The following is a 57,671-nucleotide window of genomic DNA, read 5'->3' as shown; positions in this document are numbered from 1 at the left end:
GGCCAGGAAAAAGCCATGACTCGGTTAGAACCTATCAGAGTCTCTTTTCATAAAGATTTGAATCAAATTTATTTCGCTGCTCAAAGTCACTTATATCCTTATCAAATCTTAGATCTACCGGCAGACTTAGAATTAGCAAGTAACTTTGAATTTATCTTTACACCAACTGGCCGGACGAATGCTTTTAAAACAGTTATCTTTAATGATTTAACAATGCAGGAAGCTTATTATTTAAAATTTCAGTTAGGGAGTGGTCGGTTTGTATTATCCCAATAAAGCGGGGTTTACCTTAGTTGAGGCACTTTTAGCATTTTTTTTATTTTCTTTCATCCTAGCCTTATATGTGCCCGGTCTCTCACTGGAAATAGACCAAATCCAAAGGCAGAAAAGTCAGCATTCACAATGGCGTCTTCTTTATGAGCTCGCGCAAGTTACCCTCCCGCAACGAGTTGAATCGACGCCCGTGACCGACGATGATGATTTAGCGGGTCAAGAGGAGGAAATTCAGGTTTTGCTCGAAAGTTATCAGACGGCATATAATGATTTACCAACGGATTATCAATGTAACCGTGAAGTGTGTTATCTTAGTTTTGAATCAGGTCATAGTTTAGGAGTTCTTGCCTATGAAAGCACAGACTAAAGCATTTACCTTGATTGAATCCTTATTTGTCTTATTTATTGCTAGTCTCATCCTTTATTCCCTTCAATCAGTCCTATTAGTTTACCGGCAGGAAGTCAATCGGGTCCAAGCTGATCATTATTTAGACTTTCACCAGTTCTTGGTCTTATTGGAAAACGAATTAAAACGATATGACCAAGTACAAGTCGAAAGCAAACAAATCATTGTTAAAAGTAATGAAGCTGAAACATTTTATCTACAAGCTTATCAAAATCAGTTAATTAAGCGGCCTGGTTATCACCCCTTACTCCTTGAAGTCGCGGATTTTACTTTCTTTGAATTTTCAAGTGGCCTTTATGTGTGGGTGGAATTTGATAATGGTCAAAAATTTACGGGGTTCATCCCCTTAAAGCTGTCGGTCCAGAAAGTAGGGTCAGCTGATGAGATTTCCTAAAGCTAGTCCCGGAAAAAAGGGTCAGCGTGCCATTGCCTTGCCCTTGGTCTTGGTTTTTATGGTGATTAGTCATCTAATTTATCTAGGCATTATTCAATTGAATGCCTACCAAGGGATACACCTTAAAGAGCTAAATACCTTTTACCAGGCTCGCGTTCAAGAAAATATGGCTCTGGAAAAAATCAATCCACAAATTCAGGAAAAACTAAAGTTATTTGAGCTAGTTTTACTTAATCAGGCAGAAGACCAGATGCGACAAGTCAGGTGGGTTGGCAATCAAACAGATGCGTGGCAATTAATTCATCCTCACATTTGGATTATGGAAGATCAAAGCAATCATAGGCTGGCATTATTACGGATTGATGTATTTGTAGACCAAGCTTATCATTCCCTGATCAATCCTAATTCAATCAGATTAATGGGCAGCTTCAAACCTTCGGGTTTGACCCAGGTGGACCCTAAATATCAAGCAGATGATCCCTGGTTAGCCATCGAAGCTGAAATATTAAAATCAGATTATCGGCTAGTAAAACGGCGAGAGTCCGATTATACCAACCATTATGATTATTTCTCACAAATTCAAGCAAACTATGCCTATGAAGCAGGTGGAGTCCAAGTGATGGGGGCGATAGATGGGTTAAGGATGACGAGCTTTATTGATCAAAGTGATTTTACCAGAACAAGTTTTACTCCCTTAAGTCCGATAAAATACCAATTTAAATTCTATTATTATGAGTGGCAGCAGGATTAGTCCGCTGCTTTTTAGCTAGCGGGATTGAAGAAGGAAAATCCTTGTTTTTAGCTTGGACTGCTGGGTATTTAGGAAGAAGTCTATCTTCTAAGCCCAGAGTTTTCACTCAATCATTACTTAATAAAAAGGAGAAATTTGACAAGAAGAAGCTACGAAAATTTTTTGCTTGGTTTCATCATTGTCATTTACAGGTCAAGATTGGTATAATAAAGGTAATCTGATGAAAGAAGGACTTAATATGTTATATCGATTAGAAAATGTACGTAAGGAGTTAAAAGAATTAGGTCTTGATGCACTCTTAGTGTCTACTCCTTATAATATTCGTTATTTATCCAATTTTACGGGAACCACAGCGCAAGTTTTAGTCACCCTAGAAGATGCTTATTTTATTACTGACTTTCGTTATGCCGACCAAGCCAAAGCCCAAGCCAAGGGATTCAAAATTAGAATCCAAACCGATGGGGTCTACCAAGAAATCAATGATATTTTAATTGAAGATAAAATCGAACGTTTGGGTATTGAAGCAGATAATATGACTGTTTCAACCTACATGGAACTTTCCGATTTATTTGAAGTTGAAATTATTGAAACCAAAGGTTTGATTGAAAGGATTCGTGAAATTAAAGATGAAACTGAAGTTCAATTAATCAAAGATGCTTGTGCTATTACGGATGCAGCCTTTGACCATATCTTAGGTTTTATCAAAGCAGGTCAAACTACTGAAATCGAAGTTGCTAACGAATTAGAACGTTTCTGCAAATCTAAAGGCTCAACTGGCATGTCTTTTGACACGATTGTAGCCTCAGGCTTACGGTCTGCCATGCCTCATGGGGTCGCTTCTGAAAAAGTAATTGAAGAAGGAGAATTGGTTACCTTAGACTTCGGTTGCTATTATAAGGGCTATACCTCGGATATGACCCGGACTATTGCGGTAGGGCAAGTGGATGATAAATTGAAAGAAATTTATCAAGTAGTCTATGATGCGCATATGAAAGTAACTCAAGAAGCTAAACCTGGTATGACCGGAGCTGAAATTGATGCAATTGCTCGTGATTATATTAGCGAAAAAGGTTATGGCGAATACTTTGGTCATTCCACCGGCCACGGTATTGGTTTAGATATCCACGAAGGTCCGGCTATTTCTCGCTTAAATCATAAACCTGTGGTTGCGGGCCAAATAATTACCAATGAACCTGGTATCTATATCTCAGGACTTGGTGGTGTGCGGATTGAGGACGATTTAATTGTGACGGAAGACGGCATGATTCCAATTCAAACTGCACCACGAGAATTGATTACGATTTAGTTTTAATAGACAGGTCTAGGTAAATAGCCTAGAATATAGCTAAGAAATTTAAAGCAAGACACAAAGGGGATGAAGATGCATGGCTAAACAAAAAGACTTACAATTTGGTGCCGTAAGCCAAGATGAATTAGGAACTATTTCAATTACTACCAGTGTTCTAGAAGCAATTGCTGCTAAGGCAATCAGTGAAGTTCCAGGAGTGGTTAAAACCGAAAGTCAACTCCAAAAGGAATTAGGTGCTTTTCTAGGATTAACCGGTGATAAGATTAAAGCAACGGCCAGTCAACTTGAAGGCCAACCGATTGCACTCGATGTGGCGGTTCATATTCTATATGGTTATTCTGCGCCACAAGTAGCCTTAGCCATTCAAGAAACCGTCAAAGAACAAATTTTGTTCATGACCGATATTGTAATCCAAGAAGTGAATGTCCATATTATGTCAGTAGAAACTGATAGCAACGCGAATAATCTTTTAGATAAAGTCGGTGAGTAAGATGGGGTTATCTGTTGAAAATCGTTCGCAAGCCAGACAAGTAGCGGTTCAAGCCTTATATGATTATACCCACTTTGAAAGTAATAATGACTTAGATCAAGCTTTAGACTTTGCCCTAGAATCAGGTCATTTTCCTGACCAAGGCTATGATGAAGTTGCTAATGATTATTTGTATTTGCTTTTAAATGGTGTGGTAGATCATCTCAGTAAGATTGATGCCCATATCGAAAAATATTTAAAAAATTGGACTTTAGCGCGGATTGCCCGCATTGATTTGAATATTTTACGGGTTGCTTTCTTCGAATTACTCTATATGGATAAAGAAGATGTGCCGGCTAGAGTTACAGTGGATGAAGCGATTGAGTTGAGCAAATTTTTCTCAGATGATAAATCGCGGCAATTCATTAACGGCGTTTTAGCCACAGCTATCAATGATTTGGGGAAAAATCAGGATCAGGATGAAGCTAAGCTTAAATAATTAGCCTATTATTTTGTATAAGAGGTCAGGAGGATACCTGACCTCTTTAATTATTGCAACAAATTTTTAAAATATGAATCCAAACAATAAATATGGTAAAATTTAGGCGAATGGAGGAATGAGGATGACACAAATTTTGACAGGCGAACGCTTAGCGCAGGCTAAGTTTTTGACATGCAAAAATTTTATAAAAGATTTAGACCCTGAATTCAAGAAACCAGGCTTAGCCATCCTCACCAATCGAAAGGAAAAAGGGAATCAAGTTTACCTCAAGCAAATAAAAAAACAGACCCAAGCACTCGGCTTAGAGTTGACTGTAGCGGATGTTGCAGACTATGCCACACTTGCAGACATGGAAGCTCTGATTGAAACTTGGAATTATGATGATAATATTCATGCTATCCAGGTTCAAAGCCATCTTTTGCCAACTTCCGAGCAATATGCACTTCAACAAACTGTTGCTCCCCAAAAGGATATTGAAGGCCAACATGCCATCAATCAAGGCCGGCTTAATTTAAACCAGCCAACATTTTTGCCGGTGACTGCTCAAGCGGTCTTAGATTTATTGACTTTTTATCAAGTCCCAGTTAGGGGTAAACAAGTCACAATTTTAGGTATGAGTTTCATAGTGGGTCTTCCCTTGGCCATAAAATTGAGCCATCTTGATGCGACAGTGTCCTTGTGCCATCGGGAAACATCTAATTTAACCCCTTATTTAAACCAGGCAGACTTAATTATTTCAGCCATGGGCCAAGTGGGGGTGCTCTCAGCGGAGGATATCTCCAAAGCAGCGGTCTTGATTGATGTGGCCACAAATTTGGACTCTGACGGAAAGTTGGTGGGAGATTTTCCTTATGCTGACTTAAAAGACCAGGTTAAAGCAATTACCCCTGTGCCAGGTGGCTTAGGTCCAGTGACCGTTATGACTTTGATGGAGTCGGTCTTACAAGCTTATGGACTGCAAAATAATTTAAATTTAGATAGGATTCGAAAGGAGGCAGATAATGGTAGATAAGCAAAAGTTAGATAGCCAAAAATTCCTCACTGTATCTGCTCTCACCGCCTATTTAAAGCAAAAATTTGTACGTGATCCATATTTACAAGAAGTTTACCTAGTGGGCGAAGTGTCCAATTTCCGCTTAAGACCCAATGGCCATCAGTATTTCCGACTTAAAGATGATCGGGCTACAATTTCGGTGGTCATGTATAAGTCCCAATTTGCTAAAGTTCCCTTTAAGTTAGAAGAAGGGATGAAAGTTTTTGTAAAAGGGTATGTCTCCTTATATGAGAGTTCAGGTTCTTATCAAATGTATTTGGAGGACATTCAACCCGATGGCGTGGGGGCCCTCTATCAAGCCTTAGAACAACTAAAAGAAGAATTTCGTAAATCCGGTCTGTTTGAACAAAGACAGGGACCGATTAAACGGTTTCCAGAACGAATTGCAGTGATTACCAGTCCGTCTGGTGCTGTTATTCGCGATATCATCACGACAATAAAACGCCGGTATCCTATCGTTGATGTAGTTGTTTTTCCTAGTAGAGTCCAAGGTAAGGAAGCGGCTGGGGAGATTGTGGCCGCCTTTGAGGCCATTCGCCAGCAAGCTCAAGATTTTGATACCATTATCTTAGCTCGGGGTGGTGGCTCGATTGAAGACCTCTGGCCCTTTAATGAAAAGGTAGTAGCCCATGCAATTTTAGCCTCGCCTTTGCCAGTGATTTCTTCTGTTGGCCATGAAACTGATACGACCATTGTCGATTTAGCGGCCGACTTGCGGGCACCAACGCCTACGGCAGCGGCAGAATTAGCCGTCCCAGTCCTGAATGAAGTGCTGATGCGGTTGGATGAACAACAATTACGTCTGGGCCAAGCCATGACAATGGCAATTCAAGGGCGGCAAGACTATTTGAAACGGATTACCGATTCTTATATTTTTAAGCAACCTGACCGTTTATATCAAGCCTATAGCCAAAATTTGGACCTATTAGACCAATCGCTACAAGTGACCATGCAAACAGTGCTGAATAAAGCAGACCAAGCCTTTCAAAAGACGAGCCAAGCCATCCAAATTAAGAATTTGCAACAATCGTTGGTATATCAAGCAACTACTTTAAAAGATCGGAGCCAGGCCCTACAAAGAGCGACTCTTGTTTATCTCCAAAGTCAAAACCAAGCCCTAAAAAATCAAACGGATCTGTTAGAAGCCCGCAGCCCCTTGCAAATTATGCAGCAAGGCTATGCCTTGGTCACACAAGCAGATAAGCTTGTGAAATCTTATAAAGATGTTAAGATAGGTGAAACGATTGAAATTCAATTTACGGATGGCTCGATTTATGGTCAAGTTATTGATCAAGAAGCCCAAAGCCAAAACTTACTTGATTCGATGGGAGAGGAGCAGAACTAGATGACTGAAATAAAAAATGAACCCAAAGATTTTGAGGCGGCCTTAGCCGAATTAGAACAAATCGTGAGTCAATTAGAGCAAGGAAATTTACCTTTAGAAGAAGCGATTGAAGCCTATAAACGTGGCACCCAATTAAGTCAATTTTGTAAGAATAAACTAACCAGTGCGCAAGAAACCGTGGCTAAATTAATGACAGACCAAGGCCCAGTTCCTTTGGATAAGGAGTAGCCCTATGACAACTAAGACAATTCCAGAACTACGTCAATACTATGAACGTAAATTTGATAAACATTGTTTATCAATTGAAGCCCCTTTGGAGATGGTTAAACCCATGTTATATTCCCTTAAAAATGGGGGCAAACGTCTTCGTCCTTTGATGGTGCTCTTGGTGATTGATATTTTTGAACAAGCCAATCTTAAAGATGGTCTATCCACAGCTTTTGCCTTGGAATATATCCACACCTATTCACTAATTCATGATGATCTACCTGCCATGGATAATGATGATTTAAGGCGGGGACAACCAACCAATCATGTCCAATTTGATGAAGCAACTGCTATTTTGGCAGGGGATGCCCTTTTAACCGATGCTTTTGCTTTAATTGCTCAAGAAGCCAAGTTAAAACCTCGCCAACGCTTAAAATTAATTGAACTCTTAAGTCGTTCGGCAGGGTCAACCGGGATGGTTGCGGGACAATTATTTGATATCCGAGCTGAAAACCAGACGCTAACTATTGAAGCCTTGAAAAATATTCATCGACTTAAAACTGGCCGACTTTTTTCTTACGCCTGTCAAGCGGGGGCTATTATTTCAGATGCCAGTGATAAAGAATTGAAATTAATTGATGAATTTGCCCAAGCCTTTGGCTTGGCTTATCAAATCCATAATGATCTCCAAGATGTTCTTTTAGATAGCCAGTCAACTGGCAAAGAAGAACACGGGGATGAAAGTCTCCATAAAGCGACTTATCCCAGCCTCTTAGGAGTGGATGGCGCCAAAGCTGCTTTAGAAACTGAAATTGAAACCATGCATCAGGTGATATTTCGTCTAACTAAAGAAACCCGGAAAGATTTCAATCGTCTCATAGCTTTTCTAGAGTATTTAAATATCCAAGTTAAGGAGCAAAAAGCATGAAGAAAGAACGGGTTGATAAGTTAGTTGTGCAAGCCGGCTTAACTGATTCACGGGAACAAGCGCAACGTTTGATTATGGCAGGTCAGATTTATGACGAAAATAACCAACGCTATGATAAAGCTGGCGAAAAAATAGATGTTAGTAAAATTCTCCATGTCAAGGGGAAACCATTTCCCTACGTCTCCCGAGGTGGTCTGAAATTAGAAAAAGCTTTAGAAGAATTTGACATAACCATGCAAGACCAAATCTTACTTGATATTGGCGCTTCAACGGGAGGCTTTACGGATGCAGCACTCCAGAATGGGGCTAAGTTATCCTACGCCCTTGATGTTGGTTACAATCAATTGGCCTATAAGTTACGCCAAGATGACCGAGTCGTAGTGATGGAACGGAAGAATTTTCGATATGCCCTCTTAGAAGATTTTCAGGAAGGTCAACCAACCATCGCATCAATCGATGTTTCCTTTATTTCTTTAGATTTAATTTTACCGCCGCTTAAGGACATCCTGGTTGCAGATGGACCAGTTATTGCCTTAATCAAGCCTCAATTTGAAGCCGGCCCGGAAAGAGTTGGTAAGCATGGGGTAATTAAAGATAAGGAAGTTCATTATGCGGTCCTCTCTGAGGTTTTGGCTATGATTGCGGGTCACGGCTATGTAATTAAAGAAGTGACCTTTTCACCAATTAAAGGTGGCGAAGGTAATATTGAATTCTTGGCCAATTTAGAAAACCGTAAGCAAGAAAATCAGTCAAACCTAGCAATCGATTGTCAGGCAATAGTAGACCAGGCTCATGCCTTAATGTGGGGTAAATAGTAGGTGAGGAGTTTCTGATGTTAATTTCATTGAATATTGAGAATTTTGCTATTATTCAAGCAACTAGTATTGATTTTTCCCGGGGGATGACGGTTCTCTCAGGTGAAACTGGAGCGGGAAAATCGATTATTATTGATGCTTTGGGTTTAGTCTGTGGTGGGAGAGGCTCAGTCGATTTTATCCGTAAGGGTGCGGATAAATTAAGTCTCGAAGCTTTATTTGTTTTTGACCACTTACCACAAGCAATCTGTCAAGTCTTAGATAAATATGGCCTAAGTTATTCAGATGAGGATGCCAGTTTGCTTTTGCAACGGCAAATTAATCTCAAGGGGGCTAATCTGATTCGAGTGAATGGTCATTTGGCTAATGTAAGCATGCTTAAGGAATTAGGAGCAATTTTAGTTGATATCCATGGTCAAAATGAACATCAAGTGTTATTGAATCCCAATACCCATCTTGACTTAGTCGACCAATTTGCTGGCCCTAGTTTATTAAACCAATTACAGACTTACCAAAAAGCTTATGCCAACTACAGACAATTACGCAAAGATTGGATATCAGGGCAAGAAACTGAAAGCAATCAATTGCAACGCTTGGATTTTATTCAATTTCAAGCTCAAGAGTTAGAGAAGTTTGGTCTAGATGCGGCAGAGGAGGACCATTTAAAAGAAGTCAGCCTTAAAATGCGGCACCAAGTTCAGGTACAAGCTGACATAGAAAGATTGAACCAAGTCTTGAGTGAATCAGACCAGTCTGTCTTGAATCAATTGGACCAAGCCATGACCTTTTTGGAAGAGTTAGTAAAAATAGATGATTCATATCAAGTCATGATAGATCAATTGAAGACGAGTCGCTTTGAACTTGAAGATATAGCCCAACAGTTGGCTTTTAAAGATTTATCGGTGATTGATTCAGATTTGAATCTTGATGAGGTTGAAAGTCGGCTCAATGATTATAGTCAGCTTAAACGTAAATATGGGATGACAGTGCCTGAACTGATTGACTATGAAGCTGCTTTAGCTGAAGAAATTTTTCAAATTCAGCACCGGGACCGGTATTTAGCTCAGTTAAAGGACAAATTACAGGCAGCTTATACCGACCTTTATGAAAAAGCCCAGCTCTTAGACCAAAATCGATGTCACGTATCGAAGAAGCTAAAACATGCGATTGAAACCCAATTAGGCGACCTTTATATGGCGGATGCTAGCTTTGCCGTTCATTTTAGCTCAGTGGGCCAGGACCGGGAATTGAGTGGGTTTGATTTCTTAGCTTTACATGAGGGCGGATTTGCCAATTTAGAGTTTTATGTGGCGACTAATAAGGGGCAAGATTTGAGCCCCTTGGTAAAGGTTGCTTCGGGTGGTGAGTTGTCGCGGTTTATGTTGGCTTTAAAGCGCGTTTTTGCCAGTCAAGCCATGAGTAAAGTAATGGTCTTTGATGAAATCGATTCTGGGGTATCCGGTCGGGTTGCCCATGCCATTGCTGATAAAATTAAAGAAATCAGTCAGAGCCATCAAGTCCTGTGTATCACGCATTTAGCCCAAGTAGCTGCAGCGGCTGACCAACAATTATTTATTCAAAAGGCCTTAGATGCTGATCAAACCGCAACTCAAACCAAGGTTACGACTTTAGCTAACCCAGACCGGGTCAAAGTGATTGCCAGTATGATGTCGGGTGAAAGCCTAACGGCTGCCTCACTTGATCTTGCCCAGGAATTATTAAAGGATTATCAAAATTAAGTGATCGTAGAAAGGAGTTATACCATGTCAAATAAACCATCGCTCTTGGTTATTGTAGGTCCCACTGCGGTCGGCAAAACTCAACTTTCTATCCATCTCGCTCATGCCTTGGAAGGTCAAATCATTAATGGAGATAGTATGCAGGTCTATCAAGGTCTAGATATTGGGACCGGTAAGATTCAAGCGCAAGAAATGGAAGAAGTTCCCCACCATCTTTTAGATATTAAGAAACCAGATCAAGCCTTTAATGCTTCAGATTTTAAAAGTCTGGCCCAGACCGCTATTCAAGAAATTAGTCAGGAAGGGTCCTTACCCATACTGGTGGGTGGAACCGGCTTATATATTGAGGGTCTGCTCTATGATTTAGAATTCGGTAGACACCAATCCGTTGACCCTACTGTGAGAGAAAAATTAGCAGACCGACTAGAAGCTGAAGGATCCCAAGTCCTGTGGCAAGAATTGCAACAAAAGGATCCTCAAGCGGCTGCAAAGATTCCATATCAAAACTCACGTCGGCTGATTCGTGCGCTTGAAGTGATAGAGACCAGTGGTCAGCTTTTTTCAAGTCAGACACATTTTGCCCAGCGAGAATCCGCCTATAATTATTTAGTCTTAGTCCTGAATCGGGACCGGCAAAAACTCTATGAGCGGATTAACCAACGGGTAGACCAGATGCTAAGCCAAGGATTAGAAGCTGAGGTGAAAACCTTAGTCGACCAAGCTCAAGGCCAATCGTTTCAGTCCTTAGCTGGAATTGGTTATAAAGAATGGTTGCCTTATTTTGCAGGACAAGTCGACTATCAAAGTGTAGTTGAAACTATCAAGCGTAATTCCAGACGTTATGCCAAACGGCAATTAACATGGTTTCGGAATCGTTTAATCCACCCAGTTTGGGTCGATATGGACCGTGACTTGGATCAAATCTTAGCAGAATTAGTGCCGATTATAAAAGAAGCTTTAGGCAAGTAGAAAAGAGATGACCTAGTATGCACCAGACCAATCAAACCCATAAAGCTATGGACCGGGTTTTAATTGTTGCGGTTCAAACCCCTGAAATGGCTGACAAAAATATGTCGGTCCTCTTGAATGAGATGAAAGACTTAGTTAAGGCAGCGGGGGGAGAGGTTCTTGCTAGTGTCCAACAAAATTTACCTCATGTAGATGGGAGGACCTTGGTAGGTAGTGGAAAGTTGGAAGAAATCCAAGCTCAAATAGAAGTAGAAGATATCGATTTAGTTGTGACCTATAATCAGTTATCCCCTCGGGTTAATCAAAATTTATCCCAAAATTTAGGGGTCAATGTTATCGATCGAATCCAATTGATTCTAGATATTTTTGCATTGAGGGCTCGGTCACGTGAGGGCAAACTCCAAGTTGAATTGGCTCAATATAATTATCTCTTGCCACGGATTATTGGCCAAGGACAAGCCATGTCTCGGTTAGGGGCCGGGATAGGAACGCGAGGACCAGGGGAAACCAAACTTGAAACAGACCGCCGGCATATTCGGCAACGGATGTTGACCATTAAACGGGAACTAGCCAAGGTTGAGAGTAAACGTCAACAGACGCGTCAACGCCGTCGTCAAGGGAAAGAATTTAATCTGGGTTTGGTGGGATATACCAATGCCGGAAAATCGACCCTATTAAGTCAATTGACCGAAACGGAAACTTTCATAAAAGATCAGGTTTTTGCGACCCTTGACCCGCTGACTCGCAAGTTAAGTTTGCATGGCAATGATAGGTTTACTATTACCGATACGGTTGGTTTTATTGAGGACCTACCTCAGGAATTAGTACAGTCCTTTAAGTCAACCTTAGAAGAAATTCGAGATGTTGATTTATTACTTCATGTGGTGGATGGGTCAGATCCCGCGAGAGTCTATCATGAGCAAACTGTGGTGGACTTATTGAGAGAATTAGACATGCTTGATATTCCAACCTTGACAGTCTACAATAAGAAAGATCAGATGCCATCAGATTTCCAAGCAACCCTATTTCCCAATGTGATTCTTTCAGCTTTAGATTTAAGTGATATTAAAGCTTTAAAGGAAGAAATTTGGCGTCAATCGATGAAGTTAGCCCAAGCCTTTGAAACCTATATCGATGCCGACCAAGCTCAACAAATCTATGCGCTTAAACAAGAAGCATTTGTTGAATCCGTTGACTTCGATTCTGATCGTAACCAATATAAAGTAAAAGGGTATCGGATGCCCTAAAAGGAGTTAATAAGATGATTACTATGAAAGATTTTGTCCCAGAAGATGATCCAATCTTACACCGGGAGGCCGCTGAAGTAAGTTTTCCACTGAGTGCTGAAGACCGCCAGTTGGCTTTGGATATGCGACAATTTCTCATTAACAGTCAAAATGATGAAGTGGCCGAGAAATATGACCTGAGAGCAGGGGTCGGTCTAGCTGCTCCACAATTAGGCTATGATAAGAAGATTTTTTGTGTTTATCTCGAAGCCTATGATGAAGAAAATGACAGCACTGAAGTTATGATGGATGAAATTGTGATTAATCCGCGTATTATCAAACATTCTGTCAAAAAAGCTGCCCTAAAGGATGGGGAGGGCTGTCTATCAGTTAACCGTGAAGTACCGGGCTTAGTGCCACGTCCTAAACGGGTCACCTTACGCTACTACAATCTTGATGGTGACGAATTAGAAATTAAGTTAACCGATTATGAGGCTATGGTTTTCCAACATGAATTTGATCATTTAAAGGGAATTATGTTTTATGAACATATCTCTGATCAAGATCCATGGGCTAATGATGGGTCAATTGCGATTCTCTAGCTGAAATGGCCTTGACAATTCGCGTAAAATAGTTTTATAATAACGTAGTTGCTATATGTTGCGCCAGTAGCTCAGCTGGATAGAGCATTCGCCTTCTAAGCGAACGGTCGGGGGTTCGAATCCCTCCTGGCGTATTATTAAAGCATTGATATTAAAGGCTTTGCTTGAATTTTTTCATAGTGACTATTCGAACTTTTTAGGGATAATTAATTTAGTTATCCAATAAAAAGTTCTTTTTTTATCTAAAAATTCAAAAACTTTACATGGGAAATTCTCGCAATGAGTTTTCATTTATTTTATAATGAACCATACTATTTTTTGAAATGGGGTTAAGCAATGAGTGCATATATTGAAAATATTTATCAACAACTTAATGAAAAACTAGGCCATGAAAGTGAATTTCTTCAAGCAGTCGGTGAATTTCTAGATGCGGTGGAGCCTGTGATGGCTGCCCATCCTGAATATGAAGATTTAGCAGTATTAGAACGGATTACTGCACCTGAACGTGTGATTATTTTCCGGGTTCCCTGGATGGATGACCAAGGGAAGATTCATGTTAATACGGGTTATCGGGTTCAATTTTCATCCTTAAATGGGCCTTATAAAGGAGGCCTTCGTTTCCATCCTACTGTTAACTTATCCATTTTGAAATTTTTAGGTTTTGAACAAATCTTTAAAAATATATTGACGGGCTTACCGATTGGTGGCGGTAAAGGTGGAGCGGACTTCGATCCTAAGGGTAAGTCTGGTAATGAAATTATGCGGTTCTGTCAAAGTTTCATGACTGAATTAAGTAAGCATATTGCTCCCGACCTAGATGTGCCAGCGGGCGATATTGGAGTGGGTGGCCGTGAAATTGGTTTCTTATATGGCCAATATAAACGCTTACGCCAAGCTGACCGTGGCATTTTAACCGGTAAACCCCTAATCTCTGGTGGATCTCTCATTCGCCCTGAAGCAACCGGTTTTGGCTTAGTATATTTCTTAACCCATATGTTAGCCGAAGCAGGGCAAGACCTTAAAGGAAAGAAAGTAATTATCTCTGGTTCAGGTAATGTGGCTTATTTTGCTGCCCGTAAAGTTGAAGAATTAGGCGGCATTGTCGTTTCAATGTCTGATTCCCAAGGGGCTATCTACGAAGATAAGGGGATTGACCTCGATGTAATCAAAGCGATTAAAGTAGATAGTTATGGTCGGATAAAGGAATATCTTGAAACTTATCCAGAGGCTAATTATCAAGAAGGGTCTGTTTGGAATCTTGATATGGTAGCAGACATTGCCTTACCATGTGCTACGCAAAATGAAGTCGATGAAATCGCAGTGGCACGTTTAGCTAAGGGTGGTGTGGAGTTTATCGCTGAAGGAGCCAACATGCCTTTAACCTCTGCCGCAGCCAAGGCAACCAAAAATCATGGCATTGTTTATGCACCAGGGAAAGCGGCCAATGCTGGTGGGGTGGCTGTTTCAGCTTTAGAAATGTCCCAAAACTCAATGCGATTATCTTGGTCCCGGGAGGAAGTAGACCAACAATTACAAGATATTATGGCTGATATCTTTAAGGCTTGTTTAGCGGCCAGTCAAGCCTATGATTTTGATCATGATTATGCTAAAGGTGCTGACATCGCTGCTTTTGAAAAGGTCGTTGAATTGATGCAAATCCAAGGTTTAGTCTAATATAGCTTTTTCTTTAGTAGTCTAAACTGAATTAATAAAGTAAAATGCCTGTTAATTAAAATTAGCTCTCCATTCTAGTTCATTGAGAGCTAATTTTAAATTGACAGGTTTTTTATTTTGCTTAAAGCAATTTAATGGACTTTTGCTATATTTTATATTAAAGTATGGACAGAATAATTTTATATGAGTGACTGTTCATATATGAGAGTCACTAGAAAGATAAAGAGGAGAAAACAAATGAAATTAAAAAAATGGATCACTGCTTTTTTAACAACAGCAGTTATAGCTAGTCCAGCGACTGCATTTGCCCAAGGGGATCAATCAATTAATATTGCAACCAATGGTGAATTATCTGTCATGGATAGCTCACTTTACAATGATGTGCCAACCTCAGATATGTTGGGGCAAATTTTTGAAGGCCTATACCGGGTCGGTAAAGGCTCAGAAGTAGAACTAGGCCAAGCCAAGGATGTAGAAGTTTCTGAAGATGGCTTAACTTATACTTTTACTTTGAGAGATGATATTGTGTGGACTGATGGCCAACCAGTCACTGCCAATGACTTTGTTTATTCATACCAACGATTAGTAGACCCTGAAGCAGGTTCTGTAGCTGCATCTTCAGTTGAAGTCTTTAAAAATGCCAAAGCAATTCGCGAAGGTGATAAGCAAATTGATGAATTAGGGGTTAAAGCCTTAGATGATAAAACCTTAGAAATTACCCTAGAATACCCAGCTCCATATTTACCAAAATTATTATCTGGTTCTCGTTTCTTACCAGTTTCGCAAAAACACCTTGAAGAAGTAGGAACTGATAATGGGACTACAGCTGAAAATATTGTTTCTAACGGACCTTTCAAAATGGAGGGTTGGAATGGAACTAACTTAGAATGGACCTTAACTAAAAATGATCAATACTGGGATGCAGATAATGTTCAATTAAACTCTGCCAATGTATCGGTCGTTAAAGAAACTTCAACTGGAGCCGATCTTTTTGATGCGGGCGAATTAGATTATTTTGTCTTGACGAGTGATTTTGTTCAACAGTATGAAGGCGCTGATTTTGTCCATACCGTGCCTAAAGCTACAATCGGATATATCCACTTTAACGCTCAACGCGAAAATACAGGTAATGCCCATATCCGTCGTGCCATTGCTAAATCAATTGACCGCGAATTATATACCCAATCTGTCACACAAGACGGGTCTGTTCCACTTTATGGGCAAGTGCCACGCGATTTTGATGTCAATGAAGCCGGTGAAGATTACCGGGATGCTAAGGGTGATCTATTAACCTATGATGTCAAGGCTGCCCAAGAAGATTGGAAGAAAGGGCTTGAAGAGTTAGGTAAAGATAAACTCGAACTAGAATTATTAACCTCAGATGTTGACTTATCTAAACGAACGGCTGAATTCTTACAAGCTCAATTACAAGAAAATCTGCCTGGTTTAACTTTAAGTATTCGTTCTGTTCCATTGAAAAACCGACTTGAAATGAACTCAAAAGGTGAGTTTGATATGTTCTATGGTACTTGGGCTCCGGATTATCAAGATGCCATTAACTTCTTGGAACAATATGCCACTGGTGGAGGAATTAACTTTGGTAAGTACTCAAACCCTGACTATGATAAGTTAATTGAGCAAGCTCGGACTGACTTAGCGACAAAACCAGAGGAACGCCGTCAAGCTTTAATGGATGCCGAACAAATTGCTGTTGAAGAAGAAACAGCTGTAGCCCCAATCTATCAAGCTTCAACCGTTTATCTCTTAAATCCAAAAGTTCAAAACTTTGAAGTTTATTCATTTGGTCGGACGATCAATTTAAGATTAGTATCTATTTCTGAATAAAGGTATTTTTAAGTTGAAATGGGGGCTGGGCAAAAAAGCCCAGCCCCGTTTATTTACTTAAATACTAGATGTTTTAGCGCAGTGGTTTGCTGTGGTTCTTTATTGAATGAAGTTGAACTCATATTTTCATTCAACTATTGGAGCACTTATTGGAACGCTTTGAGTGAAACAACATAGTGCCCCAGCAGTTGAGCGAAAGTATGAGCTCAACTACATTTATCCAAGTGCTCCAACAAGAAACACAGTAGTTGAGCGAAGAGATGAGCTTAACTTCTATGTCGCAAAGCGACTTGTTCCATCCTAATCAACCTTGCGGAGGCGGGCAAACGAAGTGAAAATCGTAGATTTTCTACTTCTTGCCCGCTCCCTTCTGTTTCGCTTCCCTTTTTCCACTTTAGAAAAAGCTTATTTTGAAGCGGAAAGTTTGACTTTTTATAGGCCTAAGTTTATATTCAGTTATACTGTGACCCAGCTAATAAGCACTTTCTGGTTGGTAATTGGGTCATTTTGACCATTTAGATTTTCAGCCAAAGGAGGCTATGATGAAATCCTATATTAAATTTATTGGTAAACGACTGCTTTTCATGTTGTTAACTTTATGGATTATTATTACCGTGACATTTTTCTTAATGCAATTTTTACCAGGAACTCCCTTTGCCAATGTAGAAAATATGACTCAAAGTCAAGTTGAGACCCTCTACCGCTTGTATGGCCTTGATCAACCCATGCATATCCAATACCTTAATTATTTAAAAAATGTGTTGACGGGTAATTTTGGGGTTTCCTTCCAATTTAATAATACCCCAGTGACTAAAATACTATTAGACCGAGCTGGTCCTTCCTTTATCTTAGCCTTACAGGCCTTGGTTCTTGGATCTGTTGTTGGTCTTATCCTAGGTGTAATTGCGGCGGTATACCATAACACTTGGATCGATACCTTTACCTCAATTTTTGCGATTTCTGGTCGGTCTGTCCCTAACTTTGTCTTTGCGGTTGTGCTACAATTTGTCTTTGCAGTAACCTTATCTTGGTTTCCGATTGCCTTTTGGCGTGATGGGTTTATATCAACCGTTTTACCGACCCTTGCTTTAGCCATCCAACCGATGGCTGAGTCGGCTCGTTTTGTGCGGACGGAAATGATTGAAGTTCTAAACTCTGACTATATAGAATTGGCCGAAGCCAAGGGCTTTTCTAAGTTCTATATTGTGACAAAGCATGCCTTAAGAAATGCAGTCATTCCGCTTTTAACCATTCTTGGTCCCATGACAGCTTCAATGATGACCGGATCTCTAGTGGTGGAAAATATCTATTCTATCCCAGGTATAGGCGAACAATTTACCAAGTCCATTTTGGTGAATGATTATCCGACGATTATGGGAATTACTATTTTATATTCAAGTATTTTAATTATGATTATCCTTTTGGTGGATATTATTTATGGTATACTCGACCCACGTTTGCGACTTGTAGAAGGAGATGATTAAGATGGCCCTAACAAAATTATATCCTTCTGACTATAATCAAAAACTCTTGCAAGCTCAGTCCGATTTAAGTCCTGATTTATTCGAACGCCATATCAAAATTGACTCTGAGCTTAATGAGCAGATTCAAGCATCTTCCTTGAACTATTTTCAAGACTCTTGGCGACGTTTAAAGAAGAACAAGGGTGCCATGATTGCCTTGTTTTTTGCTATTTTTATTGTAGGGGTTGCTTTCCTAGCTCCATGGATTTCACCTTTTGATCCCAATGCCCAACATCCGGAATGGGCCAAACTCGCTCCCAAAATCCCTTGGTTAGCTCAATTTGGTATTTTTGACGGGATGGGGGTGAACCGGGCAGGTATTGCCTATGATGTGTATGCGCAAAAAGGTGTCCCCGCAGATGTTTATTTCACTTTGGGTACAGATGCTTTAGGTCGTGACCTCTTATCTCGGATTCTTCATGGTACTCGGATTTCCTTAATCGTTGCTTTTGTGGCTGCCTTAATTAATTTAGTCCTCGGGATTATTTATGGCTTAATTTCTGGCTGGCTAGGCGGTAAAGTTGATACGGTGATGCAACGGATTTTGGAAATTTTAACCGGGATTCCTAATTTAGTCATTGTAGTTTTAATGCTACTTTTACTAAGACCGGGTCTTTTATCTATTATTATCACGATTGCTTTGACATCTTGGATTACCATGTCTCGTGTTGTACGGGCTCAGACCCTCCGACTTAAAAATCAAGAATACGTGATTGCTGCCCGAGTATTAGGACAAAGTCCTTTGAAGATTATGTTCCAACATATCTTACCGAATATGCTGGGAATCATTATTGTCCAAGTTATGTTTGCCATTCCATCGGCCATCTTTTTTGAAGCCTTCTTAAGTTTTATTGGTATTGGGATTCCCGCTCCTCAGGCTTCACTAGGAACCTTAATTAATGATGGCTATCAAACCTTCCGTTTCTTACCTCATTTAATGTGTTATCCAGCCTTAATGATTTCTGTCCTGATGTTGTCCTTTAATATTTTAGCGGATGGTTTACGGGATGCCTTTGATCCAAGAGAGGAGGAATAGGCAGCTATGACAAATGATAAATTATTACAAGTAGAAAATTTAGCCCTTTCCTTCAAAACTTATGATGGCTTAGTTCAAGCCATACGTGGCGTGTCTTTTGAAGTAGCTCCCGGTGAAACCCTGGCTATTGTGGGTGAATCTGGTTCGGGGAAAACAGTCACAACCCGTGCTCTAATGGGACTATTGGCTGATAATGCCCAAATCGAATCAGGAAAAATTATTTATAAGGGAGAAGACTTAGTTGGTAAATCTGATAAAACCATGCAAACCATTCGGGGAAATGAGATTGCTATGATTTTCCAAGATCCCATGACGGCTTTAAATCCAACCTTAAATATTGGCCAGCAGATTACGGAAGTTTTAATCAAAAAGCGGGGCATGTCTGCTAAAGAAGCTCAAGCAGAAGCCATTCATTTATTGGCGGCCTGTGGCATTGTTGAGCCAGAAAAACGACTGAAGCAATATGCTCATCAGTTTTCAGGTGGCCAACGACAACGGATTGTCATTGCGATTGCCTTAGCAGGGCAACCAGATCTCTTGATTGCCGATGAACCAACGACGGCACTCGATGTGACTATCCAAGCTCAAATTATTGATTTATTAAAAGACTTGCAGGCTAAATTTGGCATGGCTATTATTTTTATTACCCATGACTTGGGTGTAGTTGCCAAGGTAGCTGACCGGGTTGCCGTTATGTATGCTGGTAAATTTGTCGAAATGGGATCAGTTGATGATATTTTTTATAATCCTCAACACCCCTATACTTGGGGGTTGTTAACCGCGATGCCCACAGCTAATTCTCAGGGTCAGCTTTATGCCATTCCAGGCACCCCGCCTAGCTTATTGAATCCACCACAAGGTGATGCTTTTGCGCCTAGAAATGAATATGCTTTAGCCATTGACTTTCAAAAGCAGCCCCCATTATTCCAAGTGTCACAAGACCATTTTGCTGCTACCTGGTTACTTCACCCGGATGCACCTGATGTGGAACCACCAGTCAATATTAAAGAAAGATGGTCTTATTTTAAAGAGAAGAAAGTAGGGGGATTCGATGCCAACAAATAAAGTTTTAGTTGAAGTGAGCCATTTAAAACAATATTTTAATCAAGGCCGTCCCACCCAAGTCAAAGCTGTCGATGATGTCTCTTTTGAAATCTATCAGGGGGAAACTTTCGGATTAGTGGGTGAATCTGGCTCAGGCAAATCCACGGTAGGACGGGCCTTAGTTAATTTATATCAACCGACTGCTGGTAAAATAATTTTTGATGGCCAAGACCTTGCCAATTTAAAAGGACGTAAGGCAGCTCTTGCCTTTAATAAGCGAGTCCAAATGATTTTTCAAGATCCCTATGCTTCCTTAAATCCCCGTAAAAAGGTTAAAGATATCATTGCAGAAGGGATTGATATTCATCACCTAGCAGCCAATGATAAGGACCGGACGGACCAAGTCTTTGAGCTTTTAGAAGAAGTCGGTTTAAATAGAAATCATGCCAGTCGATACCCTCATGAATTCTCGGGCGGCCAACGGCAACGGATCGGTATTGCCCGAGCTTTAGCGGTTAAACCTGATTTTATCGTGGCTGACGAACCTATTTCAGCCTTGGATGTCTCAATCCAAGCCCAGGTTATCAATCTCTTGGAGAAATTAAAAAAAGAAAAGAATTTAACCTTCTTATTTATTGCTCATGATTTATCCATGGTTAAATATTTTTCTGATCGGATTGGAATGATGTATCATGGCCGTTTACTAGAAGTTTCTGAGGCAGACCAATTATATGATCATCCCCAACATGCCTATACCAAGTCTCTCTTATCAGCGATTCCTCTACCTGATCCTGACTATGAGCGGAACCACCAACGGATTCGATTTGATCCTAATAGCTTATCAGCTCAAGCTGAATTAAAGCAAGTGCAACCAGGCCATTGGGTTGAGCGTTAATGTTAACTTTATACAAATTTTTACCACTTATGACCTTTCGGTTCTTAAGTGGTTTTTTGACGTCAAAATTATAATTTGATTAAGAACAAAATTTTAAAAAGAAATTTTAATGGGAATAAACACTTTAAACATTAAATCACAAAGTCTTTAATCATTAGTTTAATAAGCACAGATTAATAAACTGAAAATCAAGCTAAATGTGACTGGAATGGACTTTTTATTTTGATTTATAAAATAATAGTACAGTTTTAAAATACTGTACTATTTCACAATATTTAAAATTATTGATAACAATCAATCAGTGGCTTTCGATAAGTAGGTACAAAAAGCTGATAAATCGGTGGTTTTATTAAAGAAAAACACTCAAAAACTACACTGGTTCTAAGAGGGAATTCTTGCAAACAAGCTAGATAAGTGATAAATTTATAGCATAGATTAATACAGTTTTTTTACTGTGTATTATTATTTTCAGAGAGGAAGAAACAATTCATGGCTAAGCAAGCGAATAAAGTTACTTTTGAAGCATTGTTAGACCCTCAAAATTTTGATTTTGAGACAGTTCAAATTTTGAATGAAAAAGGAGAAGTCGTTAACCCTGATTTAATGCCAGAACTAACCGATGAAGAGTTAGTTAAATTTATGGAGGATATGGTTTTCTACCGTGAATGGAATGATCGGATGAAGGCTTTTAGTCGCCAAGGTCGTCTAGGTTTCGTTGCTCCAACCTCAGGTCAAGAAGCATCTCAACTTGGAACTATTGCAGCAACAACTTCTGATGATGTTATTTTCCCAGGTTACCGTGACTTACCACAATTAATGCAACATGGTTTGCCAAGATATAAAGCTTTCCTATGGTCTAAAGGTCACGTTGAAGGTTCTCAATATCCTGAAGACTTCCATGCTTATCCACCACAAATTATTATCGGTGCCCAATATGTTCAAGCAGCGGGTGCTGCCCTCGGTATTAAGAAAAATGGTCGTAAAGCAATCGCTATGACTTGGACAGGTGACGGAGGTTCTTCTCAAGGTGATGTATATGAAGGTATGAACTACGCTGGTGCCTTTAAAGCGCCTGCTGTCTTCGTTATCCAAAATAATGGTTGGGCTATCTCAACGCCTCGTGCATATCAAACTGCTGCTCCAACCTTAGCTCAAAAAGGTGTGGCTGCTGGTATTCCTGGTATCCAAGTGGATGGTATGGATATCTTAGCTGTATATGCAGTTGCTAAAGCAGCCCGTGAATATGCGGTTGAAGGTAATGGTCCAGTTTTAATTGAAACCTTATGTTACCGTTATGGTGCCCACTCCTTGTCTGGTGATGATCCTAAACGTTACCAACCAGAAGGTGCTCAAGAACATTGGCGTGGTCTTGATCCGTTAAACCGTTACCGGATCTTCTTAACTGAAAAAGGCCTTTGGTCTGAAGAAAAAGAAGCTGAAGTAGTGGCTAATGCCAAAGAAACTGCTAAAGCAGCAATCAAAGAAGCTGAATCTGTAGCTCCTCAAAAAGTATCTGATTTCTTGAAGAATATGTTTGAAACGCCAGATTCAATCATTGCTGAACAAATTGAACAATACGAAGCAAAGGAGAATAAATAATGGCACAAATGACAATGATTCAAGCGATTACTAATGCTTTAGATATCGCTTTAGCAAGTGACGAACGCACTTTAATTTTTGGTGAAGATGTGGGTAAAAATGGTGGGGTTTTCCGTGCCACTGAAGGCTTGCAAGATAAATTCGGCGAAGACCGTGTTTTTAATACTCCGTTAGCTGAATCAGGTATTGGTGGTTTATCAATTGGTCTCGCTCTTGAAAATTTCCGTCCTGTGATGGAAATTCAATTCTTCGGCTTCGTTTTTGAAGTACTTGACTCTGTAGTGGGACAAGCAGCTCGGACCCGTTACCGGATGGGTAATACCCGTAACTTACCAATTACCATTCGTTCACCATTTGGTGGTGGGGTAGCTACACCAGAAATGCATGCGGACTCCCTAGAAGGTCTGATTGCTCAATCTCCTGGTATAAAAGTCGTAATCCCATCAAACCCATATGATGCAAAAGGTTTATTACTTTCTGCAATTCGTGATAATGACCCTGTGGTTTATTTAGAACATATGAAATTATATCGGTCATTCCGTGAAGAAGTGCCAGAAGATGACTATACGATTCCTTTAGGAAAAGCAAAAGTTGTTAAAGAAGGTACTGATGTTTCAATTATTGCTTATGGTGCCATGGTGCGTGAAGCAATCACAGCAGCAGAAGAATTAGAAAAAGATGGTATTTCTGCTGAAATTATCGACCTAAGAACCGTTTACCCATTAGATATTGAAGCCTTAGTTGCAACAACCGAAAAAACTGGTCGGGTAGTTGTAGTACAAGAAGCTCAACGTCAAGCCGGTGTCGGAGAAAAAGTTATCTCTGAAATTTCTCAAAGAGCTGTTTTATCACTGAAAGCACCGATTGGTTTTGTATCTGCACCAAATACAGTCTTCCCATTTGGTATGGCCGAAAAAGATTGGTTGCCAAATGCTAACGATATTGTTGCAAAAGTAAAAGAGACAACAGATTTCTAATAGGATACCAATCGAGCTCTCAAGTAAAAGGAAGGAAGAATAAACAAATGGCATTTAAATTCACATTACCTGAATTAGGTGAAGGAATTCATGAAGGCGAAATCGTTTCGATTCTCGTTTCTGAAGGTCAAGCAATCTCTGAAGATGACATTATTTTAGAAGTACAAAACGATAAGGCAGTCGAAGAATTACCAACTCCAGTAACTGGGACAGTTAAGTCAATTAAAGTTTCTGAAGGTGACGTTGTGACCGTGGGTGATGTCTTAATTGAAATTGATGCTGAAGGTTATGAAGGTGAAGATTTACCTGAAGAACCAGCTGTGACTGCGGCGGCCGAAGAAGATTTGCCAGCTACTAAAGCAGCTGACCAACCTGGCCAAGCGAGTGGCTATTTTAACTTTACCTTACCTGAATTAGGTGAAGGAATTCATGAAGGTGAAATCGTATCTTGGTTAGTATCAGAAGGCGATACAGTTGCTGAAGATGATATAATTCTTGAAGTCCAAAATGATAAAGCAGTTGAAGAATTACCAACTCCTTATGCAGGTAAAATCGTTAAAATTCATGCTCAACCAGGTCAGGTTGTGCAAGTGGGTGACATTTTAGTAGAAATTGATGCCCCTGACTTTGAAGGTGATGGTTCAAGCGCAGCTCCTGCTGTAAGTGACTCAGCCTCTGCAGCACCAGCCGCAGCAGCAAGTCAACCAGGTCAAGTATCAGGTCGAGCAGGCACTTCTCCTGCAGGTCATGTCTTAGCCATGCCTTCTGTACGTAAATTAGCCCGTGATAAAGGCATTGATATCAACTTAGTAGTGCCAACAGGTAAAGGTGGCCGGGTTACTGAAGCTGATGTTAACAACTTCAACCCTAACCAAACTGCTAGTGCTCCAGCTGAAAAAACAGCTCCAGCTACTGCAGGTGCCGCAACTGAAAAGACAGCCCCAGCTAAGAAAGCTACACCACTTGTGTCTAATGCAGAACGGACAACCCGTGAAAAAATGTCAGGTACCCGTAAAGCAATCGCTAAGGCAATGACTAACTCTAAACATACTTCTCCACATGTTACTCACTTTGATGAAATCGAAGTATCTAAACTATGGGATCACCGTAAGAAATTCAAAGGTATTGCTGCAGAACGTGATACCAAACTAACCTTCTTACCATATGCCGTTAAAGCCTTAGTTGCTGCCCTTAAGAAATACCCAATTTTAAATGCTTCACTGGATGATGCTACGAACGAAATTGTTTACCATAATTATTATAACATTGGTATTGCTACTGATACTGATCATGGTCTTTATGTACCAAACATTAAAGATGCAAACGCTAAATCAATGTTTGATATTGCTGATGAAATTACTGAATTAGCCAATAAGGCTCATGATTCTAAATTATCAGCTGGAGAAATGCGTGATGGTACCATTACTATTTCTAACATTGGTTCTGCTGGTGGTAAATGGTTCACTCCAATTATTAACCACCCAGAAGTGGCTATCTTAGGCTTCGGATCAATCGTGCAACAACCAATTGTCGATGAAAATGGTGAATTAGCTGTGGGTCGGATGATTAAATTATCATTATCTTATGACCACCGTGTTATTGATGGTGCTACTGCTCAGAAAGCTATGAATGAAATTAAACGTTACCTAGCAGACCCTGAATTGTTATTAATGGAAGGATAAGGTGTTACATAAATGGTAGTAGGAGATTTCGCAATTGAATTAGATACAGTTGTTATCGGAGCAGGCCCTGGTGGCTATGTAGCTGCGATTCGTGCTGCTCAATTAGGCCAAAAAGTGGCGATTATTGAACGCCAATATATTGGTGGTGTATGTTTAAACGTTGGATGTATTCCATCTAAAGCTTTGATATCAGCAGGACACGCCTATCATAATGCTCAACATTCTGAAATTTTCGGTGTAACAGCTAAAGATGTTGCAATTGACTTCACTAAGACTCAAGAATGGAAAGATAACAGCGTCGTTGCCAAACTTACTGGTGGCGTAGAAATGTTATTGAAAAAGAACAAAGTTGAAATCATTCGTGGGGATGCCTTCTTCCAAGACGAACATCATTTACGGGTTATGCATGAAGAGGGTGCTCAATCTTATTCTTATAATAATGCCATTATTGCAACCGGTTCTCGTCCAATCGAAATTCCAGGCTTTAAGTTTGCTGGCCGGGTCATCGATTCAACAGGTGCTTTGAACCTAAAAGAAATTCCTGGTAAATTAGTTGTCATTGGTGGTGGTGTTATCGGTTCTGAATTAGGTATGGCTTATGCTAACATGGGCACTGAAGTAACTATCTTAGAAGGTTCGCCTCAGATCTTGCCAACCTTTGAAAAAGACCTAGTTCGGGTTGTTGAAAAAGAAATGAAGAACCGTAATATGACCATTCATACTAATGCAATGGCTAAAGAAGCCGTTGATAATGGTGACTCTGTAACGGTTAAATATGAAATTGATGGCAAAGCTGAAGAAATCAATGCAGATTATGTCCTAGTTTCCGTAGGTCGTCGTCCAAATACAGATGAAATGGGCTTAGAAATTGCCGGTATCAAGATGACCGATCGTGGTCTAATTGAAGTCGACAAACAAGGTCGGACTAATAAGCCGAATATTTATGCCATTGGTGATATCGTAGCCGGTGCTGCCTTAGCACATAAAGCTTCTTATGAAGGTAAAGTTGCGGCTGCAGCGATTGCTGGTCATAAAGATGAAGTGGATTATGTTGCTATGCCAAGTGTTGCCTTCACAGATCCAGAAGTAGCCGCTGCAGGTTATACTGAAAAAGCAGCTAAAGAAGCTGGTTTAGATGTTAAAGCTTCTAAATTCCCATTTGGTGGTAATGGTCGTGCCTTATCATTAAATCAAACAGAAGGTTTCTTACGTTTAGTGACAACTAAAGAAGATAATATTATTGTTGGTGCTCAAATTGTGGGTCCTAATGCTTCAGAAGTTTTAACTGAGTTACTATTAGCTATTGAATCTGGTATGAACGCAGAAGACTTAGCTTTAACTATTCATGGTCACCCATCTTTAGGCGAAGTTACTATGGATACGGCTGAATTAGCTTTAGGTATGCCAATCCACGTATAAAAAATTTAATAATTTTTGAGCTTGAATCTCATGAAACTAGGATTATCCTTGTATTTATGGGGCTCAGGCTCTTTCCTTTTTTAAGAGATGTCAAGATAGTCTTAGATAATTTTGATATAGATAAAAATAGACACCATTAAAAATTTTTTATATAGGTGGGCAATAAAATACTATTAATTTAAGGATGATTAATGTAAAATTCTAAATTAAGTGTTACAATAAAAACACTTGTGGTTGTGTCTTGTTATTGTAAGCTCACAAGCAATCACTAGACTATTGCTAGAAAGAAGGTAGAAAAGTGGATGGAACAGTAGTTATTAATTTACTCGGCATTCCGGTCGGTTTGAATGTAGTCTTATCGATGATTGCTGCTGTGGTCATAGTAATTGCACTCTGCTTCCTATTTACACGCAACTTATCCGTTGAAAATCCAGGTAAAATTCAACTAGCTTTTGAATGGATTGTGAACTTAGTTGAAGGTGTGGTTAAAGATGCTTTGGGAGATAGTATGGAGCCTGCCCACATGGTAGTGGCAATCACCGTCTTTCTCTTTATTTTGGTCTCTAATTTGTTGGGGTTACCAATTTTAGTCGAAGCAGATGGTATTTCTTATTGGAAATCACCTACAGCAGAATTAGCTGTTTGTTTAGCCATGGCGGTTTCGATGAATCTGATATCACAGTATTTTGGAATAAAGAAATATGGTTTGCTCCAACATTTCCGTTTAACCTATGCTCAGCCAGTGGCACTCTTGCCTTATAATATTCTTGAAGAAGTCATTAATATGATGACTCTTTCATTACGTTTGTTTGGTAATATATTTGCGGGTGAAATTCTATTGAAATTGATCGCTGAATTAGGAAATGTTTTTGGAATTGCTACTTGGCCAATTGGAATTCCTTTACAAATGGTATGGCAAGCATTTTCAGTCTTTATCGGCTGTTTGCAAGCATATATTTTTGTAAACTTATCCATTGTATACCTGTCTCATAAAGTGATTCATCACGTTGAAGAAAAAGAAGAAGCATAAAGGAGAATTGATAAAATATGAATGGTTTAGCTGCTGCAATTGCAATTGGACTTGCCGCTTTCGGTGCGGCAATTGGGAATGGTTTGGTAATTTCTAAGGCTTTGGAATCTATGGCTCGTCAACCAGAAATGGAATCTAAAATTCGGTCAACTATGTTACTTGGGGTTGGTTTAATTGAAGCGATTCCGATTATGGCAGCTGTTATTGCCTTTATTTTAGTTTTCCAATAATAGCAAGGAGGAATTGTAAATGGGAAGCTTATTAGGACCAACTGCCCTAGGTCATGCACTAATGACACTTATTTCTTTTCTAATCCTTATTTTTTGTGTGCATCGTTTTGCTTGGACACCTTTAATGAATGTATTAGATCAACGGAAACGTTTAATCACCAAAGAGTTAAATGAAGGACATGATTTAAAGGCTGCTTCTGAAAAAGCTAATAAAGAGGCCCAGGCAAAATTAACTCAGTCACGAGTTGAAGCCAATAAAATTGTCAATGATGCAAAAAAACAAGGCGAAGAATTGAAAATTCGGTTGAAACAAGAAGCTAATCAGGACATTGATGCCATGAAAGCACAAGCCCAAAGAAGAATAGAACGAGAACGTCAAGAAGTTTTGGCTGAGATGGAAGATACCATTGCTTCAGTTTCAGTTGAAATTGCAGAAAAAATTATTAAACATGAAATTAATGAAGATGACCACCGTCGTTTAATTAATGATTTTATTCATAGATTAGAAGAGGAAGTTAAACATGGATAATGTTAAAGAAACGACCTATAGTCAATTTGTCGATCAAATTATGGACCAATATCGTCAATATGACGAAAAAACCGGTCGTATAAAAAAAGATGAAAGTCAAGAAGTTGAAAATTTGACTATTCGCTCAGTCGTGCCTTTGACAGAGGCGGAAAAACGTCAAATTATTGCCCTATTTCTTAAGAAAATTGATCGTCCATTGGGAGAAGTCAATGAAATTATTGATCCTGATTTAGTTACGGGAGTTTCTATTCAAAGTGAATCTTATTACTTTGAGGTCAGTGGACGTCAGCAATTATCACATATGCATGATATGTTTCATGCTAAAAGCTAAAAGGAGGTTGTTTATTCTTGGATAAAAAAGATTTAGAAAAACGCCTACTTAAACAAATCAATCAATTTGATGCCACACACCACATGGAAGAAATTGGAACGGTTGTCTATATTGGGGATGGGATTGCTCGTGTCCATGGTTTGGATAAAGCTATGCAAGGTGAAATGGTTGAATTTCCTAACGGGTCAATTGGAATGGTACAGAACCTAGAAATTGATGAAGTTGGGGTTATTGTATTTGGGGACTACCATGATATCAATGAAGGTGACTTAGTTCGCCGTTTAAACAAGGTCATGGAAGTACCAGTAGGTGATAATTTACTTGGTCGAGTAGTTAATCCTTTGGGTCAACCAATTGATGGTGAAGGTCCAATTGAGACTGAGAAGACACGTCCGGTTGAAGCAGAAGCTCCGTCTATTATGGACCGCCAGTCTGTAAAACGACCTTTACAAACAGGAACCAAGGCGATTGATGCCTTAGTCCCAATTGGACGTGGCCAACGGGAATTGATTGTTGGGGACCGGAAAACTGGTAAAACCACCATTGCCATTGATGCAATTATTAACCAAAAAGAACAAGATGTACTTTGTATTTATGTAGCCATTGGTCAAAAGGAATCTACGGTTAAAAATATTGTGAATACTTTACGGAAGTATGATGCGCTTGATTATACGATTATCATGTCTGCCTCTGCCTCACAACCGTCTTCCTTATTGTACTTGGCACCCTATGCAGCGACTGCTATGGCAGAAGAATTTATGTATGCAGGGAAACATGTTTTGATCATTTATGATGATTTGACCAAGCAGGCGGCAGCTTACCGTGAAATGTCCCTACTTTTAAAACGGCCACCTGGACGGGAAGCCTATCCTGGGGATGTCTTTTACTTGCACTCCCGTTTATTAGAACGTTCAGCCAAGTTAAATGATGAATTAGGTGGGGGTTCAATTACTTCGCTACCAATTATCGAAACTCAAGCCGGTGATATCTCTGCCTATATTCCAACTAACGTGATTTCAATCACCGATGGTCAAATTTTCCTAGAAAATGACCTCTTTAATTCTGGCGTGCGGCCAGCCATTAATGCTGGGCTTTCAGTCTCTCGGGTGGGGGGAGCAGCTCAAGTGAAGGCTATGAAACAAGTTTCAGGTACTCTCCGGATAGACTTGGCGGCTTACCGTGAATTAGAAGCCTTCAGTCAATTTGGCTCTGACTTGGATGATATGACTCGGAAAAACCTAGACCGTGGTAAACGCACGGTTGAATTGTTAAAGCAATCAGCGCATAAACCTTTATCAATGCCTAAGCAAGTTGTAATTCTTTATGCCTTAGCCCATCATTTACTTGAAGGTATCGAAGTGGAAGACTTACGTGATTTTGAGGCAGCTTTATTTAGTCATTTAGAGGAAATACATCCCGAAGTGCTTCAATCAATTGAAGATAATGAAGTCATAGTTGATGAAAATAAATTGACCGATTTAATTAATCAATTTAAGGAAGTATTTATGGCAACCTATCATGCTGAAATCCAATAAAAGTAGGTGATACAAGAATGGCTTTAAATGAGATAAAAAAGAAAATGAATTCAATTCAAAAAACCTCTCAAATCACAAATGCCATGCGATTGGTATCAACAACTAAATATAACAGTATTGTGATAGAATCTGCCAAGTATGATGCTTATAGTCAAAAGATTAAAGAGATGGTCTCTTCGGTTATTCGACCAGATATTCAATATGATTTAGATGCCAGTCCTGTAGTGGATGAGGATGGAAATAATGATAGTCTTATTAACTTTCATAGTATGATGGAAGTTCGACCTGTCAATAAAGTTGGTTTCCTAGTAATCACCTCAGATAAAGGGTTAGCCGGTAATTATAATACTTCAATTTTAAAAGAATTTCGTGATCAGGCGCGTAAATACCGCAAAGATCAAATTGAAGTACTAGCCATTGGGGCACCGATTGCTAAATTCTGCCGGGAAAATGGCTATCATTTGGCTTATGAACGTTATCATTTGTCAGATTATCCTAGCTTTACTGAAGTGAGAAATATTATTCGTGAAGCTGTTAATTTATTTAAGGATAAGACTTATGATGAATTATACTTATGCTATAATCACTCAATTAATGTTTTAGTGAATGAATATCGTTTTGAACGGATTCTACCGATTAGTCCCGAAAATATTCGGCACCTTCATGAGGAAAATAAAGATAAGGTTGATCCGCAAGTACTAATTGAACCTGATGTCAACCAAGTCCTAGATTTCTTGTTACCATTATATGCTCAAACTCAAATTTACGGAGCAGTGATTGATGCCAAAACCGCAGAACAATCTGCGCGGATGCAGGCAATGGGTCAAGCAACTGATAACGCTGAGAAATTAATCGCAGATTTGCAACAAGAATACCATCATGAACGGCAAAAGAGAATTACGAACGAAATTATTGAGATTACCAATGGTGCCAATGCACAAGTGAAGGAAAAGAAGGGATAAACAGATGAGAATTGGAAAAATAGCTCAGGTTATTGGCCCGGTTGTGGATGTAAAGTTTCCAATTTCCGAGGGGATTCCTGAGATTCATAATGCTCTGGTAATTGTGCCTAATCAAGATCCAGCCACAATTACAGAAGCTGATTTAAATAATCCAAAGAACGTAGTATTAGAAGTTGAATTAGACTTAGGGGATGGAATTGTTCGTGCCATTGCTATGTCAGCCACCGATGGTTTGTCACGGGAAATGTTAGTAGCTGACCGGGAAACAACTATCAAAGTTCCTGCAGGTCCAGCGACCTTAGGACGGGTTTTCAATGTTTTAGGGCACACAATTGATGACAAGGGTGACCTTGAGGCTGATTACGAATTAAAATCAATTTATCGTGATGCTCCAAAATATGAAAATCTATCTTCAGAATATGAAATTTTAGAAACAGGGATTAAGGTCATTGACCTTTTAGCTCCTTATTTAAAAGGAGGTAAGATTGGTCTTTTCGGTGGTGCCGGTGTTGGTAAAACCGTCTTAATCCAAGAGTTAATTCATAATATTGCCCAAGAGTTAGATGGTATTTCAGTCTTTACTGGGGTTGGTGAACGGACTCGGGAAGGGAATGACCTCGTCTTTGAAATGCGTGACTCTGGTGTTGATAAAAAGACTGCCATGGTGTTCGGTCAAATGAATGAACCACCAGGAGCACGGATGCGGACCGTCTTAACAGGCTTAACGATGGCTGAATATTTCCGGGACAAAATGAAACAAGATGTTTTGCTTTTTGTGGATAACATTTTCCGGTTTACGCAAGCAGGTTCAGAAGTTTCAGCCTTACTCGGTCGGATGCCATCTGCGGTGGGGTATCAACCAACTTTGGCTTCAGAAATGGGGGCAATGCAAGAGCGGATTGCCTCTACCGAGGATGGATCCATCACTTCTATTCAAGCGGTGTATGTGCCAGCCGATGATTATACTGACCCAGCGCCAGCAACTACCTTTACCCATTTGGATGCGACGACTAACCTGGATCGTAAATTAACCGAACAAGGGATTTATCCGGCGGTGAATCCGCTAGAATCAACATCTGTTGCCCTAAGTGAAGAAATTGTCGGCCCACGCCATTATCGGATTGCTCGTCAAGTACAAACCACCCTACAACGATATCACGAACTTCAAGATATTATTGCAATTTTGGGGGTTGAAGAACTTTCAGATGAAGAAAAAGTAACCGTATCACGGGCACGGCGGATTCAATTATTCCTATCCCAAAACTTCCACGTGGCAGAAGCTTTTACGGGCCTACCAGGCTCTTTTGTGTCAATTGAAGAATGTTTAGATGGTTTCGAAGGTATCTTGGAAGGTAAGTACGATAGTTTACCTGAAGAAGCTTTCCGGAATGTTGGTAACATCGATCAAGCGATTGCTAAAGCCCGCGATATGGGTGTGGATTATGGTAGTCAAAACAGTGAGACTGCGAGCGAAGATTCTAATACTAATGCTGATGCCTAAAGATAAAGAAAGTAGGTAATTACATGGCGGATACAAACGAAGGTAAAATGTTGACGGTCAATATTTTATCCCCTGATGGAGAGGTTTATGCTCACCATGCTCGGTCCTGTCGTGTCCATGCGATTGATGGTTGGTTGACAATCTTACCCAATCACTTACCTTTGGTAACAGTCCTTGATATTGGCGCTGTAATTGTTACACGTTTAAATAGTGAGGAACCGGATTATATTGCAATTAATGGGGGTGCCTTGACTTTCCACGATAATAATGTGGATATAGCTGCTTCATTTGCTGTTCGGGCCCGAGATGTGGATCAAGCTCATGTCGAAGTCATGAAAAATCAAGCTGAAGCGGATATGCAAGAAGCCTTGAGTCGACAAGATCAGTCTTCTTACTTACGGGCACGAATTTCTTTGGAACGGGCGATTAATCAGATTAATGTTGCTAAACATAAAAAATCTAATGTAAAGTAGTTATAAAACGTTTTAGCTTAGAAATAAACTAAATGTAAGGGAAGTAGTCTCGGTTGAGACTGCTTCCCTTTTTAATGAGATGAATTTACTTAATTTTTAAATTGATAGTATTTAAAGCGACAATGATCGTTGAAGAGATATCAGAATTCCACTTCAAGCAGGACTTATGATAATCCCAAGGGGAGCAAGCGATTCTTGGGCATTGCCAGCTTGGGTCACGACCCGCATCTCTAGCCAATAGCCGAGCACCATAATCAAAATCAAAGAAGCAAATTCAAAAAGAAGTTCATTTTGGGACTGTCCACTTAAATAGCTATGAATGATGGCAAAGCAGGAATAGCCATAAGAAACTGCTAAGCCCATGGCCACTAAGGCCATCATGCTAGGGGCTTTCTGTTTAAATTCTGATAATGCTCCTTGGAAAAATAGTTTGCCACCGATAAATAATAAAATTGTTGTCAAGATGAGTGCTAAAATGTCCGAGTAAGGAAAGGTAAATTGCAAAGGCAACTTAAGTGAACCCATTTGTGAAATCACCATGATAATTAGGGCAAAAGGAAGAGACCGGAAAAAGTTGTTTAAAATTGCCATGATGATGGTGGCCCATATGGTTGTGGTCATGACTTTCCATGGTATGATGGAGTTCCATAGAGTCATGATGGTCATGGTCTTTCATCTTATGGTGGTCATGATTATCCATCGTATGGTGATGGTCTATGTGGTCATGCTGGGTCATTTGAGAGTGGTTAACTTGAGTCTGGCTTGTCTTGCTTTCGGAAGCAAGATGGCTTGAACCTGATGATTCAGATTGTTTAAGTTTCGCTTTATATGTATGGTCTATAGTTTGCTTTTCTTGGTTTGAAGTCATATATTCACACTCTCTACTTGAAAAACTAAAAAATATCTACGCTTAGTATAAAGAACCAAGTTACATTTGTAAGCTGAAAAGACTTATGTGTAAATATGGGTAAAAGTTTTATAAAAAGCAGATAATCATATTTGATAACGTTTTCGTTTTTATTTTTAGCTTTAAATGCGGTATAGTAGTATTAACAATTCGTGGAAGGAGGAAGCTATGCCTCAATCATATACCTACCCCATTTCAAATCAGTGGACTACAGAAGAAATTATTGATGTGGTTAATTTTTTAGTGGCGGTTGAGAAAGTCTACCAAGGTGGCAATAGTTTAGCTGCAATTCAAGCCAGCTATGCAAAGTTCAAAGCGGTCGTCCCTTCCAAGAGTGAAGAGAAGCAAATTGATCGAGACTTTAAAACCACGAGTGGTTATTCGACCTATCAAGTGGTTAAAGCGATGAAAGATGCTTTGAACAAGCAAGTCTCCGCCAAGGATAAAATAAGATTGGAAGTGTAATAATGAATTATCAACGGCACCATCTCGTTCAAACTTGGATAGCCCAGGTGGGCAATATGCTACGGACAGCCTTGCAAGGCGAATTAGAGATTGAAGAAAAAAGCGGTCGAGCTGACTTAGTCACCCAAATGGATAAAGCCGTCGAAGCCTACCTAATTGACCAAATTCACCACTATTTTCCTAATGATCAAATTTTGGGAGAAGAAGGGCATGGCCATAATTTGACTTCAACTCAGGGTGTTTTATGGATTATTGATCCCATTGATGGCACCTTAAATTTTGTTAAGCAAGCTAATAATTTTGGAACGATGATCGGGATTTTTGAGGATGGCCAAGCCCAAGCCGGTTATATCTATGACGTAATGAAAGATGACCTTTATTACGGCATCAATGGCGAAGGGGTTTTTCTAAATGATCAGCCACTTGTGCCAACCCTAGACACGTCTTTAGCGGATAGTCTCTTAAATATAAACCAATATCACTTAGTAGGAAGTGATCCTCAGATTCAAGCTCTGGTTAATGGTGCGCTTGGTGTTCGTGGTTATGGTTCTGCAGCGCTAGAGATTATATCTATCTTACGAGGTGAGGCGTCAATTTATTATGCATCCCGGTTACAACCTTGGGATTTTGCAGCAGGTCTAGCTATTTTCAAAGAATTAGGCTTAAAAGTCACTGACCGTCAAGGCCAAGCTTTAGATTTATTAGAAGCTTCCACAGTCGTATTCGCCAGTCCCCAAGTTCATCAAGAAGCAATCCAATTATTAAACGCATAAGCAATCAAAGTAAAAGAGGAAATTAAATGACAAAAAGAAATGACATTCGTAATATCGCAATTATCGCCCACGTTGACCACGGTAAAACAACCTTGGTTGATGAATTATTAAAACAATCGTCAACCTTAGACGAACGGGCTAAATTAGATGAACGAGCCATGGACTCTAATGATATTGAACGGGAACGTGGAATTACGATTCTAGCTAAGAATACCGCAGTTGACTATAAAGGAACCCGGATTAATATTTTGGATACACCCGGGCATGCGGACTTTGGTGGTGAAGTTGAACGGATTCTATCCATGGTAGATGGAGTAGTTTTAGTTGTTGATGCTTATGAAGGAACTATGCCGCAAACTCGGTTTGTTTTGAAGAAAGCTTTAGAACAAGGGGTAATACCTGTTGTTGTCGTGAATAAAATTGATAAACCTTCAGCCCGTCCAGCTGAAGTTGTGGATGAAGTCTTGGACTTATTCATTGAATTGGGAGCGGATAATGAACAAATTGAATTCCCAGTGGTTTATGCCTCTGCCTTAAACGGAACATCTTCTAAATCAGATGATCCAGCCGATCAAGAAGCATCAATGGATGCAATTTTTGATGCGGTAATTGAGCATATACCAGCACCAGAAGATAATTCTGATGAGCCTTTACAATTCCAAGTTTCCCTCTTAGACTATAATGATTATGTGGGTCGTATTGGGATTGGTCGGGTCTTCCGTGGAAAAATTAAAGTGGGTGATTCGGTAACTTTAGTGAAAATTGACGGTACCCATAAAAACTTCCGCGTGACAAAAATGCATGGTTTCTTTGGCTTAAAACGGGTGGAAATCCAAGAAGCTAAAGCCGGTGACCTAATTGCCTTATCTGGTATGGATGATATCTTTGTTGGTGAATCTGTTGTTGATAGCCAACATATTGATCCACTACCTTTACTACATATTGATGAACCGACTCTACAAATGACCTTTAGAACCAATGATTCTCCTTTTGCGGGTCGCGAAGGTAAGTTTGTAACGGCCCGTAATCTTGAAGACCGTTTAATGCAAGAATTACAAACCGATGTATCCTTACGTGTAGAACAAACGGCGCCTGATACCTTTGTTGTTTCTGGTCGCGGGGAATTACATTTATCGATTTTAATTGAAAATATGCGTCGGGAAGGCTTTGAATTTCAAGTTTCACGGCCAAAAGTTATTGTCCGTGAAGTTGATGGAGTCCAATGTGAACCGTTTGAACGGGTCCAAATTGATACGCCAGAAGAATATATGGGGTCAATCATTGAAGCGTTGGGTACTCGTAAAGCAGAAATGGCAGATATGGTCCATACTGGCAATGGTCAAGTCCGGCTTGTTTTCTTGGTTCCAGCCCGTGGTTTGATTGGTTTTACTACTGAGTTTATGTCTATGACTCGGGGTTATGGTATCTTAAACCATACTTTTGATGAATACCGGCCTATGGTTGATGGTTCGATTGGTCGGCGTCGGAATGGGGCTTTAGTGGCACAAGAATCTGGCCAAGCGACAACTTATTCTATTATGAATATAGAAGATCGGGGAACTATTTTTGTGATGCCTGGTACTGATATTTATGGTGGAATGATTGTTGGTGAACACAGCCGTGAAAATGACTTAACTGTTAATATTACTAAGGCTAAGAATTTAACTAATGTTCGGTCAGCCACCAAAGATCAAACAGCCGTAATTAAGCAACCAAGGATTCTAACCCTTGAAGAGTCCATTGAATTTATGGATGAAGATGAATATTGTGAAGTTACCCCTGAGAGTATTCGTTTACGGAAACAAATCTTAGATAAATCTGCCAGATTAAAAGCTAACAAGAAAGAAAAATAAGTCTTAAATTGAGCATATTAATTGAGCTTTCACCTAGGAATGATATTATTAAAGTATCAAGAAAAAACTAGGAGGAATGTAAAATGGCTTTTGAATTACCAGAATTACCGTACGCATACGACGCATTAGAACCAGTGATTGATGAAGAAACAATGAAACTTCACCATGATAAACATCATAATACTTATGTAACTAAATTAAACGATGCGATTAAAGGAACGGATCTAGAATCTAAATCAATCGAAGAAATTATTGCTAATTTAAATGATGTTCCTGAAAAAATTCGGACGGCTGTTCGTAATAATGGCGGTGGTCACTTAAATCACACCTTGTTCTGGGATGAAATGCAAGCTCCTTCTGATAACAACGAGGTTCCGGCTGACTTATTGAAGAAGATTGAAGCTGACTTTGGTTCTTTCGAAGACTTCAAAAAAGAATTTAAAGCGGCAGCAACTGGACAATTTGGTTCTGGTTGGGCTTGGTTAGTTGATAATAATGGTAAGTTTGAAGTTGTGGGAACACCAAATCAAGATAACCCAATTACTGATGGTAAAAAACCATTACTTGGTCTTGATGTTTGGGAACATGCCTATTACTTAAAATATCGTAATGTTCGTCCTGACTATGTCGATGCATTCTGGAAAGTTGTTAACTGGGATGTTGTGGCTGAACGTTTAGCTAAATAATTAATTTTATCATCTGTAAAATGCGCCTAGGTTTTTGCTTTGCAAAAGTCCTAGGTGTTTTTTTTGTTTTATCTTATATTTTGTTTAGTATGAGATGATCCATCATAAGTTTGACTATTGAAATTTGTCTTATGGTATAATAAGCTAGTACAAACTAGAGGAGGTAGCCAGTGAATCAAGAAACACCACATAACAAAATGCCAGTGGGAGCTTTAATCCGCACATATGGGTATAAATTAAAAGACAAAGTTAAATACTTTGATATCCCTTTATTATTAGTGACCTTCGTGCTTATTATCTTCGGTCTCATAATGATAACTTCAGCTACATCCGGTACCTCGATTACAGGTGAAATCAACCAACCCTGGGCTTTCTTAAAGCCTCAGTTATTTTCGGTTGGGCTTGGGCTTGTTATATTCTTAATTATGATGGCAGTACCCCAGCAGTGGCTGGCCAATCCTTTGCTACATCTTTTGGCCTTGGGGATTGTATTTCTCTTATTAATTTATACCGCTTTTGCAGGTGAAGTGCGGAATGGGGCCAAATCATGGATACAGGTCGGTTCATTCAGCCTCCAGATTTCAGAATATTTAAAACCGATTGCGGTTTTAGTCTATGCCTGGGTCTTAGCTAAATTGTCTGAAGAAGTCCGCTTGTTTAAAACCCAACACCTTGTTTTATTCCGCTGGTCAATTGTCGTTTTAAGCATCCTATGTTTATTCTTAATCGCTTTACAACCCGACTTTGGGATGGTGGCAATTATTTTAGCCATTATCATCATTATGATTTTAGTCAGCAAAGTCTCCCTTAAAATCAATTTAGCTTTGCTAGGGATAGGGGGCTTGGCTTATGCTGGTTTATTAATCTATTTTAGTAACTATCAAGGCCAGTCTGATTCTTATCAGATTAATCGCTTTTTGGCTATGGTTAATCCCTTTAATTTTCGACAAGGGATTGGCTATCAGTTAGTCAATGGCTATTATGCCATGAGTCGGGGAGGGTGGTTCGGTGTAGGCTTAGGCCAAGGACAAATGAAAAATGGGCTGCTACCCGAGATTCAAACTGACTTTATTTTTGCGCATATTGGAGAAGAATTGGGGATTTTTGGTCTGGCCTTCCTACTAGGCCTATTTGCTTTTCTCCTTTACCGGTTATTTTATTGGGCCGGTCAGGCTCAAAGTCAATTTAGTAGTCTAGTGCTGTTCGGCTTAGGCGTTTTATTCTTTATTCAAATTACGGTCAATGTGGGGGGCGTCTTAGGTCTCATCCCACTGACAGGGGTCACCCTCCCTTTCATTTCCTATGGAGGTTCGTCCGTATTAAACTTTATGTTAACCCTAGCGCTTGCGCAAAAGATGATTTATACAGAAAAAAGAAGCCGGAAACCAGAAATAAATGTAGTCTATTCCCGGTACCAAGGAGGAAAGTCATAAATGGCTTATGAAAAAATTCAACGCCAGAGTCTAATCGTTTGGCTCTACTCAAGCAAACAGTTAAAGCAATTACGTAAATTTGGCAATATCCATTATGTTAGTCGACGGATGAAATATGCTGTGCTTTATACCGATGTTACTAATACGGCGACCACGATTGCTAACTTAGTAAAATTACCCTTTGTCAGATCAGTTGAAGAATCGCACATGAATGAGATAAATATGGATTTTTCCTTAGCACTCGCTGACTTGGATGATAATGGAGACTATATGAAAGCTTTAAATCAGACAGGGCCAAGTTTAGAAGAAATTTCAGCAAGTTTTAAACAAGACTTCACAATTAGCCCTAAAGAATAGGTGATAAGATGCGGGTTATCGCAGGAAAATATGGTAGTCGTCCGCTTAAAACGATTGCGGGAAATCAAACGCGGCCAACTACGGATAAGGTTAAAGAAGCTATGTTTAATATGTTAGGGCATTATTTCCAAGGCGGGATTTGTCTTGATTTTTATGGGGGATCAGGCGCCCTAGCCATTGAAGCCGTTTCAAGGGGGATGGACCAGGCCGTCATCGTTGAGAAAGCCTATCCTGCCCAAGAGATTATTCGACGTAATATTGAGATGACCAAGGAGCCTGAACGTTTCAACTTATTGAGAGGACATAACCGTAAACAATTAAGTCAATATATGGTAGGTAAAGACCAAAGTTTTGATTTAGTCTTTTTGGATCCACCCTATGCTAAAGAGATGATTGTCGATGATATTATATGGTTAGACCAGGCAAACTATTTAAATGAGACTTGTCAGATTCTTTGTGAAACAGGCATAGAAGTAAGTCTCCCTCAAGAGATAGGTAATTTTAAGCAGGAAAAATTAAAAAAATACGGACAGACCCTGGTTTGGATTTTTGAAAGGGAATAAAATGACAAAAGAAAAACGTGGTTTATATACTGGCAGTTTTGACCCGCTTACACTCGGCCATTTAAATATTATTGAACGGGCCAGCCTCTTGTTTGATCATTTAGAAGTCTTAGTTGCAACGAACACAACGAAGAAGTACTTATTTACAGCAGCAGAAAGAGTTGATTTGATTAAAGCAGCTTGTGCTCATCTGCCAAATGTCAAGGTGGATTTATTACAAACGGGCTTGGTTGCTGACTATGTTTTAGACCATCACATAACGGCGGTGGTGCGTGGGGTCCGAAATTATACCGACTTTGAATATGAATTAGCTATCTCTCGAGCTAACCGGATGCAAAATGATCAGTTTGAAACAATTATTATGACAGCCGATCCACTTTACAGCCATTTATCTTCAAGTATTATTAAAGAAATTGCCTTCTTTGATGGCAGTATTGATGATATGGTTCCTGAGAATGTTGAAGTAGCTATCAAAAAAAGAATCAGCGAAAATAAAATGAAAAAAGTAGAAATTAATCAATAATTGATTATGATGCATAGTCAATATTAAACCATCCTTATGGACCTATGTCATAAGGATGGTTTTTTGTTATTCATTTAAATTTTTAAAGGAAAACTTCTCTTTTGGGTTATCTATAAATAGATAAAAAAGGGGGAGCCATATGTCACATTTGATCACTAGATTCCAAAGTTTATCTAAGCCATTCAAAATGGGCCTACTTGGGTTTGTCATCGTCTTTTTAGGATTTAATGGTTTTATAACCTTAAAGTCATCCCCAGGCTTACAAATTACTGATTTATCAGGGCAAGAGTCAGGAGGGAGTCTAGAGGAAGTAAGTATGAGTAACTTTGAAAGCGCAGGTAATTATCAAGCAGAGCATGCGAGTGGTCAGGAAAACCAACAGATTTATGTGGACATCAAAGGCCAAATAAAATTGCCAGGGGTTTATCAACTTGAATCAGGGAGTCGTTTGTTTGATTTGATTGACCAAGCGGGCGGGCTAACTCCCCAAGCGGCCCAAGAACAGATTAACCAAGCTCAAGTCTTAAGCGACCAGATGTTGGTCTATATTCCTAGTCACGAAGAAGTGGTAAGACTTGAAGAGGGTAGTGACCAGACACTAGCTAATTTATCAGATACTGAGCTTGCAGGAAATCAGGTTCATGCAGGCATGAACCCACCTGATACAGCATCAAGTTTAATCAATATTAATACCGCTGACGTGAATCTGCTTCAGACCTTGCCCAATATTGGCCCTAAGAAGGCAGAGGCAATCATCAATTATCGCCAAGAAATAGGCTCTTTCCAATCTGTAGAGGAATTAATCCAAGTGCCAGGTATCGGAAAGAAGACTCTAGAAGGGTTAATTGATTTGATATGTATTTAAGCAAGTTTGATTCAATTATGTTAGCTCTAGAAAGAACCTATTTTATTTATCTTTTATTAATGGTTTTATGGCTGATATTCTGGCAGACCCAGCATTTATTAATTGGCTGTCTACTTATTTATCTCATAATAAGAGTTTTCTTCCTATCAGTTTATCATTTTCCCATAATGATAATACTGTTGACCTGTTTCTCCCTATCCATACTACACCAGGAAGAGCACCGCCAAGACTTGAGGGCTCTTGACCTTGAAGGTAAATCAGCTCAACTTGACCTAATTCTTGATCCTAGCGACTTAAAATGGAGCCAAAACCAGGTGAATGGTCAGACAGACATTCAATTTGAAGGGCAGGAGCTGACGATTCAATGGCAATATTTTACCCAAGATTCAGAAGAAAAACTGGCGCGATTAAAGCAAACAGGGAGTCACTTGCATTTGAAGGGACATTTTAACCGTCCAGCTCCGGCTCGGAATTTTGGATTGTTTGATTATCAAGACTATTTGGCCAAACAAGGATTATTTTGGCAGTTCCAAGTGGATGAACTTGAGTTAATCGACCAAGGCACTCAACTCTTGCTCCTACCAAGTCAGATACGTTTGCATATTTTAAACCGTATAAAATTGGACTATCCAGGTCATTGGCTTTCCTTACACCAGAAGTTGATGTGGAATCAAGATTCAGAAATTTACCAAGCCTGGAGGCCAGGTCTGGCACAGTTAGGTATCCTGCACTTTTTTGCGATCTCTGGTTATCATATTTATTTTATTCAATCCCGCTTAAAAAGTCTTTTTTACCGGATGGGGGCTCCCAAAATTTTGATTGACACCTGTATTTTCTTCTTTATCTTATTTTATGCTTTTTTAATTGGTTGGCCTTTTGGAGTTCAAAGAATTTTAGCTTTAATGCTTTTTAAGTTACTTAAGAACAGTTTTAATTTGCCTTTTACAAATCTAGATGGTTTATCAGTGATCACGATAGTCCAATTAATATGCAATCCCAATATCTTATTTAACCTATCTTTTGTCCTCTCATATTTTATGACTATTATCTTAATGTTTTATCAACCTGTCGCTAAGCAAAAAAAGAGGCCATTCCAAGTTCAATTCGAATTGAGCTTGCTCTGTCTCTTGTTCTCCTGGCCTTTAATGGTCCAAATGAATTTTTCTTTTAATCCCATGCAGCTAATCACTGTCTTAAGCGTAAGCTTTCTATTTGATCGAGTAATTATGCCCTTAATGATGGGAACTTCTTTGATATTATTGTTTCTGCCGAGCTTAAGCCCCCTTTTGACTTCACTTGATCATCTGCTTGCTAGTCAAATTATGCTAGGTTCCTGGGATGATTTATTGAATTGGAGTCAAATTTGGACGGGGACAATGGAGTTAACTAGTTTCTTGCTCTTGTATCTCTTTGCCTTTCTAGCTATGTTTTTCCTTACTAGATCAAAGAAAGCCCTTGCGACTATGATGGTATTGATTTATTTTATTATATTTTGGTTAGTGCCTATTTGCAGAGCCTATGACCGGCTAACTATTATAGATGTAGGCCAGGGCGATGCTTTGTGTTATCAAAGTGCTTGGAACCAGGAGACTTGGCTTATTGATACAGGGGGACACTACCTCTTTGACCCAGAAAAAAAGGGGAAAATAGATAATCAGCATGCCAACCGAGTCCTAATCCCTGCCTTAAGAGCCTTAGGGGTCAAGCAGATCAATGGTTTGATTTTAACCCATCCTGATATTGACCATGTGGGGAATTTTATCGCTTTAGGCCAGACTATCCCCATTGACCAAGTCTATATTAGTGAATACACTTTTCAATCATCATTTTTTGACCAAGTAAGACAGGTTCAAAATACACTCAAGATAAATAAGATAAATATCCTTGTACCTGGTAGCTTACTCCAAGTGAATGATAAAATTCAAATTGCTAGTCTCAGCTTAGATCTATCACTCAAAGACCCAGATTTGTCCAATGACTCTTCATTGCTTTGTTTAATCCAAATGAAATATGCTAGCTTTTTGAATTTGGGTGACCTTTCCTTAGCAAGAGAATCCGCATTAATTAAGCAATTGCCTCAGTGGTCCGCTAATATAATCAAATTAGGCCACCATGGGTCAAAGACATCAAGTTCAGAATTGCTCTTAAATCATTTTCGTCCTGAATTAGCTTTTATTTCGGCAGGAGCTAATAATCATTACGGGCACCCTCATATAGAGGTTTTAGAACGGTTGCAGGCACAGCAAATTTCTTATTTGAATACAGGATATTTAGGCGCCATACAATATATTGATGAAAACGGTGGTTGGGTGCGGCAGGTTCAGCATTTGGAGAAGAAAGATTAAATACAAAATTTGAAAAGGTTTTCGGATGAGGTTTAAAAAAAGGGGGGACTATTATATAATAAAAACAATAAGGAGGTAAATTATGTCAATTAATGAATTTGTGAAAGCTAATTATGTTGACCGTCGTCATACTGATTCAGTTAAATGGGATGCTCTCTTAGACCTTTATGGGGATGAAAATCTTTTATCCCTTTGGGTTGCAGATATGGATTTTAAGGCACCCCAATCAGCCCTAGATGCCATGCAAGATTATTTAAAAATGGGGGCTCTAGGTTATCGCGTTTTGCCAAGTAGGTATTATCAAGCCTATCAAACATGGATGGAAGATCATTTTACTTTACACGTAGAGGAAGATTGGATTCGCTTTAGTCCAGGCGTGGTTGCGGGAATTCATTATATCTTGGCAGCTTTTACCAAAAAAGATGATCCGATTTTATTACAAACGCCTATCTATGCTCATTTTTTTGATCTAATGGAAGAGTCAGGCCGTCCTTTGGTGGAAGTACCTTTATTGTACCGATCAGGACAAGGCTATCAATGCGATTTTGAAAATTTTGAAGCAAAAATTATCGAAGCGGGTGTGAAAGTTTACCTCCATTGTTCACCTCATAATCCGATAGGCCGCGTTTGGACTGAAGCAGAGCAAGCCCGTCTCTTTGAAATATGTCATCGGCATGGTGTTTTGATTATCTCAGATGAAATTCACCAAGATTTTACCTTTGATGACCATATTCAAATTCCGGCTTTAAAAGTAGAGCAAGGAAAGTATCAAAATCAAATTTTCACTTTAAATTCAACCTCCAAAACCTTTAATATGGCAGGTCTATCCCACGCTCATCTTGTGATTCCTGATCCTAAGTTGAGAGCTCAATATGATCAGTATTGGATAGAACGCGCAGGGCACCCCAATATAAATTCTTTAGCTGCTATCGGGACCCAGGTAGCCTATGAGCAAGGAAAAACTTGGTTAGATCAGGTAAAAGCGGTTATCTATCATAATTACCTCTATATCAAAGATAAGTTTAAGGAAAATTTGCCCATGATCGCAATTGATCCCTTAGAAGGAACTTATTTATTGTATATAAATATCGAACCACTCTTAGGATCAGATAGTGTTCAAGCTTTCTGTCAAGAAAAAGCCAAAATAGCGGTGAACTATGGAGTTACTTTTAGAGGGGGGACAGATACTTATATTCGGGTTAACTTAGCCACTCGTCCTGAAAATATTGAAGACTTTGTCCAAAGAATGATTGCTCTAAGTTCAGGTTCATTCGAAAGGGTTAATGAATGATGAAACAATGGATTCTCCTTTTTTGTGGTGTATTTTTCTTGCTTGGCTGCCAAAATGTGTCGGATATAAAAGATGAAGGATCGAATCAGAATTCTGAACAAAAAACTGATAATAAATCTGAGACACAAAATAAAGATCAATCCCACTCAGAAATTTGGACTAATTATAGTGACTATGCCAAATTAGACCAAGATGGTTTTGCTTATACCATGGTTAATGATCCTGATGTATCATCAGAAATTTTACCTCTGAATGATTCGGCGCGTAATGTGGTCCTCTTTACCTTTGATGATGCACCTTATGAACCTCAATCCCATGCCTTGCAAATGGCACAATTAATGAAGGCTAAAGATGTTAATGCTATTTTTCTTGTAAACGGGATGTATCTAGAAGGAGAGCATGGACGCAAAATTGTTAAGGAAATTTTCGATATGGGCTTTGAAATTGGTAACCATACCACCACCCATCCCAATATGCGAGAATTAAGCTATGAAGACCAGTACCAAGAAATAAAAAAAACCAATGATTTGGTTGAAGAAATCACTGGTCAAGCTCCTCGATGGTTCCGGCCACCCTTTGGTTATTTTAATATGGATACTTTTAACATCTGTAACGAACTAGGGCTACAATTAATGACATGGTCCTATGGCTATGATTGGATGGAAGATTATCAGGATGCTACAGCTTTAGCTCAAATTTCAGTGGAGAATGATTATCTGAGAAATGGCGCTAATATTTTGATGCATGATCGGGTGTGGACCTATGGTGCTCTGGGACAAATGATTGATGGTTTAAGAGAAAACGGCTATCACATTGTGGATCCAAAAATAATTAAAGCACGAAATAACATTATTATGGAATAGACTGCTTGTTCAAAATTTACGCAAATTTTACATTTTGTAACATTTCAGTTACAATGATGGATAGATTAGGTCAATAGGAGGGTGCTCATGGTAAAAAAAGGGCTGCAGATAGCGCAAATTCTTAACTTGTTAATATTTTTAAGCCTAGTACCATTGGTTCACGGGCAAACTCAACTTAGTGACGAAGATTTAATCGCGCCCATTATTTATGCCCCCGCACGTATTTTTGATAAGAATCAATCCTATAATTTACTTGAAGATGTAATTGCGGTAGATAACTCAGATCAAATCCTAGAAGTTCATGTCCTGAATTATGATCAACCTGCCCATGTTTCCTTTGAAAACTACCAAACTGGCATTTACTTTATTGAGTATATGACCCAAGATGAAGCGGGGAATATAGGACGTTTAATTCGTCCTATTTATGTTAAAGATGTAAGTGAAAAAGTAGATTTAAGTGCGGTAGATCTAGGAAGTCCAGATTTAAAAACGGAACCGGTCACAATTAAAGTAGGCGATTATACGAGTCTAGCAAGTTTTCAATCAGATCATCGAAATGTTTCTGCCATAGACCAAGAAGATGGTGATATTACTGAAATGATGGGATTGACTCAAGATTCTTTGAACAGCCTAAACATTTTTCAGCCAGGACGATATTTGGTCGAATGGTATGTGGTTGACCAAGCCAATAATCCGGCCTATTGTCAACAATGGGTTATCGTTGAGTAAGCTTATTATTTTCAATAAAACTCATGGCGCACTGTTTTGCGATTGAAACAGTGCGCCATGAGTTTTTTGATAAGGTGGGACTGGAGTGTCAGTAATCCTTCTTATTTAATTTCATAACCGAGGATAATTCCTTGATATTCAGCATAAAAAGCACAAATTCCTGACATTTCAAGAATCTCAATTTCTTGTGTTTGGAATTCCTCAATGAGACTTGCTTGAATTTTTTTGGCATAGTCAAGATTTAACATGTGGGAAATTAGAACTTTCTCTCCTACATAGCCTTGTTCTTTCATTGCATGAATAAGGGAACGGATGGCTCTTTTTTCACCCCGAACTTTATCAACCAATTCTAGTCGTCCATCAAGTGTTCTTCTACCTAGTAATAAAATATTTAAGAGACCAATCATTTGACCTAAGAGCTTATTAAGGCGTCCATTGCGGACTAAGTTATCAACATTTTTAAGGATATAATTGGTTGAGGTGTGTTTATGATAGTCTATCATTTGAGATACTAAGTTATCGAAATCAAGTCCAGTTTCAGCTAATTCCATAGCTTTCAAGACCAGAAGGTCTGCCTCTGTTCCTGCTGTGTTTGTATCAAAAATATGTATATTTTGACTAGGATTTTTTTCTAAGACCATGTCTTTAGCTAAACAAGCAGCATTGTAAGACCCAGAAATATTCTTAGATAGGGTAAAACAGATAACATTCTCACAATCTTGAAAGGCTTCCGCATAGTGATCGGGTGAAGGACAAGCGGTTGACATGGGACCTTGGTTTGCTTTGATTTGAGCATGAAACGCCTCAATATCAAAAGCTTGGTCATCCATAAAAATTTTATTGTCAATATTTATCATAAGAGGAATGGCTTCAAAATTAACATTTGCTTGCTTTGATGTTAATTTCTTATAGTCAGCCCCTGAGTCTGTAATTATTTTCCATTGATGCATTGAATAACACCTCCGTATAGCTTTAGTATAACTTGAAATTTATTTAGCTTCAATTAGAAAGTTTTGGAAATTTTCTAATTGATTCAGGTCAAAATGGGAATAAAGGAAAAGCTGGTAAAATTCTGGCTGCTAATCGCAATTTGCTAGTAAATTTGATACTATTAGATTAGTGAATAAAGGGGTGATTCCATGTTGCATATTATTCATACTAATGATTTACACGGACATATTGAAAATTGGCCAATTTTGCGGACATTTATGGAAGAAAAAATTGCTCATTATTTGGCTGAAGGTGATCCCTACCTACTTGTTGATATTGGTGATGCCCTAGATAGTGTTAATCCAATGGTCGAAGCGAGTAAGGGCCAAATTATGATTGATTTATTTAACCAAATTGGCTACGATGTGGTCACTATCGGTAACAATGAAGGTTTAAACTTTACTTCAACCCAATTAAGCAAATTATATGATAAAGCTAATTTTGATATCACGATTGCCAACCTCTTGTCTAGTCAGACTCAGGATGTGCCCGAGTGGGGTCAAAAGGTTGTCTTCAAGCAGGTGGGTGCCTATAAATTAGCCTTCATTGGTCTAACTGCCCCTTATGCTACGTATCCTTTGAATGGCTATGAGATATTAAATCCAATTCGAACCTTAAAAGCCATCGTTAAAAAATTACAAAAGGATCCTAGTATTGATTTAATCGTTTTAATGTCTCACTTAGGTATTGAACAAGACCGCTATATAGCAAAAATTTTACCTGAAATTCAACTAATTATCGGGGCCCACACTCATCATGTTTTATTTGAAGGAGAATGGGTCAACCAGACTCTGTTAACAGCAGCTGGTCGATATGGTTTATACATAGGAGAAATTAATTTTGATTATGATCCTCAGCTTAAGCAATGGTATTTCCAAGCACGGGTACTGACCTTGAAACAAGTTCAAGAAAGATTGGAAAGTCCCGTTCCAAGTGAAAATTATATTGAAGAAGGACGTTATTTATTAGCTCAAGAAACAGTGACGCATTCATCTAGACCTTATTTTGCTTTACAGTTACAGAGTGAAAATTCCTACATCCAAATGGCTCTAGATGCGCTAGCTTGGTATGCTAATTGTCCACTCGCCATTTTAAATTCAGGCCTGTTCTTAAGTGATTTGCCGGCTGGTCGGATTAATCAAAACGACCTCCATGAATCGCTGCCTCATCCCATGCATTTAGCCCGAGTTACTTTAAAGGGGAGTCAATTAATCACGATGCTAAATGAAATGGAAGGACAGAGGGAAGATTTGTCCTATAAAATGATCCATGGTCTTGGATTTAGAGGTAAAATTTTTGGTGAGTTGGTTTATCGGGGATTGACTTATGACCAATCACAAGACCTCTGGTTAGCCCAGGGCCAACCCATTCAGAATAAAGAAACCTATAAGTTGATTACGGTAGATCATTTGTGGTTTTTGCCATTTTTTCCAAGTATGGAAGCCAATGGTTTACCACAATTAATTTTCCCAGATTTTATTCGCCATGTAGTGGCTAAATATTTAAAATATATGAACGAAACGAAGTGAAGAAATGAGTAAACAAAAAGAAGATAAAAACAAAAAAGACCAAGCTGTCTCGCAACAGATTACTGAGATGTTAGAATCTGTTCAAGCATCCTTACTGGAAAATGGAAACCATATTAGCCAAGTAAGCCATGATACGGTTTTAATTGAGGATGAAAGTTACCGCTTGGTTGAAGATTATAAAGAAGGTTTTAACCTAGAGGATTTTAAACAACGTTATGTGGATTATTATGAAAAATTTGATTATCTTGTCGGCGACTGGGGGCATGAACAGTTAAGGTTGAAAGGCTTTTATCAATTGAATGCGCCTCGAACTAAAGCAAGTCAGCGCATTTCTTTCTTGGATGAGTATTTAAAAGAATTCTGTAATTTTGGCTGTCGTTACTTTGTATTAGCTAAAGAATCAGCTTTGGACGACTTTGATCAAGCAAAGGGCCAACGTGCTCAAAAACTTGCCCGCGTACAAAAGAATTCTTCTTCAGGTAAAAAAAATAATAATGAGGGACCTAAACAGCGGCAAATAAATACACGCCATACTCGAGATAATTCAAACAATCCCAAAGTAAAGAAAATAAGAAAAGATAATTTTAAAGTAAAACATGATCAAGATAAGAAACGGGATCAGCTTAGCAAAGCCTCACCAAAACAAGCTCAGCAAGCTGAGGAAAAAGTCAAGGTGAAGCAAAAAAATGCTTTTACGATTAAACGTAAGACTAATATGTAGGAAGAGGTTCAAGTGAAACATTATAAAGGTTACTTAATTGATTTGGATGGCACTGTCTATTTTGGCAAAAAGCGGATCCCCACAGCTGAAACATTTGTTAGAAAACTTATTGCTTCAGAGGTTCCACTCCAATTTGTCACAAATAATGCTACCCGTACGCCCGAAGAAGTGGCAGCTATGTTAAATCAGTACTATGAAATTCCGGTCAATCCAGATATGATCTATACATCACCCCAAGCCTTGATTGATTATTTAAAAGTGAATGAAAAAGGGAAACGAGTCCATGTGGTTGGCGAAAAGGCATTAAAGGACCAATTAGAAAGGGCGGGTTTTCAACTTGATCAGACTAATCAGGCTGACTTCTTGGTTCAAGGACTCCATAAATCGGCAACTTATGAAAGTTTAGGCCAAGCTGTCCAAGCGCTTTTAAATGGGGCTAAGTTTTATGTTACCAATACGGATCAATTAATTCCAACCGAAAATGGGCTCTATCCTTCATCGGGTGCAATCACTGCTTTTCTATCATTCGCCAGTGGTCTACAACCACTTGTGTTTGGCAAACCCCATGCTCCTATTATTGAAGGTGCTGTGAAACGATTGTGCTTAAATAAAGCCGATGTTTTACTAATTGGTGATAATTATCAAACGGATATTCAAGCTGGCATTCAAGCCAATTTAGATACCCTATTAGTACTAACCGGTGTGACTCAGGCCCGGGAAGTGAAACAGTTAGACCCAGCCCCAACATATGTTGTTAAGGATTTATCAGAATGGGAGTTAGGCTAATGTCACCAGCTAAACGTTATTTATTTCTAGGTTCGATAATTTTGACCTCTTTTTCATTAGCTCTTACGCTTTTGATCATACTCTCACCTGTAATTTATTGGCTAATTACTCCTATCTTTAAGCTGGATCAGATTGTTGGCTTAAGCCAAGCAGATCTCCAAACTAATTATCTAAGTATGTGGAAATATTTGTTGAATCCTATCCAAACCGAATTTACTTTTCCAAATTTCTCAGCTTCAAGTCAGGGTATGCAACATTTTGCAGAAGTGAAGGGCCTGATGTGGGGGAATTTTTCTATGTCAATTGCCAGTTTATTTATTTTACCTAAACTGGTCCAAGTCATTCGTAAACGAAGACAGAAAACCTGGTTTAAATCGCAAATAAAATTAGCTATTGTGACTCCCTTATTTTTATTGTTTATTGCACTAATAGGTTTTGAACCTTTGTTTATAGCATTTCATAAGTTGTTTTTTGCCAATGATTATTGGCAATTTGACCCCCTCAAAGATCCAATTATTAATGTCTTACCAGAGTCCTTTTTCTTACTTTGCTTTTTGGGGATTATTTTATTGTATGAATTGGTAGTAATCTTGATATCCAGTCGTATTCAAGCCAAGCTTAAAAGCAGAAGAAAAAGTTGAACCTAACTTAGACTTATAAAGTAAGTATCTAAATAAAAATATAGGCATTTCCTTTTAACTGTTCTTCCTAATGATTGCTTAGGGTTAGAGCGAGTTTTTAAAGGAAATGCCTGTTTTATTATACTAAGAGCAAGGAATTAGGAAAAAGTTGCGTCTTAGTCCCAGTAATGATGATAATTCTTGAGTCTTTGTTGATATTGTTTAATCATTGAGTCTTTGCGTTTAAGAAGTTGGCTTAAAGTCTCAGTTAGGACTTGTGAATCATTGAGGTCTTGTAAATTTTCTTGCATGTAAGAGATATCCTCATTGACTAGTTCATGGTCTAGTTCTTTTTTGATTTGATTTAAGATATAAGTAATTTGCTCACGAATCCTTTCCTGCCTTTGAGGTTCATAAGCTTGAATATAAGGTAGGGCTTCGATTACTGAACCATAAGGAACTCGTCGTTCCATATGACCACGGTTGACCATGCAATATTCTTTTTTAAAGGGGGTGATGCCAGGATGGAGGCCATGGATTTGATAGAGACCATCATGGATTTCATAGAGACCCGGTTCAAATTCAGGTAAGAAAACTCTTTTAAATCGGAAATTAGGGTCAGGACCAGTAATTTCGGCCACCCATTTTTTATCATCTTCACCCGGACTTAAGCTTAAATAATTAGGACTAAATCTTCTTTCCATCTGTTCATCCCTCCTTGAGCTGAGGCGCAAATTTGCTACATAAAAAGAGCCCAGAAGAGGTTAAGTCTTACTTCTTCTTAAGCTCAGCTTATTTTTGATTCTATACTTGCTTTTTTCGCTAACTCGAGCTATTTTCACTTCTTGCCTAATCTAGGTAGGAATGATCTAAATTTTTGGCGGGTTGAGCATGAGCAATCCGGCTAGCTGCAGCGGCAGCGATAGCTCCGACAATATCATCGATAAAGGTATTACAAGATGTCCCTTTTTTGTCATTTAGTTCACCAATGATTCCAGGTTTTAACTTATCAACATAACCAAAATTAGTTAGACCAATAGACCCATAAACATTGACGATTGAAAGTACATTGATTTCATCAATACCATAGAGACCTTCGTCCCGCATGAGGAGGTCAGTCAATTCAGGTGAAAAAACACCTTGTTCAGCTGCCATATCGATTTCGATGCCGGTAATGATTGCGTTTTGAACCTCTCGTTTACGTATTACCGCTTGGATATTTTCAATACATTCATATTTATCTAAACCAGGTACATAATCTTTTTGTAGGTCAAAAACGATATCGGCGATGTCTTCAATTTTAACTCCTCTTAATTCTAAGAGATCATAGGCTTTTTGTTGTAGGACAGAGTCTTTAATAATTTTATGTTTATCTACCATGTGAATCACACTTTCTATTTTACTTGCTCAATGGTTGGAGTGAAGTGGGGCGGTATTTGCTTCTGGATCAATATATATTAAGGCTGAGTTAACTGCCATAGGGGCTTCACCAAAGCCAGTTGCAATGAGTTTTGTTTTGCCTGGATAATAAACGCAGTCACCGACTGCAAAAACTCCGGCTAATGAGGTTTCCATGCGGTAAGAAACAGCAATGGCGTTACGTTCAAAGTCTAAGCCCCAAGCTTTTAGGGCCTCGATTGAGGAAGTAAAACCAAAGGCAACAATCAAATGATCAATTGCTAAATGAATATAATTATCTGTACGACCTTCATTAATGACTAATTCTTTTATTTGGCTGCCTTGGTTCTTGATTTCAACTGGAATATAAGGGGTAAATTGATGAACGTTAGATTTATTTAATGCCTCTACAGAAGCCTCATGCCCCCTAAACCGTTTCCGTCGGTGGATTAAATTGACCTCTTCTGCAATAGGTTCTAGAGTTAAGGCCCAATCCAAGGCAGAGTCACCACCCCCGGTAATGGCCACACGCTTATCCTTGAAAATAGCTAAATCATCAGCAAAGTAGTGGAGGCTTTGACCCTCAATTCCTTGATCATAGTCAAAAGGGAGGGGACGGGGATTGAAAGCCCCATTGCCTGTAGCTAAGATAACTGTTTTTGTATAGTGAGCTTGCTTTTGACTCACTAGTTGAATATATGGGTGTTCCTCATTTGCTTCAATTAACAATTCAATTGTTTCATGACAGCAAATGGTCGGTTGATAAGTCATGGCTTGTTGGATCAATTGTTGGCTTAGATGGGTTCCTGAGATGACTGGAATTGCAGGAATATCTTTAATTTGCTTGCTTGAATAGAGATGAAGTGTTTGGCCGCCCAATTCTTCTAAACTTTCAATGAGTTTAGTTTTGGCACCTCTAAGGCCAGCATAATAAGCGGTAAATAGTCCCACCGGGCCTCCACCAATAATGGTAATATCATAGATGTCTTTTATGCTTGTGTCTTTCTGCAAAACGGTCCTCCTTGAGTGGTAATTGACTATAGAAAACTTCGGAATAGGACCGCAACTAAGGCACCGAAGATAATACCGGCAATAACTTCACTCGGTGTATGTCCCATGTAACGTTTGATCACCATTTGGTCATAATTAATTAATGAATTAGTTAAATCAATCGGATTGACTGAGGTTTCTTTTCGTGGTTTTTCTTCTTTTTCTAAAATGTGTTGGTGGTGTCGCGCTAAGATATCTAACACAACTCCTTGTTCACCACTCTGACGCCGAACTCCCATTGAGTCAAACATGATGATAACCCCAAAAACGGTAGCAATTGCTACATAAGGGGAAGCAAACCCATATTCAAAAATTAGGGCAGAAATCAAGCTAGATACAGCTGCCGAATGAGAAGATGGCATGCCACCGGTTGAAGTAATGATATTTATTTTAGCAGCTCTTTTATTGAAAATCGCTGCGATTGGATATTTAATGAGCTGAGCTAGCAAAATTGCTGCTAAGGAGGTAAGCAAGACCATATTCATTGTAATAATCTCCTTCTATCGTAGGTGTTAACACATCTAATTGTAACAAAAAATACTGCGAATTACATTATTATTTGTTTGAAGGCTTAAAAGTGGTAAGATATGACTAGTAAATACTTAGAAAGAGGGTTGACATGACAAATTATCCACAATTAAATTTAAACGAAGGTAAAAAAGATGTCATCATGCATACTAACCATGGTGATATAGCTATGATTTTGTTTGAAGAACAAGCACCAAAGACTGTAAAAAACTTTTTAGAACTCGCTAAACAAGGATATTATGATGGAGTAATTTTTCACCGTGTGATTCCTGAATTTATGATTCAAGGGGGAGACCCAAGCGGAACTGGCATGGGTGGCCAAAGCATCTATGGCCATTCTTTCGAGGATGAATTCTCCATGGACTTATTCAATTTATATGGTGCCTTATCAATGGCTAATGCTGGACCAAATACGAATGGAAGTCAATTCTTTATTGTATCTGCTAAGAACGTACCAGGCCAAATCGCAGGTCAAATGACAGCCGCTGGTTACCCTGAGGAGATTATTCAAGCCTATTTAGATAATGGCGGTACTCCATGGCTTGATCATAAACATACTGTTTTTGGTCAAGTGGTTGCTGGTATGGATGTCGTAGAAGAAATTCAAAATGTTCAACGAAATCATCAAGACAAACCTTTAGAAGATGTTGTGATAGAATCTATTGAGGTTTTTGCATAGAAAATAGGTGATTATATGGGTGAACAATTAGCGATTGGCGATGTCTTAACGGGAACGATTTCCGGTATTCAAGATTATGGTGTTTTTGTTCAATTAGATGAAACAAAACAAGGCTTAGTTCACATTTCCGAATGTCGCCATGGCTTCGTATCAAATTTAGAAGAAGAATTCAAATTAGGACAAGAAGTAAAAGTGATGATTATCGATATCGATGAGTATACCCAACAGGTTTCATTATCTATACGTGTACTTCACTCCCTTAATACACCTCCGTTTCCGGCCCGATTTCATAAGAAGCGACGTTCTAAGGGTCCGGATATTGGTTTTGAAAGTATTGATAAGTTAATGCCTCAATGGATTGCTGAAGGTTTACACGATGCGGAAACAAATCGATTTAATATAAGTAAAAAGGAGAATAATCAATGAACCACATTAAATTTGACAAATCAAGCGCACAATCTTATTTTGCAGATCATGAGTTCCAACAATTACAAGCCTATGTGGATTTAGCTGACCAACAATTGCGTCAAGGAACAGGAGCAGGCTCTGATTTTATTGATTGGATTGAATGGCCAACTACCTATGATAAGGATGAATACAGTCGTATTAAATCAGCGGCAGAAACGATTCGTCAAAATTCAGACATACTAGTAGTTGTAGGAATCGGTGGTTCTTATTTAGGTGCCCGTGCTGCCATTGAATTTTTGAATGATTCTTTCTACAATATTAAGAAGGGAAGCAAGGGGAATCCTCAAGTTGTTTTCGCAGGTAATTCAATTTCTTCTTCTTATTTATATGACCTATTAGATTTAATTGGGGATCGTGACTTTTCTGTAAATATTATTTCTAAATCTGGTACTACGACTGAACCAGCGATTGCATTCCGTATTTTGAAAGAAAAATTGGTAGAAAAATATGGTCCAGAAGAAGCCAAAAAACGGATTTATGCTACTACAGATAAAGCTAGAGGGGCACTTAAGTCAGAAGCAGATAAAGAAGGTTATCAAACCTTTACAATTCCAGATGGAATTGGTGGACGGTTTACCGTCCTAACGGCAGTTGGTTTATTACCGATTGCTGTTGCAGGAAATGATATTGATGCCTTGATGCAAGGAGCTAAAGAAGCTCAAGCCGCTTATGCTGATTCTAATTTGGAAAAGAATGAAGCTTATCAATACGCGGTAGCTCGGAATATTCTCCACCGCAAAGGAAAAGATATAGAAATTCTTGTAAACTATGAACCAAGCATGCAATATTTTGGTGAATGGTGGAAACAATTATTTGGTGAGTCTGAAGGGAAAGATCAAAAGGGAATCTATCCTTCAAGTGCTAACTTCTCAACCGATTTGCATTCGATTGGTCAAACTATTCAAGATGGCAAACGGAACATATTCGAAACGGTTATAAAAGTAACCGCTCCTCGTCATGAAATTACAGTTCCTAGTTTAAACGAAAACCTAGATGGACTTGCTTATTTAGAAGGTAAAACCATGGACTATGTTAATGACAAAGCCTTCCACGGCACCTTACTTGCTCATACAGATGGTCAAGTCCCTAACTTAGTTGTGACTATTCCAGCCATGGATGAACGGTCATTAGGACATTTAATCTACTTCTTTGAAATTGCAGTAGGTATCTCTGGTTATTTAAATGGGGTTAATCCATTTAACCAACCTGGTGTTGAAGCTTACAAATCTAATATGTTTGCTTTACTCGGTAAACCTGGTTATGAAGATTTAAGTAAAGAATTAAATGATCGCTTAAAATAAGCAAGTAAATATAAACTTTTTAGAAAACCCGAATCTGATTTGAGAGTCAGTTCGGGTTTCTTATTTTGTCCCAGAACCCTAAATTCTAGGCAATCCTAAAAAATATGAAAAAAAGTGTTGACTCAGCCTAAGTAAAGGTGATAAGATACTATCTGTTGTCAGTAAAGACAAATAGCTGAAATAAAAAACTTAAAAATAAGTAAAGTTTTAGTTGACATCTTAACTGACAGATGATATTATAATTTATGCTGTTACGACATAAAAGACGAACAGCTGAAAAAAACTTTAAAAGAAATTAAAAAATGCTTGACATTGATTTAATCCTCTGTTAAAGTATAGAGGTTGTCGCTTGAAAAACAAAAGACAACGAAAGCTCATTGAAAACTGAACAAAGACAAACACCAATTTGTGTAAGGGGTTCGTATAAACGAACAACCCGAATATTAAATTCGAGACAAACTGTGTATGATCAGTATAAAATCATAATTAGCTAGTATTTAAATGAGTCAATTAGGCTTATGAAATTAACTTTCATGAGAGTTTGATCCTGGCTCAGGACGAACGCTGGCGGCGTGCCTAATACATGCAAGTCGAACGCACTGACGGAGAACTTGTTCTCTTAACGTGAGTGGCGGACGGGTGAGTAACACGTGGGAAACCTACCCTTGAGCGGG

General features: G+C 39.0%; 61 protein-coding genes, 1 tRNA gene and 1 rRNA gene (1 of these 63 running past the window's edge). 56 read left to right on the top strand and 7 right to left on the bottom strand.

Annotated elements, in window-relative coordinates; translation table 11 throughout:
* From comGD to atpC, 35 genes are all read left to right on the top strand, one after another.
* A protein-coding gene (gene comGD, locus G396_RS0103645) for a competence type IV pilus minor pilin ComGD (RefSeq protein ID WP_162139959.1) crosses the window boundary here: on the top strand, window positions 1-276 show its 3' portion. It extends 174 nt beyond the left edge of the window; 276 of the gene's 450 nt are visible here — the last part of the coding sequence; its start codon lies beyond the left edge, outside the window; it ends in the stop codon at window positions 274-276.
* A complete protein-coding gene (locus G396_RS0103640; protein ID WP_028125076.1) occupies window positions 260-640 on the top strand; it encodes a prepilin-type N-terminal cleavage/methylation domain-containing protein in 381 nt (126 codons plus the stop codon). The genes comGD and G396_RS0103640 overlap by 17 nt, the downstream gene beginning before the upstream one ends.
* Window positions 624-1,073, top strand: a complete 450-nt coding sequence (gene comGF / locus G396_RS10895) for a competence type IV pilus minor pilin ComGF (protein WP_028125075.1) — start codon at window positions 624-626, stop codon at window positions 1,071-1,073. Before G396_RS0103640 ends, comGF begins: the two co-directional genes overlap by 17 nt.
* Complete coding sequence (locus tag G396_RS0103630; RefSeq protein WP_006418027.1) at window positions 1,060-1,824, top strand: hypothetical protein; 765 nt, start codon at window positions 1,060-1,062, stop codon at window positions 1,822-1,824. The genes comGF and G396_RS0103630 overlap by 14 nt, the downstream gene beginning before the upstream one ends.
* A 238-nt stretch (window positions 1,825-2,062) precedes the next feature.
* Window positions 2,063-3,130 (top strand): M24 family metallopeptidase, encoded by a 1,068-nt coding sequence (locus G396_RS0103620; RefSeq protein ID WP_028125073.1) that lies wholly within the window; start codon window positions 2,063-2,065, stop codon window positions 3,128-3,130.
* Between the two features lie 79 nt (window positions 3,131-3,209).
* On the top strand, window positions 3,210-3,623 hold the full coding sequence (locus G396_RS0103615; protein WP_006418019.1) for an Asp23/Gls24 family envelope stress response protein: 414 nt from the start codon (window positions 3,210-3,212) through the stop codon (window positions 3,621-3,623).
* A 1-nt stretch (window position 3,624) separates the two neighbouring features.
* Entirely contained in the window at window positions 3,625-4,101 is a 477-nt protein-coding gene (nusB, locus tag G396_RS0103610; RefSeq protein ID WP_028125072.1) for a transcription antitermination factor NusB, read from the top strand.
* Window positions 4,102-4,225: 124 nt separating this feature from the next.
* On the top strand, window positions 4,226-5,116 hold the full coding sequence (locus G396_RS10890) for a bifunctional 5,10-methylenetetrahydrofolate dehydrogenase/5,10-methenyltetrahydrofolate cyclohydrolase (RefSeq protein ID WP_051221095.1): 891 nt from the start codon (window positions 4,226-4,228) through the stop codon (window positions 5,114-5,116).
* Complete coding sequence (gene xseA, locus G396_RS0103600; protein WP_028125071.1) at window positions 5,106-6,503, top strand: exodeoxyribonuclease VII large subunit; 1,398 nt, start codon at window positions 5,106-5,108, stop codon at window positions 6,501-6,503. Before G396_RS10890 ends, xseA begins: the two co-directional genes overlap by 11 nt.
* Window positions 6,504-6,731, top strand: a complete 228-nt coding sequence (gene xseB, locus G396_RS0103595) for an exodeoxyribonuclease VII small subunit (protein WP_028125070.1) — start codon at window positions 6,504-6,506, stop codon at window positions 6,729-6,731. It begins immediately after the preceding gene.
* Between the two features lie 4 nt (window positions 6,732-6,735).
* Window positions 6,736-7,638 (top strand): polyprenyl synthetase family protein, encoded by a 903-nt coding sequence (locus G396_RS0103590; protein WP_028125069.1) that lies wholly within the window; start codon window positions 6,736-6,738, stop codon window positions 7,636-7,638.
* On the top strand, window positions 7,635-8,453 hold the full coding sequence (locus tag G396_RS0103585) for a TlyA family RNA methyltransferase (protein ID WP_006418040.1): 819 nt from the start codon (window positions 7,635-7,637) through the stop codon (window positions 8,451-8,453). Before G396_RS0103590 ends, G396_RS0103585 begins: the two co-directional genes overlap by 4 nt.
* Before the next feature lie 17 nt (window positions 8,454-8,470).
* The gene (gene recN / locus G396_RS0103580; RefSeq protein ID WP_028125068.1) at window positions 8,471-10,192 is read left to right on the top strand and encodes a DNA repair protein RecN; all 1,722 of its coding nucleotides are present in this window, start codon (window positions 8,471-8,473) and stop codon (window positions 10,190-10,192) included.
* A gap of 24 nt (window positions 10,193-10,216) precedes the next feature.
* Entirely contained in the window at window positions 10,217-11,161 is a 945-nt protein-coding gene (miaA, locus tag G396_RS0103575; protein WP_028125067.1) for a tRNA (adenosine(37)-N6)-dimethylallyltransferase MiaA, read from the top strand.
* Window positions 11,162-11,178: 17 nt separating this feature from the next.
* Entirely contained in the window at window positions 11,179-12,408 is a 1,230-nt protein-coding gene (hflX, locus tag G396_RS0103570; RefSeq protein ID WP_028125066.1) for a GTPase HflX, read from the top strand.
* Between the two features lie 14 nt (window positions 12,409-12,422).
* Window positions 12,423-12,989 (top strand): peptide deformylase, encoded by a 567-nt coding sequence (gene def, locus G396_RS0103565; RefSeq protein ID WP_006418065.1) that lies wholly within the window; start codon window positions 12,423-12,425, stop codon window positions 12,987-12,989.
* A gap of 60 nt (window positions 12,990-13,049) precedes the next feature.
* A tRNA-Arg gene (locus tag G396_RS0103560) sits at window positions 13,050-13,123 on the top strand.
* A 202-nt stretch (window positions 13,124-13,325) separates the two neighbouring features.
* A complete protein-coding gene (gdhA, locus tag G396_RS0103555) occupies window positions 13,326-14,663 on the top strand; it encodes an NADP-specific glutamate dehydrogenase (RefSeq protein ID WP_028125065.1) in 1,338 nt (445 codons plus the stop codon).
* Window positions 14,664-14,900: 237 nt separating this feature from the next.
* Window positions 14,901-16,508 (top strand): peptide ABC transporter substrate-binding protein, encoded by a 1,608-nt coding sequence (locus G396_RS0103550; RefSeq protein WP_028125064.1) that lies wholly within the window; start codon window positions 14,901-14,903, stop codon window positions 16,506-16,508.
* A gap of 542 nt (window positions 16,509-17,050) precedes the next feature.
* Window positions 17,051-17,992 (top strand): ABC transporter permease, encoded by a 942-nt coding sequence (locus G396_RS0103545; protein ID WP_006418067.1) that lies wholly within the window; start codon window positions 17,051-17,053, stop codon window positions 17,990-17,992.
* Between the two features lies 1 nt (window position 17,993).
* A complete protein-coding gene (locus G396_RS0103540) occupies window positions 17,994-19,067 on the top strand; it encodes an ABC transporter permease (protein WP_034907494.1) in 1,074 nt (357 codons plus the stop codon).
* 6 nt (window positions 19,068-19,073) lie between these two features.
* The gene (locus tag G396_RS0103535) at window positions 19,074-20,132 is read left to right on the top strand and encodes an ABC transporter ATP-binding protein (RefSeq protein WP_006418023.1); all 1,059 of its coding nucleotides are present in this window, start codon (window positions 19,074-19,076) and stop codon (window positions 20,130-20,132) included.
* A complete protein-coding gene (locus G396_RS0103530; protein WP_028125062.1) occupies window positions 20,119-21,006 on the top strand; it encodes an ABC transporter ATP-binding protein in 888 nt (295 codons plus the stop codon). The genes G396_RS0103535 and G396_RS0103530 overlap by 14 nt, the downstream gene beginning before the upstream one ends.
* Window positions 21,007-21,495: 489 nt before the next feature.
* Window positions 21,496-22,605, top strand: a complete 1,110-nt coding sequence (gene pdhA / locus G396_RS0103525) for a pyruvate dehydrogenase (acetyl-transferring) E1 component subunit alpha (protein WP_006418039.1) — start codon at window positions 21,496-21,498, stop codon at window positions 22,603-22,605.
* On the top strand, window positions 22,605-23,582 hold the full coding sequence (locus tag G396_RS0103520; protein ID WP_006418051.1) for an alpha-ketoacid dehydrogenase subunit beta: 978 nt from the start codon (window positions 22,605-22,607) through the stop codon (window positions 23,580-23,582). The genes pdhA and G396_RS0103520 overlap by 1 nt, the downstream gene beginning before the upstream one ends.
* Window positions 23,583-23,629: 47 nt before the next feature.
* Window positions 23,630-25,264 (top strand): dihydrolipoyllysine-residue acetyltransferase, encoded by a 1,635-nt coding sequence (locus tag G396_RS0103515; protein WP_028125061.1) that lies wholly within the window; start codon window positions 23,630-23,632, stop codon window positions 25,262-25,264.
* A gap of 12 nt (window positions 25,265-25,276) precedes the next feature.
* Entirely contained in the window at window positions 25,277-26,683 is a 1,407-nt protein-coding gene (gene lpdA / locus G396_RS0103510) for a dihydrolipoyl dehydrogenase (RefSeq protein WP_028125060.1), read from the top strand.
* A 298-nt stretch (window positions 26,684-26,981) separates the two neighbouring features.
* Window positions 26,982-27,713 carry a F0F1 ATP synthase subunit A gene (atpB, locus tag G396_RS0103505; RefSeq protein ID WP_034907491.1) on the top strand — a complete coding sequence of 244 codons (732 nt, stop codon included), beginning with the start codon at window positions 26,982-26,984 and terminating at the stop codon, window positions 27,711-27,713.
* Window positions 27,714-27,730: 17 nt separating this feature from the next.
* On the top strand, window positions 27,731-27,943 hold the full coding sequence (gene atpE / locus G396_RS0103500) for a F0F1 ATP synthase subunit C (RefSeq protein WP_006418038.1): 213 nt from the start codon (window positions 27,731-27,733) through the stop codon (window positions 27,941-27,943).
* A gap of 19 nt (window positions 27,944-27,962) precedes the next feature.
* Window positions 27,963-28,472: a F0F1 ATP synthase subunit B gene (gene atpF / locus G396_RS0103495; RefSeq protein ID WP_028125058.1), complete on the top strand. Its 510-nt coding sequence runs from the start codon at window positions 27,963-27,965 to the stop codon at window positions 28,470-28,472.
* Complete coding sequence (locus G396_RS0103490; RefSeq protein ID WP_006418020.1) at window positions 28,465-28,803, top strand: F0F1 ATP synthase subunit delta; 339 nt, start codon at window positions 28,465-28,467, stop codon at window positions 28,801-28,803. Before atpF ends, G396_RS0103490 begins: the two co-directional genes overlap by 8 nt.
* A 56-nt stretch (window positions 28,804-28,859) precedes the next feature.
* Complete coding sequence (gene atpA, locus G396_RS0103485; protein ID WP_245526823.1) at window positions 28,860-30,338, top strand: F0F1 ATP synthase subunit alpha; 1,479 nt, start codon at window positions 28,860-28,862, stop codon at window positions 30,336-30,338.
* A gap of 17 nt (window positions 30,339-30,355) precedes the next feature.
* Complete coding sequence (gene atpG / locus G396_RS0103480) at window positions 30,356-31,300, top strand: ATP synthase F1 subunit gamma (protein ID WP_028125057.1); 945 nt, start codon at window positions 30,356-30,358, stop codon at window positions 31,298-31,300.
* Window positions 31,301-31,304: 4 nt separating this feature from the next.
* Entirely contained in the window at window positions 31,305-32,801 is a 1,497-nt protein-coding gene (gene atpD, locus G396_RS0103475) for a F0F1 ATP synthase subunit beta (RefSeq protein WP_028125056.1), read from the top strand.
* A 23-nt stretch (window positions 32,802-32,824) separates the two neighbouring features.
* Window positions 32,825-33,274 carry an ATP synthase F1 subunit epsilon gene (atpC, locus tag G396_RS0103470; protein WP_028125055.1) on the top strand — a complete coding sequence of 150 codons (450 nt, stop codon included), beginning with the start codon at window positions 32,825-32,827 and terminating at the stop codon, window positions 33,272-33,274.
* A 153-nt stretch (window positions 33,275-33,427) separates the two neighbouring features.
* On the opposite strand, the gene G396_RS0103465 is transcribed toward atpC, so the two are convergent.
* The gene (locus G396_RS0103465) at window positions 33,428-33,736 is read right to left on the bottom strand and encodes a hypothetical protein (RefSeq protein ID WP_155857397.1); all 309 of its coding nucleotides are present in this window, start codon (window positions 33,734-33,736) and stop codon (window positions 33,428-33,430) included.
* Between the two features lie 49 nt (window positions 33,737-33,785).
* Entirely contained in the window at window positions 33,786-34,142 is a 357-nt protein-coding gene (locus G396_RS11360) for a hypothetical protein (protein ID WP_155857396.1), read from the bottom strand.
* Window positions 34,143-34,349: 207 nt separating this feature from the next.
* Here G396_RS11360 and G396_RS0103455 point away from each other — a divergent pair, with 207 nt between their 5' ends.
* The 13 genes from G396_RS0103455 (at window position 34,350) to G396_RS0103395 (ending at window position 46,927) form a co-directional block, all read left to right on the top strand.
* Complete coding sequence (locus G396_RS0103455) at window positions 34,350-34,646, top strand: UPF0223 family protein (RefSeq protein WP_006418052.1); 297 nt, start codon at window positions 34,350-34,352, stop codon at window positions 34,644-34,646.
* A 2-nt stretch (window positions 34,647-34,648) separates the two neighbouring features.
* Window positions 34,649-35,419 (top strand): inositol monophosphatase family protein, encoded by a 771-nt coding sequence (locus G396_RS10065; protein WP_034907488.1) that lies wholly within the window; start codon window positions 34,649-34,651, stop codon window positions 35,417-35,419.
* Window positions 35,420-35,445: 26 nt separating this feature from the next.
* Complete coding sequence (gene typA, locus G396_RS0103445) at window positions 35,446-37,272, top strand: translational GTPase TypA (RefSeq protein WP_028125052.1); 1,827 nt, start codon at window positions 35,446-35,448, stop codon at window positions 37,270-37,272.
* A gap of 83 nt (window positions 37,273-37,355) precedes the next feature.
* Window positions 37,356-37,958, top strand: a complete 603-nt coding sequence (locus G396_RS0103440; protein WP_028125051.1) for a superoxide dismutase — start codon at window positions 37,356-37,358, stop codon at window positions 37,956-37,958.
* Window positions 37,959-38,128: 170 nt separating this feature from the next.
* A complete protein-coding gene (locus tag G396_RS0103435) occupies window positions 38,129-39,391 on the top strand; it encodes an FtsW/RodA/SpoVE family cell cycle protein (protein WP_028125050.1) in 1,263 nt (420 codons plus the stop codon).
* Window positions 39,392-39,748 (top strand): YlbG family protein, encoded by a 357-nt coding sequence (locus tag G396_RS11155; RefSeq protein WP_081683533.1) that lies wholly within the window; start codon window positions 39,392-39,394, stop codon window positions 39,746-39,748.
* A gap of 8 nt (window positions 39,749-39,756) precedes the next feature.
* Window positions 39,757-40,311, top strand: a complete 555-nt coding sequence (gene rsmD / locus G396_RS0103425) for a 16S rRNA (guanine(966)-N(2))-methyltransferase RsmD (RefSeq protein ID WP_028125049.1) — start codon at window positions 39,757-39,759, stop codon at window positions 40,309-40,311.
* A 1-nt stretch (window position 40,312) separates the two neighbouring features.
* Window positions 40,313-40,834, top strand: coding sequence for a pantetheine-phosphate adenylyltransferase (gene coaD, locus G396_RS0103420; protein WP_028125048.1), 522 nt, complete (start codon window positions 40,313-40,315; stop codon window positions 40,832-40,834).
* 139 nt (window positions 40,835-40,973) lie between these two features.
* Window positions 40,974-41,699, top strand: coding sequence for a ComEA family DNA-binding protein (locus G396_RS10055; RefSeq protein WP_051221092.1), 726 nt, complete (start codon window positions 40,974-40,976; stop codon window positions 41,697-41,699).
* Window positions 41,690-44,044 (top strand): DNA internalization-related competence protein ComEC/Rec2, encoded by a 2,355-nt coding sequence (locus G396_RS0103410; RefSeq protein ID WP_081683532.1) that lies wholly within the window; start codon window positions 41,690-41,692, stop codon window positions 44,042-44,044. The genes G396_RS10055 and G396_RS0103410 overlap by 10 nt, the downstream gene beginning before the upstream one ends.
* An 82-nt stretch (window positions 44,045-44,126) precedes the next feature.
* Complete coding sequence (locus G396_RS10050; RefSeq protein ID WP_051221091.1) at window positions 44,127-45,335, top strand: MalY/PatB family protein; 1,209 nt, start codon at window positions 44,127-44,129, stop codon at window positions 45,333-45,335.
* The gene (locus G396_RS0103400) at window positions 45,332-46,198 is read left to right on the top strand and encodes a polysaccharide deacetylase family protein (RefSeq protein ID WP_248623899.1); all 867 of its coding nucleotides are present in this window, start codon (window positions 45,332-45,334) and stop codon (window positions 46,196-46,198) included. The genes G396_RS10050 and G396_RS0103400 overlap by 4 nt, the downstream gene beginning before the upstream one ends.
* Before the next feature lie 87 nt (window positions 46,199-46,285).
* A complete protein-coding gene (locus G396_RS0103395) occupies window positions 46,286-46,927 on the top strand; it encodes a hypothetical protein (protein ID WP_028125045.1) in 642 nt (213 codons plus the stop codon).
* A 101-nt stretch (window positions 46,928-47,028) separates the two neighbouring features.
* Here the strand turns inward: G396_RS0103395 and G396_RS0103390 are convergent, their stop codons facing one another.
* Complete coding sequence (locus G396_RS0103390) at window positions 47,029-47,877, bottom strand: DegV family protein (protein ID WP_028125044.1); 849 nt, start codon at window positions 47,875-47,877, stop codon at window positions 47,029-47,031.
* Window positions 47,878-48,066: 189 nt separating this feature from the next.
* Here G396_RS0103390 and G396_RS0103385 point away from each other — a divergent pair, with 189 nt between their 5' ends.
* Genes G396_RS0103385 through G396_RS0103370 form a run of 4 tightly spaced genes read left to right on the top strand, consistent with a single transcriptional unit; the run spans window position 48,067 to window position 51,594 of the window.
* Window positions 48,067-49,446, top strand: coding sequence for a bifunctional metallophosphatase/5'-nucleotidase (locus G396_RS0103385; RefSeq protein ID WP_028125043.1), 1,380 nt, complete (start codon window positions 48,067-48,069; stop codon window positions 49,444-49,446).
* Window positions 49,447-49,450: 4 nt separating this feature from the next.
* On the top strand, window positions 49,451-50,167 hold the full coding sequence (locus G396_RS10885; RefSeq protein ID WP_051221089.1) for a YutD family protein: 717 nt from the start codon (window positions 49,451-49,453) through the stop codon (window positions 50,165-50,167).
* A 12-nt stretch (window positions 50,168-50,179) separates the two neighbouring features.
* Entirely contained in the window at window positions 50,180-50,953 is a 774-nt protein-coding gene (locus tag G396_RS0103375) for a TIGR01457 family HAD-type hydrolase (protein ID WP_028125042.1), read from the top strand.
* Window positions 50,953-51,594: a TIGR01906 family membrane protein gene (locus G396_RS0103370; RefSeq protein WP_028125041.1), complete on the top strand. Its 642-nt coding sequence runs from the start codon at window positions 50,953-50,955 to the stop codon at window positions 51,592-51,594. Before G396_RS0103375 ends, G396_RS0103370 begins: the two co-directional genes overlap by 1 nt.
* 155 nt (window positions 51,595-51,749) lie before the next feature.
* Here G396_RS0103370 and G396_RS0103365 read toward each other — a convergent pair whose 3' ends face one another.
* The 4 genes from G396_RS0103365 to G396_RS0103350 all read right to left on the bottom strand — a co-directional run bounded on the left by G396_RS0103365 (window position 51,750) and on the right by G396_RS0103350 (window position 54,506).
* Window positions 51,750-52,277: a hypothetical protein gene (locus tag G396_RS0103365; RefSeq protein WP_006418013.1), complete on the bottom strand. Its 528-nt coding sequence runs from the start codon at window positions 52,275-52,277 to the stop codon at window positions 51,750-51,752.
* A gap of 145 nt (window positions 52,278-52,422) precedes the next feature.
* Window positions 52,423-52,953 carry a phosphatidylglycerophosphatase A family protein gene (locus tag G396_RS0103360; protein WP_006418042.1) on the bottom strand — a complete coding sequence of 177 codons (531 nt, stop codon included), beginning with the start codon at window positions 52,951-52,953 and terminating at the stop codon, window positions 52,423-52,425.
* 27 nt (window positions 52,954-52,980) lie between these two features.
* Window positions 52,981-53,982: an NAD(P)/FAD-dependent oxidoreductase gene (locus tag G396_RS0103355; protein ID WP_006418041.1), complete on the bottom strand. Its 1,002-nt coding sequence runs from the start codon at window positions 53,980-53,982 to the stop codon at window positions 52,981-52,983.
* A gap of 26 nt (window positions 53,983-54,008) precedes the next feature.
* Window positions 54,009-54,506: a divergent PAP2 family protein gene (locus G396_RS0103350; RefSeq protein WP_006418049.1), complete on the bottom strand. Its 498-nt coding sequence runs from the start codon at window positions 54,504-54,506 to the stop codon at window positions 54,009-54,011.
* Between the two features lie 134 nt (window positions 54,507-54,640).
* Here G396_RS0103350 and G396_RS0103345 point away from each other — a divergent pair, with 134 nt between their 5' ends.
* The 4 genes from G396_RS0103345 to G396_RS0103330 all read left to right on the top strand — a co-directional run.
* A complete protein-coding gene (locus G396_RS0103345; protein WP_006418029.1) occupies window positions 54,641-55,228 on the top strand; it encodes a peptidylprolyl isomerase in 588 nt (195 codons plus the stop codon).
* 15 nt (window positions 55,229-55,243) lie between these two features.
* Window positions 55,244-55,654 (top strand): CvfD/Ygs/GSP13 family RNA-binding post-transcriptional regulator, encoded by a 411-nt coding sequence (locus tag G396_RS0103340; protein WP_006418059.1) that lies wholly within the window; start codon window positions 55,244-55,246, stop codon window positions 55,652-55,654.
* On the top strand, window positions 55,651-56,997 hold the full coding sequence (locus G396_RS0103335; RefSeq protein WP_028125039.1) for a glucose-6-phosphate isomerase: 1,347 nt from the start codon (window positions 55,651-55,653) through the stop codon (window positions 56,995-56,997). Before G396_RS0103340 ends, G396_RS0103335 begins: the two co-directional genes overlap by 4 nt.
* 529 nt (window positions 56,998-57,526) lie before the next feature.
* Window positions 57,527-57,671, top strand: a 16S ribosomal RNA gene (locus tag G396_RS0103330); the annotation flags it as partial.

The organism is Eremococcus coleocola DSM 15696, assembly GCF_000428865.1.
GTDB classification, from domain to species: domain Bacteria; phylum Bacillota; class Bacilli; order Lactobacillales; family Aerococcaceae; genus Eremococcus; species Eremococcus coleocola.
This window is presented reverse-complemented; position numbering and strand designations above follow the sequence as displayed.

What these genes read in the sequence shown, in the direction of transcription:
- comGF (WP_028125075.1), top strand. Translation starts at nt 624, where the DNA reads ATGAAAGCACAGACTAAAGCATTTACCTTGATTGAATCCTTATTTGTC.
- G396_RS0103630 (WP_006418027.1), top strand. Translation starts at nt 1,060, where the DNA reads ATGAGATTTCCTAAAGCTAGTCCCGGAAAAAAGGGTCAGCGTGCCATT.
- G396_RS0103620 (WP_028125073.1), top strand. Translation starts at nt 2,063, where the DNA reads ATGTTATATCGATTAGAAAATGTACGTAAGGAGTTAAAAGAATTAGGT.
- G396_RS0103615 (WP_006418019.1), top strand. Translation starts at nt 3,210, where the DNA reads ATGGCTAAACAAAAAGACTTACAATTTGGTGCCGTAAGCCAAGATGAA.
- nusB (WP_028125072.1), top strand. Translation starts at nt 3,625, where the DNA reads ATGGGGTTATCTGTTGAAAATCGTTCGCAAGCCAGACAAGTAGCGGTT.
- G396_RS10890 (WP_051221095.1), top strand. Translation starts at nt 4,226, where the DNA reads ATGACACAAATTTTGACAGGCGAACGCTTAGCGCAGGCTAAGTTTTTG.
- xseA (WP_028125071.1), top strand. Translation starts at nt 5,106, where the DNA reads ATGGTAGATAAGCAAAAGTTAGATAGCCAAAAATTCCTCACTGTATCT.
- xseB (WP_028125070.1), top strand. Translation starts at nt 6,504, where the DNA reads ATGACTGAAATAAAAAATGAACCCAAAGATTTTGAGGCGGCCTTAGCC.
- G396_RS0103590 (WP_028125069.1), top strand. Translation starts at nt 6,736, where the DNA reads ATGACAACTAAGACAATTCCAGAACTACGTCAATACTATGAACGTAAA.
- G396_RS0103585 (WP_006418040.1), top strand. Translation starts at nt 7,635, where the DNA reads ATGAAGAAAGAACGGGTTGATAAGTTAGTTGTGCAAGCCGGCTTAACT.
- recN (WP_028125068.1), top strand. Translation starts at nt 8,471, where the DNA reads ATGTTAATTTCATTGAATATTGAGAATTTTGCTATTATTCAAGCAACT.
- miaA (WP_028125067.1), top strand. Translation starts at nt 10,217, where the DNA reads ATGTCAAATAAACCATCGCTCTTGGTTATTGTAGGTCCCACTGCGGTC.
- hflX (WP_028125066.1), top strand. Translation starts at nt 11,179, where the DNA reads ATGCACCAGACCAATCAAACCCATAAAGCTATGGACCGGGTTTTAATT.
- def (WP_006418065.1), top strand. Translation starts at nt 12,423, where the DNA reads ATGATTACTATGAAAGATTTTGTCCCAGAAGATGATCCAATCTTACAC.
- gdhA (WP_028125065.1), top strand. Translation starts at nt 13,326, where the DNA reads ATGAGTGCATATATTGAAAATATTTATCAACAACTTAATGAAAAACTA.
- G396_RS0103550 (WP_028125064.1), top strand. Translation starts at nt 14,901, where the DNA reads ATGAAATTAAAAAAATGGATCACTGCTTTTTTAACAACAGCAGTTATA.
- G396_RS0103545 (WP_006418067.1), top strand. Translation starts at nt 17,051, where the DNA reads ATGAAATCCTATATTAAATTTATTGGTAAACGACTGCTTTTCATGTTG.
- G396_RS0103540 (WP_034907494.1), top strand. Translation starts at nt 17,994, where the DNA reads ATGGCCCTAACAAAATTATATCCTTCTGACTATAATCAAAAACTCTTG.
- G396_RS0103535 (WP_006418023.1), top strand. Translation starts at nt 19,074, where the DNA reads ATGACAAATGATAAATTATTACAAGTAGAAAATTTAGCCCTTTCCTTC.
- G396_RS0103530 (WP_028125062.1), top strand. Translation starts at nt 20,119, where the DNA reads ATGCCAACAAATAAAGTTTTAGTTGAAGTGAGCCATTTAAAACAATAT.
- pdhA (WP_006418039.1), top strand. Translation starts at nt 21,496, where the DNA reads ATGGCTAAGCAAGCGAATAAAGTTACTTTTGAAGCATTGTTAGACCCT.
- G396_RS0103520 (WP_006418051.1), top strand. Translation starts at nt 22,605, where the DNA reads ATGGCACAAATGACAATGATTCAAGCGATTACTAATGCTTTAGATATC.
- G396_RS0103515 (WP_028125061.1), top strand. Translation starts at nt 23,630, where the DNA reads ATGGCATTTAAATTCACATTACCTGAATTAGGTGAAGGAATTCATGAA.
- lpdA (WP_028125060.1), top strand. Translation starts at nt 25,277, where the DNA reads ATGGTAGTAGGAGATTTCGCAATTGAATTAGATACAGTTGTTATCGGA.
- atpE (WP_006418038.1), top strand. Translation starts at nt 27,731, where the DNA reads ATGAATGGTTTAGCTGCTGCAATTGCAATTGGACTTGCCGCTTTCGGT.
- atpF (WP_028125058.1), top strand. Translation starts at nt 27,963, where the DNA reads ATGGGAAGCTTATTAGGACCAACTGCCCTAGGTCATGCACTAATGACA.
- G396_RS0103490 (WP_006418020.1), top strand. Translation starts at nt 28,465, where the DNA reads ATGGATAATGTTAAAGAAACGACCTATAGTCAATTTGTCGATCAAATT.
- atpG (WP_028125057.1), top strand. Translation starts at nt 30,356, where the DNA reads ATGGCTTTAAATGAGATAAAAAAGAAAATGAATTCAATTCAAAAAACC.
- atpD (WP_028125056.1), top strand. Translation starts at nt 31,305, where the DNA reads ATGAGAATTGGAAAAATAGCTCAGGTTATTGGCCCGGTTGTGGATGTA.
- atpC (WP_028125055.1), top strand. Translation starts at nt 32,825, where the DNA reads ATGGCGGATACAAACGAAGGTAAAATGTTGACGGTCAATATTTTATCC.
- G396_RS11360 (WP_155857396.1), bottom strand. Translation starts at nt 34,142, where the DNA reads ATGACTTCAAACCAAGAAAAGCAAACTATAGACCATACATATAAAGCG.
- G396_RS0103455 (WP_006418052.1), top strand. Translation starts at nt 34,350, where the DNA reads ATGCCTCAATCATATACCTACCCCATTTCAAATCAGTGGACTACAGAA.
- G396_RS10065 (WP_034907488.1), top strand. Translation starts at nt 34,649, where the DNA reads ATGAATTATCAACGGCACCATCTCGTTCAAACTTGGATAGCCCAGGTG.
- typA (WP_028125052.1), top strand. Translation starts at nt 35,446, where the DNA reads ATGACAAAAAGAAATGACATTCGTAATATCGCAATTATCGCCCACGTT.
- G396_RS0103440 (WP_028125051.1), top strand. Translation starts at nt 37,356, where the DNA reads ATGGCTTTTGAATTACCAGAATTACCGTACGCATACGACGCATTAGAA.
- G396_RS11155 (WP_081683533.1), top strand. Translation starts at nt 39,392, where the DNA reads ATGGCTTATGAAAAAATTCAACGCCAGAGTCTAATCGTTTGGCTCTAC.
- rsmD (WP_028125049.1), top strand. Translation starts at nt 39,757, where the DNA reads ATGCGGGTTATCGCAGGAAAATATGGTAGTCGTCCGCTTAAAACGATT.
- coaD (WP_028125048.1), top strand. Translation starts at nt 40,313, where the DNA reads ATGACAAAAGAAAAACGTGGTTTATATACTGGCAGTTTTGACCCGCTT.
- G396_RS10055 (WP_051221092.1), top strand. Translation starts at nt 40,974, where the DNA reads ATGTCACATTTGATCACTAGATTCCAAAGTTTATCTAAGCCATTCAAA.
- G396_RS0103410 (WP_081683532.1), top strand. Translation starts at nt 41,690, where the DNA reads ATGTATTTAAGCAAGTTTGATTCAATTATGTTAGCTCTAGAAAGAACC.
- G396_RS10050 (WP_051221091.1), top strand. Translation starts at nt 44,127, where the DNA reads ATGTCAATTAATGAATTTGTGAAAGCTAATTATGTTGACCGTCGTCAT.
- G396_RS0103400 (WP_248623899.1), top strand. Translation starts at nt 45,332, where the DNA reads ATGATGAAACAATGGATTCTCCTTTTTTGTGGTGTATTTTTCTTGCTT.
- G396_RS0103395 (WP_028125045.1), top strand. Translation starts at nt 46,286, where the DNA reads ATGGTAAAAAAAGGGCTGCAGATAGCGCAAATTCTTAACTTGTTAATA.
- G396_RS0103390 (WP_028125044.1), bottom strand. Translation starts at nt 47,877, where the DNA reads ATGCATCAATGGAAAATAATTACAGACTCAGGGGCTGACTATAAGAAA.
- G396_RS0103385 (WP_028125043.1), top strand. Translation starts at nt 48,067, where the DNA reads ATGTTGCATATTATTCATACTAATGATTTACACGGACATATTGAAAAT.
- G396_RS10885 (WP_051221089.1), top strand. Translation starts at nt 49,451, where the DNA reads ATGAGTAAACAAAAAGAAGATAAAAACAAAAAAGACCAAGCTGTCTCG.
- G396_RS0103370 (WP_028125041.1), top strand. Translation starts at nt 50,953, where the DNA reads ATGTCACCAGCTAAACGTTATTTATTTCTAGGTTCGATAATTTTGACC.
- G396_RS0103365 (WP_006418013.1), bottom strand. Translation starts at nt 52,277, where the DNA reads ATGGAAAGAAGATTTAGTCCTAATTATTTAAGCTTAAGTCCGGGTGAA.
- G396_RS0103360 (WP_006418042.1), bottom strand. Translation starts at nt 52,953, where the DNA reads ATGGTAGATAAACATAAAATTATTAAAGACTCTGTCCTACAACAAAAA.
- G396_RS0103350 (WP_006418049.1), bottom strand. Translation starts at nt 54,506, where the DNA reads ATGAATATGGTCTTGCTTACCTCCTTAGCAGCAATTTTGCTAGCTCAG.
- G396_RS0103345 (WP_006418029.1), top strand. Translation starts at nt 54,641, where the DNA reads ATGACAAATTATCCACAATTAAATTTAAACGAAGGTAAAAAAGATGTC.
- G396_RS0103340 (WP_006418059.1), top strand. Translation starts at nt 55,244, where the DNA reads ATGGGTGAACAATTAGCGATTGGCGATGTCTTAACGGGAACGATTTCC.
- G396_RS0103335 (WP_028125039.1), top strand. Translation starts at nt 55,651, where the DNA reads ATGAACCACATTAAATTTGACAAATCAAGCGCACAATCTTATTTTGCA.